We start from the raw sequence: 55109 nt of genomic DNA on the forward strand, positions 1-55109 counted from the left end.
GACCAGCATCCCGACCCAGGCTCCCGATCATCCCGGGAACCACCGTGAACCCCGCCGTCAGAGGGGTCCCGTTTGGACGCCGATCACCCCTCCAACAGGGTCCCTATTCCACGCCGATCCACAACCTGTTTCCAGCCAGGTCTTCAATGCCCTGGTGTTCGACTCCCACTGGTCGACGAACTTTGCCGGATCCAGTCCGCTGAGCCTGATGATGTCCTTAAGGCTCTTGAGTATGTTGTCCGCCACATAGGCGACTGAATGCGTATAAGAATTGACGACGACCGTTGTCATGACCCGAGAAACCCCTTCGGATCGAGTTCGAGGACCGTAGCGCTGGAACCGCCGGAGTTGCCGGACCGCGAGGTCTCCACCTCCTCTCCGGGCGTCCGAGCCGTGATCCTGGTGCCGTGCTTCGCCAGCGCGCGTCGGACCCATTCGAGATCCTCGGCGGGGCAGGGCAGCGATACACGCCAGTCACCCTTCAGGGGATCGAAGCCAAGGGCCGTCTCGTTGGCATCCGAATCATCCAGGGCATCTTCGTCGTAGAGGCAGTGGATGCGGGTCCGTGGACCATCGCAGGTGACGACGATCGGCGCCTGGGCCGGTGCCTGATCGGAGATGACGCTGGCCGCTATCCCTGCGACGGCGAGCAGTTCCCCTCTCGCCCCTTCGGTCCTGCCCTGCACCAGGAGGTCGACGATCGCCATCCAGGTCTGGTGGGCATCTCGGTACGGCGTGCTGCGGAAGGTTCTGCTGGCGACGGTACTCACTTGCCGTCCTCCTTCCTGACCCGAACGCTACGGGCGGCCTTCGCCGCGGCGAGGATGTCGTCGAGGGTGAGCCGTTCGGGATCCATCGCCGTCCCCTTGCTGCTCGCCAGGGCGTTCGCGACCATCTTACGAATGGCGCGTCCATCCAGGCCGACGCAGGCCTCGGCGCAGGCACTGAACCCAGGCTGTGAGGGCAGGCGTCCGATCGGGCCATAGGTTCGGCCAAGTCCGGTCAGACAGTCCTCAAGGATGCGGGCGCAGGCATCCCGGTCCGGCAGGGGGACCTTCACCACGAGATCGCAGCGTGAGGTGAACGCCGCATCGACGGCCTCGGGGAAATTGCTGGTCGCCACGAAGAGGATGTTCGGATTCTGCTCCGCCAGGATGTCCAGCTGCACCAGGACCGCATCCGTCGCGCGATGGGCGTCGATCGGATTCGCCTCCATGCTCATCCGGGAGCGATCGGCGGCTAGCGTTTCCACCTCGTCGAGCAGCACGATCGTCGGACCGCTGGCTGCTGCCTCCACGATGGTCTGGGAGAACAGCTCCGAGACGGCCCTCTGGGTCTTGCCCATGGCATTGCTGGTCAGGCCGTGCGGTTCAACCTCGAGAAGCTGGAACTTCGCGCCCCGGAATGCCTGTGCGGTCCGGTGCGCAAGCCCCTTGGCCAGGGAGGTCTTCCCGGTGCCGGGCGCGCCGACAAGAAGGATCACGCCATGCAGGGGCACGACACTACGGTCGACCTTTCCCCGCAGGGTGAAGTTGAGCATCGCCTGGGACAGCAGTCTGTCCTTGAGGCCGTCCTCTAGGATGATGGAGTCCCACAACGCACCCAGTTGGGCATCTGGGAGCTGGCGTTGGCGATGGATGCCCTTGGAGAGTGACATTTTGGACCGCTCTCGATTTTCTATACCAGTGTAACGGGCACCATATGTAGGAGAACAAATGGAGTCAACACACCACATATAGAAGATCCGGCCTTTCGGCCATGCCGCTAGGCGCAGGAATCCTGGGTTTGCCCCTCAGTCTCGGAGCTGGCGGCAGAACTGGTCGCAGGATCTCTGGTCTGTCGTCGGATACCCGGACAATTTGCGGCCGTAGAAGGTCCGGTCCAGGACGAGGAGGAAGCCTCCCATGGTGTACGGAGGTGAGGGGCCGACTAGGACAAGGAGCGAGGCATACATAGGCGGAAAGCCAATCCTCGATCACTCGCCCCAGCCATGTGCTCCGACTACGTGAAATGGTACGATTTCTGACGAATCGGAGGACCGATGCCCTACGTCAGTTCCTCGGCGATCAGCCGGATCGAGTACGACGCCGCAACTCGTCGCCTGGACGTCTGGTTCACCTCCGGCGGCGACGCCTACTCCCACTATAGGGTCCCCGAGGCGGTCTACCGGGCCTTCCTCGCCGCAGCCCCAAAGGGTTCCTACTACGCCGATCACGTGAAGCCGCACTACGGGGCGCGGTGACCATGTCCGACACGGACCTCGCTCCCTTCACCGGGGGCCTCTGCCCGGCGGTGACCGACAAGACGTTCCGGGATGCCTCCCCAGGGGAGATCGTCTCCGTCCTAGATGATGTGCGGCTGCCTCGTTAGGGGCCGCGTACAGGTAGGGCGGCGATACAAGGCCCAAGATCCCAGAGAGGTAAAGTGCGCCGGGGTTTTCCGGGCGTCACATCCTCGGCGGGATGCAGAGAACAGTACGGATCGGGTCTGTAGGGCCAGGGACCTGTGGACCCTTGCCGGGCTGCCCCTGCGAAAAGTCGAGGACGTCGGGGATTTTGGGCAAACTCATTTTCGTTTGGGCATACTTTTTTAAAATGGGCTGACTTGTTTTGTGGGGAACAACATCTCCTGGCGGGGCGTCAGCCGTCGCTTCGCCAGTTCGGCTACAATGCTTTCCGCAATCTGCCATACTAGATGTTTGGTCCCGGGGTGTGGTGGTACGCTTGACCACCATGCTGCGCGGGACGCGCTATGGGCCAAGTTCTTCACGGATGCGCTCGCACGACGGAGGCGGTTCGTCGCGCGATCCAGCTACAACAAGAGAGCGTAAGGACCCTGGCCCGGCGCTTCGGTGTCAAGCCCACCACGGTCCAGAAATGGCGCAAGCGGGTCACGACGGCCGATGCTCCCATGGGGCCAAAGGAGCCCCGCTCCACCGTACTGACAGCCGAGCAGGAGGCCATCATCGTCGCCTTCCGCCGGCACACCCTGCTGCCGCTGGACGACTGCCTCTACGCCCTCCAGCCCACGATCCCACATCTGACGCGCTCGACCCTGCACCGCTGCCTGGAGCGGCACGGCATCAGCCGCCTGCCCCAGGTCGGCGGGGACAAGCCGGCCCGGCAGCGCTTTGCCACCTATCCCATCGGCTACTTCCACATTGACCTGGCCGAGGTCAGCACCGAGGAGGGCAAGCTGCGCCTCCTTGTGGCCATCGACTGCACCAGCAAGTTCGCCTTCGTCCGCCTCGTCCCGAGCGCGGGTAAAATGGAGGCTGCCCAGTTCCTGCGCGAGCTGATCGCAGCCATCCCCTACCGCATCCACACCGTGCTGACCGACAACGGCGTGCAGTTCACCCCGCGCAAGCAGGACATCTGGGACACAGAGCACATCTTCGACCGTGTCTGCCGCCAACACGGCATCGATCACCGGCTGACCAAGAAGGATCACCCTTGGACCAACGGCCAGGTTAAGCGGCTGAACCGCACCATCAAGGACGCATCGGCAAGCGCTACCACTACGACACCCACGAGCAGCTGCGGTCCCACCTCCAGCTCTTCGTCAATGCCTACAGCCATGCCCGTCGGCTCAAGACCCTGCGCGGCCTCACACTCAGTGAGTTCATCCACCAAACATGGACGAAGGAGCCCAAACGCTTCAGGCTTGATCCGTCAAACCACACCCCGGGACCGTACACTTAGAACTGGGTGTTTCGGAGGTCTGCGTCTTGCCCAAGAGCGAAGCAGCCGACGGCACCGAGGGCGGAGTAACTTCTGCTGCTGTCTCCGAACCCGACCTAGCATCACTGAACCTCAAAGTCATGTATGGGTCGATATCTGTGATCGGATCTGAGGGAGCGCAGCGCGGTCATTCAGCAGCTTCAGATCCAATTCGGGGTACCGAAGCATTTCCATCGCGCTGGCGAGTTCCGCGTTGGATAGGCCGCTGTTGTACGTTCCTCCTGTCATGCTGTTCCCCTGACTATGGCCGAGTAGCGTCCGGATGATCGTTTCAGGAACCTTGGCGGCAAGAAGCCGCGTGTTCACGCCGTGGCGCATGGAGTGGAAGTCCTGGCCCTCCTTGTAGGCGCCCACGGCGCGACGGTACTCCGTCCACCACTGAGTGAAGCCGTGCCCGTAGCGCTTGTCGGGCCCGGCTCGCCTGAAACATGGAAAGAGTAGCCGGGACCCGCCTTGTCGCATCTGCCGGACGTAGTCGAGGAACCCAAGCTGCTTCAGGGCACCGTGAACGGGAATTCTCCGCACGCTGCTCGGGGTCTTCACGCGTGCGCGCCTGCGATCATGGATGGCCCCGATCGACATGATGTCGACGCCATCCTCCCTCACCACGTCGTCAGGCCGGAGCTCGAGGAGTTCCTCCAGGCGCTGCCCTCCATAGAGCGCAACCAGTGGGACCCAGTAGCGAGCATCGCGGACCAAGTTGGTTCCCGCGATGTAGCGCTTCTCGACATCGTCGCCGAAGCCGCTGAAGACCGGCCCGTGGAAGATGGCGGAGAGGCGATCATCCTCAAGCTGCTTGCGGTCAAAGGTGGCGTTGGCCTTGACGTAACCCTTGGTGAACCTGACTGCCACGAAGGGCGTGAGACCTTTCCCGTTAACAACAAGCTGCTCGCCAACCAGGGTCTGGAGGCTGGTAAGGTGCTTGTTGATCGTGGCTGGTGCCATACGCGGGACCCGCGGGGCATCATCTGGTTCAGTTCCGTTGGCAACTGCGGTGCACGACGACATCGCGTCGTCCTCGTCCGCCGCAAGGATGGCCTCCCGGGCAGTCATGTTCCGGTACCGCTCGCCTTTGCCGTGCTGGCTTGGAACACGGCTTAGCTCCGCCACGAAGTTCTGGCAGGTTTTTCTCGTTATGGCGTTGATCTCAAGGTCGCCACAAAGTTCACCGAAGAGGCGCCTGGCCACGTTGTAGTCGCGGATCTGCTTCGCGCCGACTTGGTCGGCTGGGCGGGCTTCAATCGAGGCGATGGCGGCCGCAGACATCTCCATGAAGCGGGGTGCAACTGCAGAATGGTCCGCCTCCATAGGCGCTGACGGTTGCACCACCCCCTGCTCGCCGTCGCTCACCCACGTCGCTGCCATCTCCATGACGCCGGTGTCGAGCGTCACTCCAGGGGCACGACCGGCATTGCCGCTCTGGATGGACATGGCCATGACCGGATCGGCCTCGGGCGCCGGGTACACCCCACGGTCACGGCGGGCGTCCTCGCGCGCGACTTCGGCCAGCACCCGGAGCGCGCACCGAAGCATGATGCGCCGTGTCGCGGGCTCGAAGGTCATGCCCTCCTCGACCTCGAACCGCCCCAGGTGCTCCTCCGCAAGGTCGGTGTCGTTGGCCAGCAGCGCCCTCTCGAAGAAGCGGGCCCGTCCCTCGGCGACAGCCGCACGCCGGGCGCTCTCCCCAAGCAGGCTCGTCCGTATCGGCGCGTGGTCCGAGCCTGCCACCAGGACGGAGGCCAGCTCCCCGGCCACGACGCCGTAGGGCTTGCCCGAGGTGTCGGAGCCGGGCGCGAGCGCCTCCGTGAGGCGTGCCAGCAGCCCGAGGGGGAGAGGTTGGCCGAGAACCCCCGGCTGTTCCGCGAAGGCCCAGAGGTCCCGGCCCAGGTCGCCTCCGACGGTCCACTCCGCCACCGGGGCATCGCTGCCCCTGACACCGGCCGGCCGGGCAGCCCGGTCAGCCTCGCTCCAGGTGACAACGCGGTTGCGGAAGGCCGCAAGGGCCTGCCCAACCGTACCGATCTGCCCTGCCGCCGCGCCCATCTGCACCGCCACTAGCCGTTCGAACTCGGCGTCGAGAAGGGCGGCACGAAGCACCGCCACCCCCCTGTCGCCTGTTCCCAGGGCTATCTGGATGTCCCGAAAACCGCACGTGGAATCGTCGGCCCCGAAGTGCCGCAGCAGGCCCTGGGGCAGCCGCCGCCGCCAGACCCAGCGGCCGCCCCGCAGGGCAAGGTGGACGGTTCGGCGCCGCGGCCGGCGCCGGGCGGCGTGGGCCGTTGTGTGACGCTGTTGTGTGACATCGATGTGTGACACGGGCCGCCGAGCCGCCTCCAAGGGCTGGATCGCCGACGTAAGATGCTGAATCCAAACAGGAATCCGATTCGCTGGTTGGGGCGCCAGGATTCGAACCTGGGAATGGCGGTACCAAAAACCGCTGCCTTACCGCTTGGCTACGCCCCACCGGAGCCGGCCGGAACATGTCCTCCCGCGCGGTCCGCGTAAAGCCCTCCGGCGCCTATCCGTGATGCGCGGCCCCGCCCCAGCGCCACCAGTCCGCCGGCAGCATCCCGGCCGCCTGCGCCGCCGCCTCCGCGTCGGGGAACAGGGCGAAGCAGGTCGCGCCGGACCCGCTCATGCGCGCCATCAGCGCTCCGGGCAGGGCACGCAGCGCCGCCAGCACCTCGGCCACGGGCGGGCAGAGGGTGATGGCCGGCGGCTCCAAGTCGTTCCGCAGGGCCAGGAGGCCTGCCGCCAGCCCTGCCGCGTCCGTCCAACCCTCCGGCAGCGCCGCCGGGGAGGAGAAGCCGCCCTGGCGTGCCCTGAAGACGCCCGGCGTCGCCACAGCCACGCGCGGGTTGGCCAGCACCAGCCCGAAGCCCGGCAGGGCGGGCGCGGGCGCCAGCACCTCCCCGATCCCCTGCATCAGCGCCGGGCGGGAGGCGAGGCAGACCGGCACGTCGGCCCCCAGCCGCAACGCCAGTTCCCGCAGCCGCGCCTCGCCCAGCCCCAGGCCCCAGAACCGGTCCAGCAACCGAAGCGCGGCCGCCGCATCGGCCGAGCCGCCACCGATGCCGGAAGCGACGGGCAGCCGCTTCTCCAGCCGCAGCGCCACCCCCGGCAGGTCCCGCCCCGCCGCCTCCGCCAGCAGCCTCGCGGCCCGCAGCACGAGGTTGTCCGGCTCCGCCGCCAGCCCGCCCGCCTCCGGCCCTTCGAGGGCCAGGGTCAACCCTTCCCCGGGCGCGGCCGTCACCCGGTCCGCGGCGCCGGCGAAGACCACAAGGCTGTCCAGCAGGTGGTAGCCGTCAGGCCGGCGCCCGGTGACGTGCAGGTGCAGGTTGATCTTGGCGGGCGCATCCTCGGCCAGGACCCCGGCCCCGCCCTCTACCAGCATGGAGGACATAGGATCAGCGCAGCGCGGTGGCGGCGGGCAGCCCGTCGCGCATCTTCGCCTCAAGACGCCCCATCTCGCCCGGCTCCGGATCCAGCCCGAGCGCGCGGCGCCACTGGAAGCGCGCCTCGGCCTGCCGCCCGGCGGCCCAGTACACGTCTCCCAGATGATCGTTGATCGTGGCGTTGCGCGATTCCAGTTCGGCCGCCTTCTCCAGCCAGGTGATGGCGCCCTTCAGGTCGCCCAGGCGGAACAGCGCCCAGCCCATGCTATCCGCGATGTTCCCATCGCCCGGCCGGGCCGCCGCGGCCCGCTCCAGCATCCGCCTGGCTTCCTCCAGCCGCTCGCCGCGCTCCACCCAGCCATAGGCCAGGTGGTTGAGCAGCGCGGGCTGGTCCGGCGCCAGCGCCAGCGCCTGGCGAAGGTCGGCCTCCGCCGCAGCCCAGTCCCCGGCCTGCTCCCGCGCCATGGCGCGGGAGAAGAACAGGGGCCAGTCCGCCGGGCCCGGCTGTCCCAGCCGCCCGATGGCCGTGCCATAGGCCGCCACGGCCTCGGCCCCCCGTCCCTGGCGGCGCAGCATGTCGGCCAGGGCCAGCTGCGGCTGCGGCGCCTCCGGATAGGCCTCCGCCAGGCGTCGCAGCAGGACCATGGCCTCCTCGCCCCGGCCGAGCCGGCCGAGCAGCGCAGCCCGGCGCAGCACGACGAAGGGCGCCATCGGGTCGTCGGCGGAAATGCCCTCCAGCACCGTCAGCGCCCCCGTCACGTGCCGCTCGTCGGCCATGCTTTCGGCTGCCAGGATCCCGGCGGGGGCAAAGCCCGGCCGCAGCCGCAGCGCGAGGCGGGCGAGAATGAGGGAGAGCTCCGGCGCCCCCTGCCCGCGCAGCGCGGCCCCCAATGCCACCTGCGCCTCCGCCATCCCCTCCACTGGGGAGGCGACGGCCCGGCCCGACAGCGCCGCCCGGCGCGCGGCAGGCCCCGCGGTCATCGCGATGTCGTCGGAACCCACGGCCATGGCGTCGAACAGCCGGGCCCCATCCGCCTCCCGCCCCGCGCGCGCCAGGATGCCGGCGGCGATGGTGGTCAGCCGCATGTTCGGCTCGTCCGCCTCGGCCACGGCGATGCGGATCAGCCGCTCCGCATCCCGCGGGCGATTGGCGGTATCGGCAATCATCGCCCCGTGCAGCGCCGCCACGCCGCGCAGCGGCCCGCTCTCCGTGAAGGGCCGCAGCGTGGCCAGGGCCGTGTCGGGGTTGCCGCGCCCCGCCTGGGTCCAGGCGAGCAGCAGCGGCTGGAGGATCTGCGCGCTGCCCTGGCGTGGCAGGGCGCGGATGCGCGCCTCCGCCCGGTCCCACCGCCCGGCCTGGGCATCGGTCCCGGCCAGCAGCAGGGCGGCCAGCTGGCTCTCCGGCAGGCGCCGGGCCAGGCGCACCGCCTCTGGCCGCCCGTCCATCACGGCGGCGTTGAAGGCGCGGGTCAGGATCTCCGGCTCGTCCGGCTCGGCGCCCAGCGCGGCCAGAAGCGCATCCGCCGCCACCCCGGCATCGCTCTCATTCGCTGCTAGCCGGCCGGCCAGATAGGCGCCGAACACGCCCTGCGGCTCCGGGGCAGGCGCCGCGGCCGGGGGCGGCCCACCGCGCCGTGCGGGCCCCGGGGCAGAGGAGCCGGCCTGCGCCACCACCGGCCCCCCCTCCTCCGCCATCGCCGGCTGACCCCGGCTTTCGCCGGCCGCGCAGCCCGCCAGCAAGGCGGCTGCAAGAAGCGCGGCCCGCCCGCCCGGCCCGCGTCCCAGCCTGGATCCCGCCCCGAATCTCCTGGGCCCCCTACCCAAGGAGGAGAGAAGGAAGGACCGCTGGGATACCTCGAAGGCCATCATGCGGCGCAGCGTAGGATCACCCGCCCGTGAGACGCCAGCCTTGCCTTGCGTCAGGCCACCCGCGGAAACCCCGTGTTGCATTTCCGCGATGCCGCGCCCGGGCCAGCTTTGCAGTGCCCATCGCGATTCTCACACACTCGTTCTCTCAATGTTCTTGACGGCCCCGGGCACCTGACCCCAAATCACGGAGAACAAGCAGTGAACCCGATCGGAGGCCACCATGCCGGACGGCAGCCTGGGCAGCCCTCTCCTGAACCGTGGAAACACGAGCCGTGACGGCACCCTGGCGGGCCTGCGGCGCGGCCGCGGCGCCGTGTCCAACCCGGCCAACCGCTTCGAGCGCACCCGCGCGGACGCCTTCGACGATGGCTGGGGCACCCTGGCCGAGGCAATGGCCGACCTTCCACCGCTGGCCACCAGCCTGACGCGGGATGCCTCCCGCTCCGCCCTCGCCTGGAACGACAGCCCGGACCTCGGCTTCGACCGGTCCATCAACCCCTATCGGGGCTGCGAGCACGGCTGCATCTACTGCTACGCCCGTCCCAGCCACGCCTGGATCGGCCTTTCCCCCGGCCTGGACTTCGAATCCCGCCTCCAGTTCAAGCCCGAGGTAGCGAGCCTGCTGGAGAAGGAGCTGAGCAAGCCTGGCTACACTCCCCGTCCCATTGCGCTCGGCGCCAACACCGACCCCTACCAGCCGGTGGAGCGCACCCTTGGCCTGACGCGGCAGGTGCTGGAAGTGCTGGACCGCTTCAACCACCCCGTCACGGTCGTCACCAAGTCCGCCGGCGTGCTGCGCGACCTGGACATCCTGACCCGGATGGCTTCCCGCAACCTCGTGCAGGTCTGCCTCTCCGTCACCACGCTGGACCACCGCCTGGCCCGCATCATGGAGCCCCGCGCCGCCACCCCGCTGCGCCGCCTGGCCGCGATGCTGGAGCTGCACCGCGCCGGCATCCCCGTCGGCGTCCTCGCCGCCCCCATGATCCCCGGCGTGAACGACGCGGAGCTGGAGAAGATCCTGGAAGCCGCCCATGCCCACGGCGCCCGCGCCGCCGGCTACGTGCTGCTGCGCCTGCCCCTCGAGATCCGCCAGATGTTCGAGGACTGGCTGAACGCGCACATGCCCGACCGCGCCGCCCGCGTCCTCGCCCTGGTCCGGGAGACCCGCGCCGGAAAGACCTACGACTCCCGCTTCGGCACCCGCCAGACCGGCACCGGCCCCTATGCCGACATGCTCGCCCGCCGCTTCGCCGTGGCGATGAAGCGCCTGGGCCTGGACGGCGCGCGGGAGAACGGCTCGTTGGATTGCAGCGCCTTCGCGGTGCCGCGGGCGGAGGCGCGGCAGTTGGAACTGCTGTAGCGCGGATGACCCAGGGGGCGCTGCCCCCTGGACCCCCGCCAGGAGCCTGAGGCTCCTGGACCTACATCGGGCTGCCGCGGAACTGACTTGATATGTCAGCCTTCCGCAATCTGAGTCCGTCCTGCCCTTGCAGTCGCCTCGGCTCCACGAGCCGAGGCGCACCGTCAGCGAAGCAGGATCAACTCGAAGAGAAAGATGATGGGGAGAGGTCCGGGGAGAGGAAGAATTCCTTCTTCCTCTCCCCGGGACAGACCATCAGCGCCGGATCAGGCCGCCAGCGCCGGGTAGTCCGTGTACCCGTGCTCGTCCCCGCCGTAGAAGGTCGCCTTGTCCGGCGTGGCCAGCGGCGCGCCGGCCTTCATGCGCTCCACCAGGTCGGGGTTGGCGATGAAGGGCCGCCCGAAGGCGATCAGGTCGGCGCGCCCCTCGCGCAGCGCGGTGTCGGCCAGGGCGAAGTCGTAGCCGTTGTTCAGCATGAAGGGGCCGGCGAAGGCCGCCTTCAGGGCCGCGTAGTCGAAGCCCGGCACGATGTCGCGCGGGCCGCCGGTCGCGCCCTCGATCATATGCAGGTAGGCCAGGTGGAAGGGCGCCAGGGCCTCCACCGCGCGCTTGAAGAGCGGGAAGGGGTCGCTGTCACTGGCGTCGTTGGCGGGCGTCACTGGGGAGAGGCGGATGCCCGTGCGGTCGGCGCCGATGGCGTCCGTCACGGCCTGGGTCACCTCCAGCATGAGGCGAGTGCGGTTCTCGATGCTGCCGCCATAGCGGTCCGTGCGCTTGTTGCTGCCGTCGCGCAGGAACTGGTCAATCAGGTAGCCATTGGCCGCGTGGATCTCCACGCCGTCGAAGCCGGCCTCGCGCGCGTTGCGGGCGGCGGCGGCGTAGGTGGCGACGATGCCGGGGATCTCGTCGATCTCCAGCGCGCGCGGCTCCTCATGCGGCTTGAAGCCGGCCTCGGTGAAGGCCTGGCCCTTGGGCGTGATGGCGGAGGGGGCAACAGGCTTCGCGTGGCCGGGCTGCAGGTCGGGGTGGGAGATGCGGCCGACATGCCAGAGCTGGGCGACGATCTTGCCGCCCTTGGCGTGCACGGCGGAGGTCACGGCCTTCCAGCCCTGCACCTGCTCCGGGCTGTGGATGCCGGGTGTCCAGGCATAGCCCTTGCCCTGCTGCGAGATCTGCGTGGCCTCGGAGATGATGAGGCCGGCGGAGGCGCGCTGGGCGTAGTAGGTGGCTGCGGTGGGGCGGGGCACATCCCCGGCCAGGGCGCGGCTGCGGGTCAGGGGGGCCATCGCCACACGGTTGGCGAGCGCGATGGCGCCGATGCGGGTGGGCTGGAAGAGCGGGCTGGCCGCGTTGTCGGTGGGCAAGGCTGCATCCTCGGATAGGGGCCGGGCAGGAAGCCAGGCAATCACGGGGCCATCTGGGGCGCGCCCGCCGGGGATGCACGGGGAAGGGGCGGGCATGGCAGCCATGCCCCCACCCCTCTACCCGCGGGTTATCCCAGGAGTCCCATGGCCCCGCGCCCGGGCGGCAGGTTCGTCACCCCCGCAGCGCGTGGGTTCCACCACCAGCCGCCGCCGGGGCCCACCACCACCCCGGCCTGGAAGCGCGGAGCGGGCACGTAGCGCGCCTGCCCGGCCAGGATGGCGGCGCCGCGCGGCGTGGGGGCATGGGGCGCGTCGCGCCCGATTAGGCGGCGCGTTCCGGTGGACAGGCGTTTCACCACATCGCGCAGGATCAGGTCGGTCAGGGGAAAGACGGAGTCGCCCGCCTCCAGGGCGCGCAGCAGGGTGGCCTCATCCCCCGCACCGGCGGCCAGGGCCTGCATCACCCGCCGCTCCGTCAGCCCCAGTCCGTCCGTGACCCAGGGCAGGTCCTGCAGATGGCGGCGCATGGCGCGGGCCAGATGCGGCAGGGGCAGGGCGCGGCGGGAGAGGCTGTCCAGCGCCGTCGGGTCTTCCGCCGCGAAGGCGCGCCAGGCCTCGGCGCCGGCCTCCACCGCGGACCAGGGCAGCGGCTCCGGCACCAGCGCCTCCAGCTCCGCTTGCGGCAGGTGGGCGAAAGGGCGCACTCCGTCGGCGGGCATCAGGAAAAGGCGGCCGGCAAGGTTCGGCCATTCCGCGAGCAGCGACAGAAGGCGGATCAGCACCGCCTGGTCCCAAAGGTCGTGCTCGAACCACAGCAGGATGCGGCCGTATTCCGGCAATCCCCGCAGCGCCAGGTACTCCGCGCCCAGCCGCGCCCGCACCGCGCCCACGTCGTGCACGTAATGCCCCGCCACGAAGGCGGCGCGGCGGGAGACGTATTCCCCGGGAAACTCCCCGTGCACCGGCCCCTGGCAGACGGGATCGGCGAGGCAGAGGTAATCCCCCGGCACGCGCCCGCGCAGATCGTCGCCGCAGCGGATGGAAGCGGTGGCCTCCACCGTCACAAGGCCCGATGGGCGATGTCGCGCCGGCAGAAGCCGCCGGGCCAGTCCAGCGCGTCCACCGCGGCATAGGCGGCGTCCCGCGCCGCCTGAAGGTTTCCGGCGGTGGCGGCGACACCCAGCACGCGCCCGCCGGCCGAGACCACGGCCCCATCCGCCCCGCGCGCCGTGCCCGCGTGGAACACGCGCGCGCCGGGGACCGCGGCGGCGCGGTCCAGCCCGCTGATCGGCTCGCCCTTCGCCACGGCGCCGGGATAGCCGCGCGCGGCCACCACCACGACGAGGGCGGGGTCGTCGGACCACTCCAGCGAGACGCCGGAGAGGTCCCCCCTCGCGGCGGCCAGCAGGGCGGGAAGCAGGTCGGATTGCAGGCGCATCATCAGCACCTGGCACTCGGGATCACCGAAGCGGACGTTGAACTCGATTACCCGCGGCCCGGTGGCGGTGAGCATGAGGCCGACGAAGAGCACGCCGCGGAAGGGCGCGCCGCGGCGGGCCATCTCGGCGAGCGTCGGCTCCACGACGCGGGCCATCACCTCGTCCCGCATCGCATCGGTGAAGGCGGGTGAGGGGGAGTAGGCGCCCATGCCGCCGGTGTTCGGGCCGGTATCGCCATCCCCCACGCGCTTGTGGTCCTGCGCTGCGGCCATCGGCACGGCGCGGGTCCCGTCGCAGAGGGCGAAGAAGGAAGCCTCCTCCCCGGTCATGCACTCCTCGACCACCACGGAGGCGCCCGCCGCGCCGTGGACGCGGCTCTCCATGATGTCGGCGACCGCGGCCTCGGCCTCCTCCACCGTCTCCGCCACCACCACGCCCTTGCCGGCGGCCAGCCCGTCCGCCTTCACCACGATGGGGGCGCCCTGCGCGCGGACATAGGCGCGGGCGGCGTCCGGGTCGTCGAACCGCTTCCAGGCGGCGGTGGGGGCGCCGGCGGCATCCAGCACGTCCTTGGTGAAGGCCTTGGAACCCTCCAGCATCGCGGCGGCGGCGGAAGGCCCGAAGCAGGGGATCCCCGCCCCGGCGCAGGCGTCGGCCAGGCCCAGCGTCAGCGGCACCTCCGGTCCTGCCACCACCAGCTCCACGCCCTTCTCCCGCGCGAAGCCGACAAGGGCGGGGATGTCCTCCACCCCGATCCCCACGCACTCGGCATGGGCGGCGATGCCGGGATTCCCCGGGGCGGCCCAGAGCTTCGTGAGAAGCGGGCTTCCCGCGATGCGCCAAGCCAGGGCGTGCTCCCGCCCGCCACCACCGACCAGAAGGACCTTCATCGCAGCCCGAGCCCCCGTTGCCTTCGGCGGCGTTATGCCCGCGCGGCCCCCTTCCGTCGCCCCCCTCAGGTCACCAGCGGGAAGAACACGCAGAACCCCGTGCCACGGGCCTGCTCCGCCCGCGCCATCTTGCCGCCGACCTGGTCCACCAGCCGCCGCACCAGCTCCGTGCCGGAGCTGCCCGCGCGGATCGGCCCCATCCCCACCCCGTCGTCGCGCACGCAGAGCCGCGCCTCGCCGCCCGGGGGAATGGCGAACTCCACGCGGATGATGCCCGACGCTCCCTCGGGGAAGGCGTGCTTCAGCGCGTTCGTCACCAGCTCGTTCACGATGAGGCCGAGCGGCACGGCGCGGGCATGGGGCATCATCACGGGCTCCAGCGCCGTCTCCACCGCGATCTCCGCCCGCCGCTGGGAGAGGTTGCCGCAGAGCGCGTGAAGATACTCCGCCAGATCCACCTGCCCGGTGCCGCCGTGCAGGTTCAGGTGGTCGTGCGCCACCCCGATCGCCGCCACCCGGTCCAGCGCCTCACCCAGGATCTTCCGCGCCTCCCCCTCCGGCAGGCGCCGGCGCTGGAGGACGAGGAGGGAGAGGACGAGCTGGAGGTCGTTCTTGCTGCGGTGCTGCAGCTCGCCCCGCAGCAGCCGCTCCTGCGCCAGCTGCCGGGCCGCATCGGCGGCCGCGTCCACGGCGTCCTGCGCGCCCAGCCTGCCGCGCAGCGCGAGGCCGAGCGTATTGGCGAGGGCAAGCAGGAACCGCACGTCGTCCGGCCCGAAGCTCCGCGGCGCGTCGCTGTCAACCTCCAGAACGCCCCAGACATCGCCGTCCACCGCCACGGGCACGTTGAGGGCGGAGACGATGCCATGGTCCCGCAGCACGGCGGGGTAGCGGAACTCCCGGTCGTTCGGCAGGTCGTCCACCACGTTGGGCAGCCGCGTCCGCAGCGCCTGGCCGGGCAGGGAGGCGAGGTCGGTGCCGAGGCTGACATGCCCGACCACGCCGGGGTTCCAGCCCACCCCCGCCACGATCAGCAGGTCCCCGTGATCCGGCCGGTGCTGCAGCGCCTTCGTGTGCTGGATCCCGATCCCGCGGGAGGCCTGCACGCAGGCCAGCTGGACCAGCCGCGCCGCATCGCTCGTCTCCGCCGCCATGCGCGCGAAATCATTGAGGATCTCGCCGTAGCGGCGCAGCCGCGCGAGCTGCTCCTCCACGGGGATATCGGCGGCATCCGCGGGCATGGTGGGCATCGATCCTCATATGTTATCCCCACGCAAGGGACCAGGCGGGCCAAGGTTTCCCCCGTCCGCGTGGCGTGAACAAGCGGAAAAGGCCATAATCCCGCGATGGACGCCCCCGTGAGCAACATCCCCGAGTACAGCGTTTCCGAGATCTCGGGCGCGGTGAAGCGCACGCTCGAGAGCGCCTTCGGCCGCATCCGCGTGCGCGGCGAGATCACGGAGTTCAAGACCTATCCGTCCGGCCACTCCTACCTGTCCATGAAGGACGAGGCGGGGACGATCCGCGCCATCATCTGGCGCGGCGCGCTCTCCAGGCTGGCCGTGAAACCGGAGAACGGGGTGGAGGTGATCGCCACGGGCAAGATCACCGCCTCCGACAAGCGCTCCGACTACGCGCTGCAGATCGAGAAGCTGGAATATGCGGGGGAAGGCGCGCTGCTGGCGCGGATCGAGAAGCTGCGCCTGCGCCTGGGCGCGGAAGGTCTGTTCGAGGAGGCGCGCAAGCGCCCCCTGCCCTTCCTGCCGGAGGTGGTCGGCGTGATCACGAGCGAGAAGGGCGCGGTGCTGCAGGACATCCGCACCACCCTCGCCCGCCGCTTCCCGCGCCGCGTGCTGCTGATCCCCGTCACGGTGCAGGGCCAGGGCGCGGCGGAGCAGGTCGCGGCCGCCATCGCCACCATGGGCGGGCTCTCGCCGCTCGGCCGCATCCCGCGCCCCGATGTCGTCATCGTCGCGCGCGGCGGCGGCAGCCTGGAAGACCTGATGGCCTTCAACGAGGAGGCGGTGGTGCGCGCCGCCGCCGCCTCGCCCATCCCGCTCATCTCCGCCGTCGGGCATGAGACGGACACGACGCTGATCGACTTTGCCTCCGACCGCCGCGCGCCCACGCCCACCGCCGCCGCCGAGCTCGCCGTGCCGGCGCGGGAGGAGCTGATGGCCGTGCTGGCGCAGCGTGGCACGCGGCTGGCGCGCGCCGGGCACTCGGTGATCGATCGCGGCCGCCTGCGCCTGGCGCGCGCCTCCTCCGGCCTGCCGGACCTGCCCGCGCTCGTCGCTGCCGGGCGGAACCGGCTGGAGGATCGCGGCCACCGGCTGCAGCTGGCGCCGCGCGCGCTGATCGCGACCAGGCGCCGCGCGCTGGAAAGCACGGCCGCGCGCCTGCCGCGGCCACAGGAAAGCATCGCGCGCCAGCGAAGCGCGCTGGATCTTCTCGGCGTGCGGATCGGCGGCGCCGCGCGCGCCGTGCTGGCCCGCCAATCCCGCCGGCTGGCGCTGGCCCCCGACCCCGCGCCGCTGTTGCGCGGCCGGATGCGGGAGGGGCGTGCGGCGCTGCTGCGCGCGGAGGAACGGCTGTATGCCGTCGCCCGGCGCCGCGTGGTGGAGCGCGGCGCGGCCCTGGCCCGCATCCCCGATCCCACGCCCTTCGTGCTGGGCCGCCTGCGGGAGCGGCGGGCGGCGCTGGATGGCCTCGCCGCCCGGCTGGAAGGCGCCTCCTACGGTGCGCTGCTGGAGCGCGGCTTCGCCCTGGTGCGCGACGCTTCCGGCCAGCCCGTGACCGCCGCTGCCGCCGTCTCCCCAGGCCAGAAGCTGCTGCTGCAATTCGCCGACGGCAGCGTGAACGTGACCGACGATCGTGCGAAGCGGCGCGGCAAATCCGCAGCGGCACAGGACACGCTGCTGTAGAAGCTGCGGCCATGACCGCCCTGCCCCGCCGCGCCGCCATCGCTTTCCCAGCGCTCCTCCTCGCCCGCGCGGCCTATGCGGCGGTGGTGCTGCCGGATCGGATCGCGCAGGGTGCATTGGTCACCGGCCGCGCCGATCCCGGCACGCGCCTGACCTTCGAGGGCAAGTCGGTTCGCGTCTCGCCGCAGGGCGTCTTCGCCTTCGGCCTGGGCCGCGACGCCGGCGCGCACGCCACGCTGGGCATCGTCTCGCCCGATGGAAGGCGCGAGGAGCGGGGCTTCGCCGTCGCGCCCCGCGAATGGGACATCCAGCGCCTGAACGGCCTGCCCGGTCGCATGGTAACGCCCGATGCCGAGGCCCTGGCCCGCATCCGCGCGGAGCAGGAGCGCCTGAACGCCGCCCGCCGCACCGACACCGCGACGCCCTTCTTCGCGGAGGGCTTCGCCTGGCCGGCGGAAGGCCGCATCAGCGGCGTCTACGGCAGCCAGCGCATCCTGAACGGGGAACCCCGCGCGCCGCATCTCGGCCTCGACATCGCTGTGCCCGTCGGCACCCCGCTCCACGCCGCCGCCGGCGGGCGCGTGACGCTGGCGGAGGACCTCTACTTCACGGGCAACACGATGCTGATCGAGCACGGGCACGGGGTGACCACCCTCTATGCCCACATGTCCCGCCTGGACCTGCGGGAGGGCGATGCCGTCGCGCGCGGACAGGTTATCGGCCTCTCCGGCGCCACGGGGCGCGTCACGGGGCCGCACCTGCATCTCGGGCTGTTCTGGCTCTCCACGTCGCTGGATCCGCGGCCGGTTCTGCCCTGAGGCTAACCCTGCGCCGAGGCTCCAGTGCCTCGGCCTGGGACAGGACCGCAGGCGCTACCAATGGGTCACGGCGCCGGCAGCGATCAGCGGTATCCGCGGCAGCCCGAAAGAGGAAGATGATGAGGGTCTGGGGGAAGAATTCCTTCTTCCCCCGGCTCGGGAGGCGGAGCCTCCCGGGTTCACGCGCTCAGGACGCGGCCGGCTGCAGCCCGACCATCGGGGTGGGAGGGGAAGCGGGCATCAGCATCGACATTACCGGCCCGAGCGACGGCCACTCGCCGCGCGCGTCGCGCTGCGGGGTTGCCGGAACCGGCCGGGCCGGTCCGCGGAGAAGGACGCGCGGCGGGAAGTAGTCCCGGCCGGGAAGCGGTACGCGCATGGAAGTCGGACTCCGATGGTGGCCCGGGTGGGCTCGCCGTTGGGCGGAAGGTGTTGGCAGCCGCGCCACACGGCAAGGCGCCACGCCGTGACAAGACGGTGATGCCCGTTCCCGTCCTTCCACCTTGGCGAACGCGGCCGCCACCGCCGCGTTGCGTGGGCCGTGAGACCCTTCCGCTCACGCCACGAGACGCCGTTTACACTTTCTTCACGCTTCGTCTCGAAAATCGGACTCATGTCACCGCCCATGTCGTCCGACGCACCGCTCATCGCCGTTTTCTCCGACGACGAGACGGCGCTCGCCGCCGTCGCCGAGACGCGCGCGGAGCTGCTGCGAACACCCTCGCCAGGGGTCGTGCTGCTGCGCCCCGTGCAGGGTCTGCGGGAACGGCTCTACGCCGCGGGGGCGGCCGTGGTGGTGCCCTGACGGCGCGCGGTCAGGTTCAGCCGCGCTCGGCCACCAACAGCACGTTGGGCAGGGGCGTGCCCGCCCAGCAGGGCGTGACCGTGCAGCGGAATCCGGCACGCCCGAGCAGCGCCGCCACCTCCGGCACGGGCATCGGCTGCACCGCCGCCCCGTCCCGCCGGATGGCACGGCCGGCGCGCTCCATCGCCATGCCGAAGGCGCTGCGCCAGCCGCGATCGGGATCGAAGAGGCGCATCACCACGCGCCGCCGCGCCGCACGCGCCATGCCCTCCAGCACCCGCACCTGCGTGCCGCCCGGCAGCTGGTAGAGCACGTCCGCCATCAGCACGGTGTCGCCCCCCGGCACCTCGGTCCGCACCAGGTCGGCCGCCGAGAAAGCGGCCGGCAATCCCGCCGCCGCCGCCCCCGCCTCCGCGACCTTGCGCAGGTCCAGGTCCAGCCCCGTGACGCGGGTGGCCCCGCCGCCCAGCAGCAGCAGGATCCCGAGCTGCCCGCGCCCGCAGCCCAGGTCCACCACGTGCCCCAGCCCCCCCGCGCGCCGCGCGAGGCCGAGGACCGCCGCCGTGGCCGGATCGCGCCGGAGCTTGGAGGGCACGAATTCCCGTGTGAAGCGCGAGGCGCCGGCGTAGCGCGCCGCCACGGCCGGAATGAGCGTCTGGAGGTCGGAAGGATCCGGCACGGCATCGCGCTGCATCGCCGCACCATGCCCGGCGCCCCACGGCCGGGCAACGCCGCCCGCCCCTTTGCCCGCGCGCCCCAAGCGGGCACCCTCCCGCTCCTCAGAACGGAGTGAAGCGCCATGGAAGAGAACGAGCTGATCCACGAGGTACGGGAAGGCGGGATCCTCCTCACCACGCTCAACCGCCCGAAGGCGATGAACGCCTTCACCTTCGCCATGTATGAGGGGCTGGCCGCCAAGGCCGCCGAGATCGCGGCGGACCCCGCCATCCGTGCCTGGATCATCACCGGCGGGGGCGAGAAGGCCTTCGCCGCCGGCACCGACATCAGCCAGTTCACCAGCTTCACCACCGCCCAGCACGCGCTGGACTACGAGGAGCGGATCGGCCGCGTCCTCTCCGCCATCGAGGACTGCCCCAAGCCCGTCATCGCCGCCATCCACGGCGCCTGCACCGGCGGCGGCGCCGGCGTGGCGGGGGTCTGCGACATCCGCATCGGCTCCGCCGCGCTCCGCTTCGGCGTGCCCATCGCGCGCACCCTCGGCAATACCCTGTCCCTCGCCAACTACGCGCGCTTCTCCGCCCTGCTCGGCCCCGGCCGGTTGCTGGAGCTGATCTTCACCGCCCGCCTCGTGGAGGCGGAGGAGGCGAAGGCGCTGGGATTGGTCACGGAGGTGCTGCCCGACCAGGCAGCCCTCCTCGCCCGTGCCGAGGAGCTGGCGCGCACGATCGCCGGCCACGCCCCCCTGACCCTGCGCGCCGCGAAGACCACCCTGAAGCGCCTGCGCGAGACCGCGATGCACGGCGCCAACGCGGACGACATGGTGGCGCTGACCTTCACCAGCGCGGACTTCAAGGAAGGTGTCGCAGCCTTCCTGGAACGGCGGAAGCCGGTCTGGCAGGGGCAGTAGGGCCCGGCTGCCGGCGGATCACGCCCCGGGGGGGTCCGCCCCCCCGGTGGCGCGCTCCAGCAGGGCCGAGGCCTCGACCACGGCAGTCTCGGCCCGCACCGTCAGCTCCGCTCGGGGCAGGCCGGGAGGGATGGGCGGCAGCACCGCGACGGTGAGGACACCCGGGCGCTTGGTGAAGGCGCGGCGGCCCCAGAAACGTCCGGAATCGGTGGCGACGGGGACGACGGGCAGGGCGGTGGCGGCGGCCATGGCGGCGAAGCCGGGTTGCCAGGGCTGGCGCTCCCCGGGGGCGGACCGGGTGCCCTCGGGGAAGATGACGATCTGGTAGCCCAGCGCCGCCGTCTCGCGCGCCGCGCGCACCAGGCGCTTGAGGGAGGACGCGCCGCCCTCGCGGTCCACGGGGATGGAATGGACATGGCGGGCCATGGCGCCCCACCCGGGAATCCGCATCAGCTCCTCCTTCATCACATAGGAGGGGCGGGGCAGCAGGGCGTGCCAGACCACGGTGTCGAAGGCGGACTGGTGCTGGGCGGCGATGATGGCGGGGCCGTCCACGGGCAGGTTCTCCGCCCCGGTCACGCGCAGGCGGATGCCGCAGACCACGCGCAGCAACCAGAGCACCCCCTTCGCCCAGCCGCGCAGGAAGCGGTGCATCACACCGGGCGGGAAGGGCAGCAGCGGCACGCCGAAGATCACGGCCAGGGCCGTGAAGGTGAAGAAGAGCAGGTTGAACAGCGCGGATCGCAGGCCAGTGAGAAAATCACTCATCGGGGGATTCCGCTGCGGCCCGGGCGTTCCAGAAGGGCGGAGAGGTTCAGCGCCGCCCCGACCAGCTTCACGTATTCCCGGACCATCGGCACGGGGCGGGCTACGAAAGGGGCGACGGGGCGGGGGTGCAGCACCGCCTCCGGCAGGTCGCGCCGCAGCTCCAGCAGGGCGCGGGGCATGTGGAAGCCGGCGGTGATGACGGTGATCTCCAGGATGCCGGAAGCGTGGGCCCAGGCGGCGATCTCGCGGGCATTGCCGCGGGTGCTCGTCGCCTCCCGCCCCAGCACGATGCGCTCGGCCAGGGGCGCGGGATCCATGGCGGCGCCGCGGTTGCCGGCGCTGCGCGCGAGGTCGGCCAGCCCGGCATCGGGCCCCACGCCGGAGACGATAAGCCGCGCCTCCGGCCGCTCCGCCAGCAGGGCCAGCCCTTCCTCCACCCGGTCCGGCCCGCCGGTCAGCACGGCGATGCCGGGCGAGGGCGGGGACTCCGGCGCGGGCGTGGCGGCACGGTGCAGGAACCACAGGAACCCGCCGGAGACGGCGATGACGAACGCCGCCATCAGCGCGGAGAGAAGGGGCAGGCGGCGCCCCTTCGGCCGGGCGGCCGTCACGCTCATGGCAGGCGCCGCAGCCAACGGCGGACCGTGGCCTGGGCCGTGCCCCAGCCGATGGCCGCGGCGGCGGGCGGCAGGGCGGCGAGCATGAGCCAGGGCAATTCCCCCAGCACATTGGCCGAGACCTCCTGGCCCGAGAGAGGGAGCGCGAGGCCGGAGAGGGCGGCGAGCGCGGGCACGGCCAGGGCCGCGCCGGCCAGCGCGCCCAGCCCCGCCAGCATGGCCACGCGCCGGGCGAAGCGGCCGGCGATGGCACGATCCGTGGCGCCGAGGTCGTGCAGCACCCCGATCGCCTCCCGCCGCGCCGCCAACCCGGCCCGCGTTGCCACCGCCACCACGGCCACGGCCACCCCGGCCACCAGGGCCAGGACCGCGAGCGCGACGCCCTGGACGGAGCGGGCCAGGGCGGAGAGGCGGGCCACCCAGATGCCGTGCGCCTCCAGCTCCGCCCCCGGCACCGCCTCGGACAGGCGCTCGGAGAGGCGGGGCAGGGCTTCCGGCGCCGCGGCCAAGTGCAGCTCGATCACGCCGGGCAGGATGAGGGCGGGGGCCTCGCCGAGCCAGGGGCGGAGCAGCTCCGCCACCCGCTCCGGGCTCACCGCCGTGGCCTGCGCCACCACGGGATCGGCGCGCAGCACCTCCAGCGCGGCCGCCATCCTCTCCCGGCTGGGGTCGGGCACCTGCACCGTCACGGCGGCGGCCGCGCCGGCCTGCCAGCGATCGGCCAGCTGATCCGCCCCGCGCGCGCCGGCCAGGGCCAGGGCCGCCAGCAGCGCCATGGCTGCCACCAGCCCCGGCAGCAGGCGGTCTGAGAGCGCGCGGCGCAGGCCCAGCGGGTCCCGCGCCAGCCGGCGGCGGCGCTCAGCCATTGCTGCCCCCGGTCTCCGGCCGCGCGCTGGGCCAGATGCTGCGCCGCGGGCGCGGCGGGGGGGCGAGCTCCTCCTCCGGCCTCCCGAGGTCCGCGGTGAAGTCGGGGGTGAAATCGGGTGACAGGGGGGCGGGCGCCCCGTCCTGCGGGTCGTCTCCGGGTTCGTCCTCCGGCACCTCCTCGACCCAGCCCGCCTCCGGCTCCGGGGCCTCCAGGTCGATCGCGCCGCTCGGGGCCAGGGGCGCCTCCGCTTCCGCCATCACCTCCTCCACCGGCGCGTAGGGCCAGGGGTCGAGCGCGACCATCCGCCCGCCCTCCAGCCGCATCACCTGGCCGGGGTGCTGGGCGATCAGGTCCTGGGAATGGGTGGCCACCACCACGGTCGCGCCCAGCCGGTTCATCTCGGCCAGCAGCAGCAGCAGGCGGCGGGCCTGCACCGCGTCCAGATTGCCCGTGGGCTCGTCCGCCACCAGCAGGGCCGGGCGGGTGACCACGGCGCGGGCGATGGCCACGCGCTGCTGCTCCCCGCCCGAGAGCTGCTGCGGCAGGGCGTCCGCCCGGTCCTCCAGCCCCACCCAGCGCAGCATCTCCGACACGTCCGGGCGCAGGCTGGCCTCCGCCCGCCCGGCCAGGCGCAGCGGCAGGGCCACGTTGTCGAAGGCCGTCAGGTAGGGCAGCAGCCGGAACTCCTGGAACACCGCCCCGATCCGGCGCCGCAGCTTCGGCAGGTCCGCCCGCCGCGCGCGGGAGAGCGGGGCGCCCAGCACCTCCACCTCCCCCCGCGTCGGCCGCAGGGCAAGCTGCATCAGGCGCAGCAAGGAGCTCTTGCCCGCGCCCGAGGGGCCGGTCAGCCAGGTGAAGGACCCTTGCGGCAGGGTGAAGGAAAGGTCCCGCAGCGTCTCCCGCTCGCCCTCCCCGCCACGGGTGGGGTCCGGGTAGCGCAGCCCGACCCGGCTGAAGCGCACCATGGCGCCCGACATGCCACGACGGGGCGGGAAGGGATAGCGCTGGCGTGGAGGCCCCGAGCGAAGGCGTTGCCTTAACCCATGCCGGGCGACCATCCTGCACCATGCGCGTCGCCTGCCCCGAATGCTCCGCCGAGTACGACCTGCCCCCCGCCCTGGCCGACCGGCTGGCCAGCCGGCCGGACGGGGCGCGAACCGTGCGCTGCGCCCGCTGCGGCACCGCCTGGGCCCCCCGGCCCGAAGCACCGGCCCCAGCCCCGCCCCCAGAGGACGCGCCCGCGCCACCCCCGACGGCGAGCGCCGACACGACCCCTTTCCCGGCCTTCCCCATCATCGAGCGGCCGGACGACCATGCCCCGCCCCCGCCACCAGCCCCACTTCCCCGCCGGGGCCGCGCCCCGGCTCTGGCCTGGGCGGCGTCCCTCCTCCTCCTCGCAGGGGCGGCCGCCGCGGCCTGGCACTGGCGAATCGACGTGGTGGAAGCTTGGCCGCCGGCGGCCCGGGCCTATGTCGCCCTGGGATTGGCGGGCTAGGGCCGCGCGCTCCCACTGCCCTGCGGAGGAATCGGAGCGGCCTGATGGGCCCTGCCCCCAGCAGTCGCCTCGGGTCGATGACCCGAGGCGCACCGTCAGCTCCGTGCCTCCAACTCGAACAAAAAAGTGGATGGCAAGGGGTCCGGGGAGAGGAAGAATTCCTTCTTTCTCTCCCCGGGGCAGACCGCCACCGCAGGATCAGGCTGCCACCCGCCCCCGTCCTTGCAGCGCCAGCAGCCCCACTGCCAGCGCCAGCCCGATCCAGTGCGGTGCCGGCAGCCAGGGGATCACCCCTTCCAGCAGCGCCGGGAAGACCAGCAGCAGCCCGGCCAGCGCGAAGCCCGCGCGCTCCACCCCGTTCAGCGCGCGCAGGAAGTAGCCCTGGCAGGCCGCCGCCAGGGCCGCGAGGCCGGCGGTGGCCAGCGCCACCTGCCAGACGACGTCCAGCCAGGTCATCTGCGGGGTGAGGGAGAGGAGCAGGCCGACGCCTTCCGGGTCCGTGACGAAGACGAAGGGCAGCACGAAGGCCGGCAGCGTGTATTTCCAGGCCTGAAGAGTGGTGGCGTAGGGCCCGGCGCCGGTGATGGCCGCCGCCGCGAAGGGCGAGAGGGCGGTCGGCGGCGAGACCTCGCTGAGCACCGCGTAGTAGAAGACGAACATATGCGCCGCGTAGTCCGGCACGCCGAGCTTCGTCAGCGCGGGCGCGGCGACGACGGCGCAGATGATGTAGCTGGCCGTCACCGGCACCGCGAGGCCGATCACCCAGACAATCAGCGCTGTGAACAGCGCCGTGCCGAGGATGGACCCGTTCGCCGCCTGGATGGCGATGTCGGAAAACTTCAGCCCGAGGCCGGTGAGGGTGATGACGCCGACGATGATGCCCGCGCAGGCGCAGGTGGCGGCGATGCCGACGGACTGGATGGCGCCGATCGCCAGCGCCTCCACCAGCTTGCGCGGATACAAGGCCGTGTCGCGGCGCAGGAAGGAGAGCACCACCGCCACCCCCATCGCGTAGAGCACCGCGAGGGTGGAGGAGTAGCCCAGCACCATGAAGACGATGATCGCGAGGAGGGAGGAGAAGTGGAACCCGTATTTCCGCACCAGCTCCCGCGCGGGCGTCGCCTGCGGCACCTCCACGGCCTTGCTGGCCGCGCCCAGGCGGCGCTGGTCCAGTTCCACCATGAACAGCAGGGAAGCGTAGTAGAGGCAGGTCGGGATCACCGCCATGCGCAGCACGTCGAGATAGCCGATCTTCAGGTATTCGCTGATCAGGAAGGCCGCCGCGCCGAGCACGGGCGGCGAGATGATCGCCCCCAGCCCGCCCGCCGCCAGAAGCCCGCCGGCATCGGCCGCGCGGTAGCCCACCTTCTTCATCATCGGCCAGGCGACCGTGCCGAGGGTGACGGTGGTGGCGACGCCCGAGCCCGAGGGGCCGCCGAGCAGGAAGGAGGAGAGCACGACGGTGCGCCCCGCGCTGCTCGCCTTGCCGCCCATGACGGAGAAGGAGAAGTCCACGAAGAACTTCCCCGCGCCGGAGAGCTGCAGGATGGCGCCGTAGATGGTGAAGAGGATGATGAGCGTGGCGGACACATCCACGGCCGTGCCGAAAATCCCGTCCAGCCCCACCGCGAGATGCGGGATCAGCCGCTCCGAATCATAGCCCCGATGCGTCCAGGGCGCGGGCAGGTGGTTGCCGAGGAAGGCGTAGGCGATGAAGACGATCGCAACGACGGGCATCACCCATCCCGTCGTGCGCCGCGTCACCTCCAGCACCAGCGCCACCAGCATCCAGCCGACGACGAGGTCCATCGGCTCGGGGAAGATCACGCGGTCCTGCAGGTCGTCGCCGCCCGCGATCAGATACCAGGTGACATAGAGCCCCGCCGCGATCAGCACGGCATCCCACGGCATGAACCGGTGCCGGAACCGGCGGGAGACGGGGAACAGGTAGAACCCCAGCACCATCGCGAAGCCGACATGCACGAAGCGCAGCACCGTCGTCGGCACGATGTCCCAGGCGGCCCAGAGGTGGAACAGGCTCATCGCCAGCGCCACCGCCGTGCCGATCCAGGCCAGCATCCCGCGAAAGCGGTGCTGCGCGCCCTCCTCCTCCTCGATCAGCGCCTCCACCTTCGCGGTGGTGGCGGCGTCCAGCGAACCCGGCACCACCTCCGGCGGCAGGGCGGAACCCGCCGCGCCGGCGGGGCCGTCGGCCGGGGAAACCAGTTCCTCGGCGCGCATCAGCCGAGATTCGCCCCGGTCTCGCGCCAGAAGGCTTCCGCCGCCGGGTGCCAGGGGATGCCGGCTGCCGCCGTCTTCTGGCCTTCCAGCTTGAAGTTCCGCGCCTCCGCATGGGTGCGCGCCAGCTCCTCGCGCCCTTCCCAGGTCAGGCGAAGCAGCTTCGTCACCATGTCGGCCGGCATGTCCTCCCGCACGGCGAGCACGTTGGCGACGGACATCTGCTTGTTGTCGGTCTTCTGCCCGGGATAGGTGCCGGCGGGGATCACCTCGTTGAAATAAACCGGGCCGTACTTCTCCACGATCTTCGCCGTGTAGGTATCGTGGTCGATCATCTGGATCTCCACGCCGGGGCTGGCGCCGAGGTCGGTGATCGCGCTGGTGGGGATGCCCGAGACGAAGAAATAGGCGTCCAGCTTGCCGTCCTTCACCGCGTTCGTGCTCTCGGCGGGGGAAAGGCGCTCGCGCGCCCGGAAGTCCTTCGCCGGGTCCAGCCCCGCCGCCTCGATCAGTCGCAGCGCCATCACCTCGGTGGCCGAGCCCGGCGCGCCGGTGGAGATGCGCTTGCCCTTCATGTCCGGGATCGACTTGATCCCCGTCGCCACCGTCGACACCACCTGCATGCGGTTGGTGTAGATCACCGCGATGGCGCGCGCCGGCACAGGCCGGCCCTTGAAGCGGTCATTCCCGCGCACCGCGTCCACCGCCGCATCCACCTGGCTGAAGATCAGCCCCACGCGGTTGGCACCCAGCAGTTGCAGGTTGCCGACCGAGCCGCCCGTCACCTCCACGGTCGCCGACATGCCGGGGATCCCGCGGGAGATCATGTTCGCCAGCGCGCCGCCCACGGGGTAGTACACGCCCCCCGTCGTTCCGGTGCCGATGGCAAGCTGCCCGCCCTGGGCGCGGGCCATCCGGGGCGCGGCCAGCACGATGCCGGCGGCCGCGAGAACGCTTCGGCGCGGGATGCTTCCCATCACCCGAACTCCTTGAACTGTTTTCCTCTGGAACGAGCATAGACCGCGCCCTTCGCGGGGCGAAAGGCCCGACATCCCCGGCCCTTCTCCCGCGTTGCAGCACCGGAAGGCCGTTAGGAACGACGATGGAAACCCGCCCCTTCGAGGTCCGCTGGGACCCCTCCGCCCTGTCCCACCTGAAGGACCGGCTGCGCGCCACGCCCCTGCCCCGCCAGCCCCGCGATGCCGGCTGGAAATACGGCTGCGACCCGGACTTCCTCTCCGCCCTGCGCGACCACTGGCTTGACGGCTACGACGCCGAGGCCGCCGCCGCGGCGCTGAACCGCCACCCCCAGATCATCGCCCGCGTGGAGAACCTCGACCTCCACGCCTACCACGTGGTGGGCGAGGCAGGCGGCAAGCGCCCCCTCCTTCTCACCCATGGCTGGCCCGGCTCCGTCCTGGAATTCCTGGAGGTGATCGAGCCGCTGGCCTTCCCCTCCCGCCACGGCGGCCGGGCGGAGGACGCCTTCGACCTTGTTATCCCCTCGCTCCCCGGCTTCGGCTTCTCCGGCAAGCCGGAGACCCCCATCTCCGCCCGCACCACCGCCCGCCTGTTCGATGCGCTGATGCGCGGCCTCGGCTACCCGCGCTACCGCGCCCAGGGCGGCGACTGGGGCGCCGCCGTCACCGCTTGGCTGGCACTGGACCACGTGGCCTCCCTCAAGGCCATCCACCTCAACATGGTCCTCGTCCGCCCGGACGCGGCGCCGAAGACGCCGGAGGAACTGGCCTGGCAGGCCGAGCAGGCGGGCGTGCAAGGGAAGCTCGGCGCCTATGCCCAGCTCCAGGGCAGCAAGCCCCAGTCCATCGCCTACGCCATGCAGGACAACCCGCTCGCCCAGGCTGCCTGGATCGTGGAGCGGTTCCACGACTGGGCCGACCTGCGCGAGCGCCCCTTCGATCAGGTCTTCACGAAGGACCAGCTCATCACCGACGTGATGATCTACGCGATGAACGACGCCTTCACGACCGCCGCCTGGTACTACTTCGGCGCCCAGCAGGAGGCCGTGCGCAGCATCCCGCCCGGCCGCCGCGTGATGGTGCCCACCGCCGTCGCCGCCTTCCCCGACCCGCGCTCCCCCATGCCGCCGCGCAGCCTGGTGGAGAAGGGCTACGCCGTGAACCGCTGGAGCGACATGCCCCGCGGCGGCCACTTCCCGGCGATGGAAGTGCCGGAGGATTTCGTGGCGGACCTGCGCGCCTGGGGACGGCAGACGGAGGCCTGATCCTCGCCGGTGGCCTGTCCCGGGGAGAGGAAGAACTCCTTCTTCCTCTCCCCGGGCCCGTTCGAAGCAGTGCTTCGAACCCATCATCTTTTTCCAGGCCCTGGTCCTGTTTCACTGGCGGTGCGCCTCGGGTCCATGACCCGAGGCGCCGGCAGGGCAGGCGGGATCCGCGGCTTGCCCCGGCTCCTCGGGGCCGGTCACATGCGCCCATGCAGAACGCGCTCGACGCCACCTTGGCGGAACGGCTGGCCACCATCGCCCTCGGCCATGTGGAGCGGGAATACCCGAACAAGCCCGGCCACGTGCTCGCCGGGCCCGGGGACGCCCGCACCCCCTCGGCACTCCATCCCGTCTTCTTCGGCAGCTACGACTGGCACTCCTGCGTGCACGGCTACTGGACCCTGGCCCGGCTGCTGCGCCGCTTCCCCTCCATCGCGGCCGCACCGGCCATCCGCGCCCTGTTCGACCGCCGCATCACGGCGGAAGCGGTGGCGGGGGAGGTGGCCTACCTCGCCGCCCCCGGCGCGCGCGGCTTCGAACGCCCCTATGGCTGGGGCTGGCTGCTGGCCCTCGCTGCCGAGCTGGCCCGGCACGGCGCGCCCTGGGCCGCCACCCTCGCCCCCCTGGCCGAGGCCTTCGCCGGGCGCTTCCGCGACTTCCTGCCGATCGCCACCTACCCCGTGCGGGTGGGCGCCCACCCCAACACCGCCTTCGGCTTGCTGATGGCGGCCGACTTCATGGCGGCCGACCTTCCCCTGCTACGGGAGACGGCCGGCCGCTGGTACGGCCTGGATCGGGCCTGCCCGGCCTGGGGCGAACCCTCCGGCGACGACTTCCTCTCTCCCACCCTGGTGGAGGCCGCCTGCATGGCCCGCCTCCTGCCGCCGGCAGAGTTCGCGCCCTGGTTCGACGCCTTCCTGCCGGACCTGGCGGGGAGGGAGCCCGCCACCCTTTTCGCCCCTGCGACCGTCTCCGACCGGACGGACGGCAAGATCGCCCATCTGGACGGCCTCAACCTTTCCCGTGCCTGGTGCTGGCGGCGCCTCGCCGCGGCGCTGGGGCCGGAGGATCCTCGCCGCGCGCCCATGCTGGACGCGGCGGAGCGCCATCTTGCGGCCGGGCTGCCGCATGTGGCCGGGCACTACATGGGCGAGCACTGGCTGGCGAGCTTCGCGGTGCTGGCGCTGGAGGGCTGACCCCGCGCCTCACAGCCGCCCCACGGCGCGAATGCTGTCCATCAGCATCCGCGCGGCCAGGGAAGGGCTGCCGCCGGCGCGTTGCAGGAAGCCGATGGTGCGGCGGGTCTCCGGCAGCGCGAAGGGCAGCACGGCCAGCGCCTTCGCCCCGGTCTCGTGCTGGAACAGGTGGGGCGAGACGGCGGTCACCATGTCGCTGTCCAGCAGCAACCCGCGCGTGATGGTCAGGTCGGTGGTCTCCACCGTCACCACCGGCTCCGGCAGGCCGCGGGCCCGCATCGCGCCTTCCAACAGCTCCCGCGTGGGGGTGCCGCGCGGGGGCAGCACCCAGCGGGCCGCCGGCAGGCCCTCGGCCACGGCGGCGCCGCGCCGGGCCAGCGGGTGGCCAGCCCGCACCACCAGGGCCATCTCGTCCTCCGCGATCGGCTCGCGCAGCAGGCCGATCGTGTGCTCCGGTGGGCGCAGGGCGCCGAGGATGAAGTCGATGTCCCCCGCCCGCAGGCGCATGGAGAGGTGCTCGAAGGTGCCCTCCAGCGTCGTGACGGAGAGGTTGGGATGGTCCTTCTGCATCCGCAGGATGGCGCGCGGCAGCAGACGGTCCCGGCCGAGGGAGAGGGTGCCCACCGTGACGCGCCCGGCCATGGCGCCCTGGAGGAGGCCGATCTCCACCTCCGCCGCGCGGATCTCGGCCAGCGCCCGGCGGACATGCAGGGCCAGCAGCGCGCCGAGCGGCGTGGGCTGGAGCCCGGCGGGGGACCGGATGAACACCTCGATCCCCAGCCCGATTTCCACCTCCCGCAGTGCCTGGCTGACGGCGGGCTGCGAGATCATGAGGCTGTCGGCCACCGCCCCCATATGGCGCTGCTCCACCAGCTCCGCGAAGGCCAGCAGGCGCTGGCGGCCGAGGGAGAGGGTGAAGACGGGCGCCGCCTCGTTCCAGCCCGCCGGCGGCCCGGCGGCGGCAATGCCGCGGCGGGCGCTCTCCATCTCCGCGAAGGCCCGCTCCACCCGGTGCAGCAGGGTGTGGCCAGTGCCCGTCAGCAGCATCCCCTGGGGGCGCCGCTCGAACAGGGTGACCTCCAGCTCCCGTTCCAGCTCCTGGATGGCGCGCGTGATCGCGGACTGCACGCGGCGCAGCCGCTGGCCGGAGCGGACGACGCTTCCGGTCTGCGAGACGGCCAGGAAGGCGCGCAGGTGCTTGGGGTTGATGGCATGCGGGGACGGGATGATGGGGCCGCCTCCGGCGGATAAGGCTTTTCGATGGGGCGGGGGAAAGTTTCGGCTGGCCGTCACGACGCCGCAATCGGATTCTGGCGCCCGGGACAACGCCTGAATGACGCCAGGGACGAGACCATGACCGACCCCGCCCCCTTCGAGATGCCGGCCTACGTGCTCGACCGCGTGATGAAGAAGCGCGGCCGCCTGCGCGTCTTCGACGGCTTCGAGCCCACGAAAAGCGCCCTCGTCGTCATCGACATGCAGGCCTTCTACGTGACAGACGTGCCGCCGGCGGTGGCCATCATCCCCAACATCAACCGCCTGGCCCGCGCCTTCCGCGCGGCGGGCGGCCATGTGGCCTGGGTGAAGATGACGGCGGGCGAGGGCGGGCGCAGCCTCTGGCCGCTCTACCACGAGCGCTTCTTCACCCCGGCCAATGCCGTGCGCCACCGGGACAACCTGACGGTCGGCGCGCCGGGGCACGAGCTGCACCCGGAGCTGGAGCCGATGCCGGAGGACATCATGGCGGAGAAGTCCCGCTTCAGCGCCTTCATCCCCGGCAAGTCCGACCTGCCGGAGAAGCTGGCGGCCCGCGACATCACCAACGTGGCGATCACGGGGATGCTGACGAACTTCTGCTGCGAGACCTCGGCACGCGATGCGATGATGCTGGACTACAACGTGGTGATGGTCTCCGACGCCAATGCCGCGCGCTACGACGAGGACCACAACATCGGCTTCAGCACGGTGTTCCAGAGCTTCGGCGACGTGCTGACGGTGGAGGAGACGATCGGGCTGCTGGATGCCGGGAAGAACGGCTGACCCCCGGCTATAACCAACCCTGATACCGGGCGACCGCGAAAACATAACGACATTCCCGCGGTTTGCCCGAAATATACCGGCACGGACGGCTGGGCGGCGGCGCCGCATGAACAGCCAGGGGAGGGGAACGACGGCGCATGGCCAGGATCATCGGTGGGATCGGGACGTCGCACGTGCCGACGATCGGCGTCGCCTACGACAAGGGCAAGCAGGAGGACCCCTCCTGGTCGCCCCTGTTCAAGGGCTATGAGCCGGCGCGGCAATGGCTGGCGGAGAAGAAGCCGGACGTCCTGGTCTTCTTCTACAACGACCACCTGAACGCCTTCTTCTACGATCTCTACCCCACCTTCGCGATCGGCGTGGCCCCGGGCTACGACGTGGCGGATGAGGGCGCGGGCCGCCGGCCCCTGCCGATCCTGCCCGGCCATCCCGGGCTTTCCGCCCATATCGCCGAGTGCCTGGTGAACGAGGAGTTCGACCCGGCGGTCTTCCAGGACCGGCCGCTGGACCACGGCGTCTTCTCGCCCCTGCCCCTGCTCTGGCCGCACCAGGAGAAGTGGCCGGGCGCGGTGGTGCCGATCGAGGTGAACGTGGTGCAGCACCCCCTGCCCACGGCCATGCGTTGCTGGAAGCTCGGCAAGGCGCTGCGCCGCGCCATCGAATCCTACCCCGAGGACATCACCGTCGCCGTGGTCGGCACCGGCGGCCTCTCCCACCAGATCCACGGGGAGCGCACGGGCTACAACGACACCGAATGGGACATGCGCTTCATCGAGCTGATCGAGAAGGACCCCGAACAGCTCGCGAAGATGAAGCACGTGGACTACATCCGCCTCGGCGGCGCCGAGAGCGTCGAGGTGATCATGTGGCTCGCCATGCGCGGGGCGCTGAGCGACGATATCACCAAGGTCCACCAGAACTACTACCTCGCCACTACCACCGCGATGACGGTCATCGTCTTCGAGGAGAACAGCGCGGAGGCGCCGGCCGCGGCGCCGCGCACGGGCAACCCGCAGCTGGAGGGCGTGGAGGCGATCGAGGGCACCTACGCCTTCGACATCGCCACCGGCCGCGACCGGCTGCGCCTGAACCGCTTCTTCTGGGAGATGAAGGACCCGGCCGCCCGCGCCGCCTTCTCCGCCGATGAGCGCGTGGCCTGCGAGCGCGCGGGGCTGACACCGGAGGAGACGCGACTGGTGCTGGAGCGGGACTGGCTGGGGCTGGTGCGCTACGGCGCCAACTTCTTCGTGCTGGAGAAGTTCGCCCGCCTCTCCGGCCGCTCCAACCTGGAGGTCTATGCCGAGATGCGCGGGGAGACCTTCGAGGAGTTCCTCGCCACCCGGCAGGTTCCCGGCGCCCGCTAGGTGACGGCCGGGCCGCGCCCGGCCAAGATGCGTCCCAGGAAATTCCAAGGAGAGGGTCGAATGTCCCCCAGCAAGCTCACCGCCGGCCGGCGCTCTGTCCTCCTCGGCGCGGCGGCCGCCGCCGCGGCCCCACTGGCCCGCCCGGCGATCGCGCAGGAGCGCAAGCTCGTCGTCGGCGTCGTCCTGCCCCTCTCCGGCACCTTCGCCGACCAGGGCCGCAACAACGAGGACGGCATCAAGGTCTTCCAGAAGATCCACGGCAACAAGGTCGGCAACATCACCGTGGAGACGGTGACGCGCGACGACCAGGGGCCCGGCTCGGGCGACCTCTCCCGCCGCATGACGCAGGAACTGATCCAGCGCAGCCGGGCGGAGATCATCCTCGGCTACAGCTTCACGCCCAACGCCCTCTCCGCGGCCTCCCTGCTGACGGAGGCGAAGAAGCCGGGGATCATCATCAACGCCGCGACCTCCGTCATCACGGAGCGCTCGCCCTACTTTGCCCGCGTCTCCATGACGCTGCCGCAGCTCGCCGCCTCCCTCGGCACCTGGGCCGCGAAGAACGGGGTGAAGACCGTCTACACCATCGTCTCCGACTACGGCCCGGGCCTGGACGCGGAGACCTGGTTCACCAAGGCCTTCGAGGCCGGCGGCGGCAAGGTGATCGGCGGCGCCCGCACCCCCGTCGCGGGCATGGAGTATTCCCCCTTCCTCCAGCGCGCGGTGGAGGCGCGGCCGGACGGGCTGTTCAGCTTCAGCCCGGGCGGCGACGTCTCGGTCGCCTTCATGAAGCAGACGAAGGAGCGCAACATCGTCGGCTCCGGCATCAAGCTGATGGTCACCGGCGACGTGGTGGACGACAACCTGGTCCCCGCCATGGGCGACGCGCTGGACGGCGTCGTCTCCGCCCTCCACTACCAGGTCGAGCTGGACAACCCGGAGAACAAGCGCTTCCTCGAGGCCTTCCGCGAGATGTCCGGCCCCAACGCCATGCCGAGCTACCGCACCGTCCAGGCCTATGACGGCATGGCGCTGATCTACCACGCCCTGCAGCAGACCGGCGGCAAGACGGACGCGGATTCGATCATGAACGCCATCAAGGGCGCGCGGCTGAACAGCCCGCGCGGCCCGATCCTGATCGACCCGGCGACGCGCGACATCGTGCAGAACGTCTATATCCGCCGCGGGCAGCGGAAGGACGGCCGCTGGGCCAACATCGCCTTCGAGACGATCGAGGGCGTGAAGGACCCGGCGAAGGCCTAAGCCGAGACCATGTCCGGGCTGATCAGCATCCTCGCGGACGGCATCGCCTATGGGATGCTGCTCTTCCTCTTCTCCATCGGCCTGTCGATCACGCTCGGGCTGATGCGCTTCATCAACCTCGCGCATGGCGCCTTCGCCATGTGCGGGGGCTATGCCGCCGTGGTGCTGCTGAACGGCTTCGGCGTGCCCTTCCTCCTCACCCTGCCGATCGCCGCCGTGCTCACGGGGCTGGTCGGCGTGGTGCTGGAGCAGCTGGTGATCCGGCGCGTCTACCCGATGCCGGAGCTGCAGCAGGTGCTTTTTTCCATCGGCCTCGCCTTCGCGGCGGGGGCGGTGGCGAACATCCTTTTCGGCCCGCAGCAGCAGCCCATGCTGCTGCCGGACTGGCTGACCGCCCGCGTGAACCTCGGCGTGGTGGAGATCACGGGCTACCGCATCTTCCTCATCCTCTTCGGGCTGGTGGCGGCGGGGGCGCTGGTGGCGCTGTTCAACACCACCCTCTTCGGCGCGCGCGTGCGGGCGGCCGTGGACAACCGGCCCGCGGCGGAGGGGATCGGCATCCACGTCACCCGCCTCTTCGCCATCACCTTCGGCCTGGGCGCCGCCTTCGCGGGGCTGGGGGGCGCGCTGGCCGTGGGCTTCCTCGGCCTCGATCCCACCTTTCCCTTCAAGTACCTCGTGCTGCTGCTGATGGTGGTGGCCATCGGCGGCCCCGGCTCCATCGCCGGCTCCTTCGTGGCCGCGGTCTCGCTCGGCGCCATCGACGCGCTGTTCAAGTACTACGTGCCTGAGGTCGGCAGCTTCGTGATCTACGGGATCCTCGTGCTCATGATGGTCTTCTTCCCCAAGGGCCTGGCCTCGCGGAGGGCGGCATGAGGATGGTGCGCGTCGGCGCCGGGCTGCCGCTGCTCCTCCTCGCGGTGGCCGGCTTCTTCCTCTTCCCGGAATACCTCACCCTCTTCACCAGCCTCTTCATCCTCTCGGTCTTCGCCCTCTCCTACGACCTGCTGCAGGGCCATGCCGGGGTGGTCTCGCTCGGCCATGCCGTGTTCTTCGGCACCGGCGCCTACACCACGGCGATCCTGGCGCGGCACGGGCTGGCGGAACCGGTTCTCGGGCTGCTGGCGGCGCTGGTGGTCAGCGCGCTGCTGGCCCTGGTGCTGACGCGCATCGTCGTCGTGGGCAACGACCTCACGCGGCTCCTCGTCACGCTCGGCGTCGGCTTCCTGATGTTCGAGGCGGCGAACCAGGCGCGCGACCTCACCGGCGGGGCGGACGGGCTCTCCGACTTCACCATGGGCCCCGTGCTCGGCCTGTTCCGCTTCGACTTCGCGGGGGAGACGGCCTTCTTCTACAGCCTCGCCGTCCTCGTCCTCGTCTACTTCTTCCTCTGGCGCCTCGCCGCCTCGCCCTTCGGCCTCGCGCTGCGCGGCATCCGGGAGAACGTGCGGCGCATGCCGGCCATCGGCGCGCCGGTGCGGCGGCACCTCGCCACCGCCTACACGATCTCCGGCGGCATCGCCGGGCTGGCGGGCGCGCTGCTGGCCCAGACCAGCAACTTCGCCTCGCTGGACATGCTGGGCTTCGAGCGCTCGGCGGAGGTGATGATGATGGCGACCCTGGGCGGGACGGGCAGCATTCCCGGTGTGGTGCTCGGCGCCACCGGCCTGGGCTACCTGAAGGACGCGCTCTCCGCGATGAGCCCGAAATACTGGCAGCTCGGCATCGGCATCGTTCTTATGCTCTCGGTCTTCGTCCTGCGCGGCGGCATCGCCGGCGCCGCCACCGCCCTGATCCGCCGCCTGCGGGAGCGCGCATGACGCCCGCCATCGAGACAGCGGGACTGACCCTCCGCTACGGCAACTTCACCGCCGTGAACGACGTGTCTCTCCGCGTCGCCACCGGGGCGCGGCACGCGCTGATCGGGCCGAACGGGGCGGGCAAGACATCCCTCGTGCACACGCTGACGGGCAACGTGCCCGCCACCTCCGGCACCATCCGCCTGGGCGGGGAGGAGGTGACGACCCTGCCCCAGGCCGCGCGCGTGCGCCGCGGTCTGACCCGCACCTTCCAGATCAACCAGCTCTTCCGCGGGCTGACGGTGCTGGAGAATGTCTCCCTCGCGATCCTGGAGCGGGAGCGGAAGACGCGGAACTTCTGGCGCTCCGCCGCCGCCGACCGGGCCGTGGCGGAGGAGGCGCGGGAGCACCTGGCCTTCGTCAACCTGGACGCCTACGCCGCCCGCCCCGTCCATGCCCTGCCCTATGGCCTGCAGCGGCTGGTGGAGCTCGCCATCGCGCTTGGCACCAAGCCCCGCGTCCTCGTGCTGGACGAGCCCGCCGCCGGCGTGCCCGCGGCCCAGAGCGAGGCGATCTTTGAGCGCATCCACGCCCTGCCCCGCGACCTGACCCTTCTCTTCGTCGAGCACGACATGGGCCTCGTCTTCCGCTTCGCCGAGCGCATCACCGTGCTGGTGCAGGGCGCCATCATGACCGAGGGCACGCCCGCCGAGATCCAGGCGGATGAGCGCGTGCGCGAGGTCTATCTCGGGCGCCGAGGCCACCATGCCGCTGCTTGAGGTCGAGCGCCTGACCGCCGGCTACGGCGAGGCCGTGGTGCTGGAGGAGATGAGCCTCTCCGTCGACGACGGCGAGGGGCTGGCCGTGCTGGGCCGCAACGGCGTGGGCAAGACGACGCTGATGCTCGCCATCATGGGCCATGCCCGCCGCCTCTCCGGCAGCCTGCGCTGGCAGGGCACGGAGATCGGCGGCACCCCCGCCTACCAGCGCGCCCGCATGGGCCTGGGCTGGGTGCCGCAGGAGCGGGACATCTTCCCCTCCCTCACCGTGGAGGAGAACCTCCTCGTCGCCGGCCGCCCCGGTGCCTTCGGCCTGAAGGATGCCTACGACCTCTTCCCCCGCCTGAAGGAGCGGCGGCGGAACATGGGCGACAAGCTCTCCGGCGGCGAGCAGCAGATGCTGGCTATCTGCCGCACCCTGATGACCAACCCGCGCCTCCTCCTGCTGGACGAGCCATTCGAGGGCCTGGCGCCCGTGATCGTGGAGGAGCTGGAGGCCACGCTGCGCCGCCTGCGCGCGGAGAAGGGCTTCGCCACCGTGATCGTGGAGCAGCACGCGGAGGACGCCCTGGCCCTCAGCGACCGCGCGATCGTGCTGGACCGAGGGAAGATCGTGCTGGAAGGGCGCTCGGCGGATCTCTTGGCGGACTTCGCGCAGGTCCGGCGGTGGATCGCGGTGTGAGCCGGAGGAGAAAGGAGATCCTCCCCCGGGGCTGCCGCGGAACGCCGATCAGGGGTCCCGCCGAGATCCCGTGACCCTTGGCGCCGGCGTCAGGGCGGTGGTTCATCCGGCAAGGCGAATGGCCGCGGCCTGATCCGATGCGTGCCGTCCGGGACACGCTGCGGAACTGCCGCCGCGCATACCTGACTCGTGAGCTTCCACAATGCCCGGACCGGCGTAGCATAGGCCCCTTCGCGCGGCGCCGCCGACGTTTCTCCGGGGGGATCGAAACGGGCAGGGCGCACCGCCGGGCGGATGGGGTTCGGGGGTTAGTCATGTCTTCTCGCGGGGCGGCCAGGCTGGTCATCGCGGCGGTTTGCATCCTGCAGGCCTCCCTGGTGCTCGCTGCGCCGCGGGAACAGGCTCCCAGCGCCATCATCGAGGTGGCGCCGCGTCCGACGCCCGCCCCATCCCGATCCACCGACCGCTCCGGCAAGGCCCGCCAGACCCAGGCCCGCGTGCTGAACACCCCGTCCCTGGCCAATGCGGCGGCCGTGGGCGTCAGCGGCGTGCTGCCGCAGGGCACCACCGCCCGGGTGCAGAACATGCAGAACGGGCGCACCACCATGGTGCTGGTCCAGGCCGGTGGCCCGGACAGCGCGGGGCGCCTGCTGGACATCACCCCGCCCGTCGCCCGCGCCCTGGGCGTGACCGGCACCAGCGCGGACATCCTGGTTGCCCCGCTGGCCGTACCCCAGCCCGATGGCAGCATCCGGCTGGGCGAAGGCACGCGCCTGGCCGGCGCCGTCGCCGCGCCTGCGATCAGCGAGCGACCCCAGGACTGATCCCGTCCTGACCTGTTTTTAGCAGGTGATCCCAGGGGGCTGGTTGGGCCGATAGGTCCAACCCTGGACCTTCATCGGGCTGCCGCGAATACGGTGATTGAAGGGCGGTGCCGCAGACTCCTTTGCATTTCAGTTCAGCGCGGGCGGGCAGGTCCCGCGCCTCGCGTCAGAGACCCGAGGCGAACCGAAGCGGAGCATCTCGCGGCAGCCCCCAGCAGAAGAGTGAGAGGAGGGATCCAAGGGAGGGGAGAGTTCCGTCTCCTCTACCTTGGCCCGTCGGCGATCACCGCGCGAAGTCCCGCGGCCGCAGCCCGGCGTGGAAGTAGGTGATCATCGAGTAGATATCGTAGACCGGCCGCCCGGTGGCGCGCTGCACGGCGGCAGCGTAGGGCGGCATGTTCGTGCATTCCAGCACGATGGCGCCCACCTCCGGGTGGCGGGCGACGAGGCGCTGCGCGGCCTCCACCACGTCCTGCTCGGCCAGGTCCACGTCCATGTCGTCCTTCTCGGCCTTGATGAGGACGCGGAAGAACTCGCGGCCGCTCTCCGTGCCTTCCATGGGGATGTCGAGGGGGACGCCCACGGACTCCAGGTGCTTCGGCGTCAGGCTGCCGCCGGAGACGGTGACGAGGCCGACGCGCTGGCCCGGCGGCAGCATCGCCTGCACCCAGGGCACCTGCATGAGGCTGGAGGTGGCGACGGGGACGCCCACGGCCGCCGCGATTTCCTTCTGGAAGAGGGAGAGGAAGCCGCAATTGGTGGTGATGGCCTCAGCACCCTGGGAAACGAGGTCGCGCGCGGCCTCCACGAAATCTTCCAGCAGGCCGGCGGCGCCGTTCAGCACCACCTTCTCCGGGCTGGCGCCGCGGACGAGGCGGTAGAGGACGGGAAAGGGCCAGGTCGTGCCGTTGCCCATGTCCCCATAGATGCGGGGAAAGCGCGCCTCCAGCATGAGGATGCCCAAGGGAACGCCGTAGAGCGCCTGGCCGCCCTTCGCGACGCCGCGGCGGGGGGAAGGGGCGGGGATCGCGGTCATGGGCGGCCTACCGGAAGCGGGTGGGGGAGAAGGGGGCGATGTCGATCTCCGGCGGGCGGCCGGAAAGGAGCTGGGACACGATACGCCCGGTGCGCGGCCCTGCCACCAGCCCGACATGGCCGTGGCCGAAGGCGTGGATCACCTCCGGGCAGCGGGAGGAGGGGGAGAGGACGGGCATGCCGTCCGGCGTGCTCGGGCGGTTGCCCAGCCACATGCTCACGCGATCGGCGGGGAAAGGATCGGGCAGGCCGGGAAAGGATTTCAGCAGGTGGTCGCGCAGGATCTCCGCGCGCTTCCAGTTCGGGGGGGCGTCCAGCGCCGCGATCTCCACCTGCCCCGCGGCGCGCAGCCCGTCCGCCATGGGGTTCACCACCATCTTCGCGGCGCCGAGGCCGATGGAGTGGCGCGGCCCGGCATTCGCGCCGCGCAGCATCACGTGGTAGCCGCGCTCGGTCTGCATCGGCACGCCGTCCCCGGCCTGGGCCGCCAGCGGGGCGGAGCGGATGCCGCAGGCGATCACCGCCGCGTCGCAGTCCAGAACCGTGCCGTCCGAGAGGGCGACGCCCTTCAGCGCCCGGCCTTCCAGCCGCAGCCCGGTGGCCGCCACCTTCCGCAGCGCGGCCCCCTGCGCCTGTGCATGGGCCACCAGCGCCGCGATGTAGCGGCCCGGGGAAAGGCAGCGCCCCGCCTCCTCCACCAGCACGGCGAAGCCATAGGCGGGATCCAGGTCCGGCTCGATTTCCCGTAGGGCCTCGCCCTCGATCTCCCGCCACGCGATCCCGACCTGCCGGCGGATGCGCCAGCCCATCGCCTCCGCCTCGAAGCCCGCGCGGGAGTGCCAGGCGTTCATCAGGCCCCGGTGCTCAATCAGCTCCGGCACGCCCGCCTCGCCCGCCAGGGCGGTGTGCAGGACGGCGCTGTCCTTCAGCAGCGGCCGCAGCGACCTCGCGATCCGCAGCAGCTTCTCCTCCGTGGAACCGGCGGCGAGGTAGCGCAGCAGCCAGGGCAGGACACGCGGGAAATACCCCCAGCGCACGGCCAGCGGCCCCAGTGGATCGGCCAGGAAGCCCGGCACCTTCCGCCACAGCCCCGGTGCGCTGGGCGGCAGCACGGAGTGCGAGGACAACCACCCCGCATTGCCAAAGCTGGCCGCCTGCTCTCCACCTGGCGTCCCCGGCTCCAGGATCGTCACGCGGTGGCCGGCGCGGAGCAGCTCGATGGCGCTGGCCGCACCCTCGATGCCGGCGCCGATCACCGCGACATGGCGTGTCATGCCTTCGGGTCCTTTTCCTGGGCTGGCGGTCTGTCCCGGGGAGAGGAAGAAGGAATTCTTCCTCTCCCCGGACCCCTCTCCATCATCTTCTTTTTCGAGCTGGTCTGAACTGCGCTGACGGTGCGCCTCGGCTCGTGGAGCCGAGGCGATTGCCAGGGCAGGAGAAGGCCCGTCACCGGAGACCCCGCCGCAAGTCAGTCTCCGCGGCAGCCCGAAGCAGGTCCAGGAGCCTCAGGCTCCTGGCGGGGGTCCAGGGGGCGGAGCCCCTTGGGTCACCCTTCCCGCGCGATCCGCCGGCAATGCACCAGCGATGCCTCGATCAGGTTGTCCGTGGCCTCCGGCGTGCGGAAGGCGGAGTGGGCGGCGAGCGTGGCGTTTTCCAGCTTCGAGACGAAGTGGCCGGCGGGCAGCGGCTCCTCGGCATAGACGTCCAGGCCAACATGGCGGAGCGTGCCGCTCTCCACGGCCGCGGCAAGCGCCGCCTCGTCCGTGATGGCGCCGCGGGCGGTGTTGATGAAGATGGCGCCGGGCCGCATCTTCGCGATGCGCTCGGCGGAGAGGAAGCCGCGCGTCTCGTCGTTCAGCAGCAGGTGCAGGGAGACGACGTGGCTCTCGGCCAGCAGCGTGTCGAGATCCGTGAAGGTCACGCCCTCGGTCTCGCGCGGGGTGCGGTTCCAGGCCAGGACCTTCATGCCGGCGCCGCGGCACAGGCGCGCCATCTCAGCCCCGATGCCGCCGTAGCCGATGAGGCCGACGGTCTTGCCCGTCAGCTCCATGCCTTCCGTGCGGTCCCAGCGGCCGGCGCGGATGCCGCGGTCCATGAAGGCCAGGCCCTTGGCGGCGGCCCACATCAGGGCGAAGGCCATCTCGGCGACCGCGGTGTCGCCGTAGCCCTTGATGATGTGGACCTGGATGCCGCACTCGGCCTCCAGCTCCTCCGGGTTCATGTAGCTGCGCGCGCCGGTGCCGAGGAACACCACGTGCTTCAGGCCCCTGCACTGCTTCGCGATGGCGGTGGGCAGCTGGGTGTGATCGATGATGGCGATCTCGGCGCCATCCAGCACGGCGGGCAGCTGGTCCGGCGTCACGTCGGGGTCGCGGTGCAGGGCCACGGGGATGTCGTCCGGCCGGTGCAGCCGCTCCATCACATCCGCCAGGGCGTCCCCGGCATCGACGAAACAGGCGCGCATGGGGGATCCTTTCGGCGGTTTCCGGGCGTCCGGTCGGGGATGCTCTCATACACTTGCCCCGGCGGGTCAATCCGGGGCCGGGCGGGGCGGGGATAAGGGATTTCGAACCGGGGCGCGGTGTTTTGCGTCTTTGCCGCGACAGGGGGGCGGGACACATTCCGCGCCCCACGGGCAGGAGGGCGGCATGCGAACCCAGGTCGGCATCATCGGCGCGGGCCCGGCGGGGCTGTTCCTCTCCCACCTGCTGAAGGCGCAGGGGATCGAATCCGTGATCCTGGAAGCACGCAGCCGCCCCTATGTGGAGGGCCGCGTGCGCGCCGGCGTGCTGGAGCCGGGCACGATCGAGACGCTGGAGCGCCTGGGCCTGGATGCGCGCATGCGGCGCGAGGGGCTGGTGGACGAGGGGCTGGACATGCGGTTCCGCGGCCGCACCATCCACCTCGACCTGCCCGGGCTGACCGGCCGCTCCGTGATGATCTACGGTCAGCAGGAGGTGGTGAAGGACCTCATCGCCGCCCGCGTGGAGGCCGGCGATCCGCTGGTGTTCGAGGCGGCGGTGACGCGGATCGAGGGGATCGAGACGGACCGCCCGCGTATCCACTACACGGAAGGCGGCCCAGAAGGCGGCACCGACAAGGTGCTGGAATGCGACTTCGTGGCGGGCTGCGACGGCTACCACGGCGCCGGCCGCGCGGCGATGCCGGCGGACGTGCTGCAGGTCTTCGAGCAGGCCTACGACTTCGCCTGGCTCGGCGTGCTTGCCCGCGCGCGGCCGATGGCGGACATGACCTACACCAACAGCGACCGCGGCTTCGCGCTGTGCAGCCGCCGCTCCATGCAGGTCTCCCGCCTCTACCTGCAGGTGCCGGCGGACACGGATCCGAGTTCCTGGTCCGACGACCGCTTCTGGGACGAGCTGCACGCCCGCATGTTCGACGAGGGCCGCACGGAGATCGAGGAGGGCGAGATCTTCCAGCGGGACCTGGCGAAGCTGCGGGCCTTCGTCGCCGCGCCGATGCAGCACGGCCGCCTGTTCCTGGCCGGCGACGCCGTGCACATCGTGCCGCCCGCCGGTGCGAAGGGCCTGAACATGGCCGTGGCCGATGTGCGCGTGCTCAGCCGCGCGCTGACGGGCTTCTATCGCAGCGGCTCCCACGCGGAGCTGGACGCCTACTCCACGGTTTGCGTGGAGCGCGCCTGGCGGGTGGTGCGCTTCTCCAGCACCCTCACCGGCCTGCTGCACCGGTTCGACCACCACACGCCGATGCAGCGGAACCTGCAGCTGGCGGAGCTGGAATACATCGCGGGGTCGCACCACGCGCAGGCGAGCATCGCGGAGCAGTACGTGCTGCTGAACCACCTGCCGGACTATCCCTGACGCCGCCGGGGACATGCGGGGGCGGTCCGGGAGGGCCGCCATGCCCCGGGCCAGGTCCTTTCCGCCGGGGGATGACGGCCCGCACGCGCCCGGAACTTTACAGACCCTAGGGCGCCACCCCCGTTCCCGTGTATCCTGCCGCCAACCGAACGAGAGGCGGGGCCGCAACGGCCCCCACCGTCCGGATTGGGGAACCGCTTGCCATCGCCGCTTCCCGCCGCACCCGCGGCGGACTCCCTGCCGCCCCTGCCCCCGCCGGACCGGTCGCGCTGGCTGCGGGACCTGCTGGCCTTCTGGGGCGTCCTGGCGGTCTTTGGGATCTTCTACCTGGGGTGGGGGCTGACCGCCCTGGGGATCTGGGCGGTGCTGCCGGCCGGGAAGGGGAGCGCCTTCGGCCGCCGCGCCATTGCGCGGGGCTTCCGGATCCTGCTGCGGCTGACGGAGCGGGCGGGCCTCGTCCATCTCGACCTCGCGGCTCTCGACAGCCTGCGGGGCGCGCGGGGCCTGGTCCTCGTGCCCAACCACCTCTCCATGATCGACGTGATGCTCGTCGTCTCCCGCGTGCCGGACACGGTCTGCATCATGAAGGCGGGGCTGGAGCGGAACCCGATGCTCGGCGGCGGTCGCCTGGGAGGCTATATCCCCAATTCTGGCGGCCTCTCCGTGATCCGGCGCGCGACCGAGGCGCTGCGCGGCGGAGCCAACCTGCTGGTCTTTCCCGAGGGCACGCGCAGCCGGGACGGGCGGCTGGGGCCCTTCCACCCGGGCTTCGCCCTGATCGCCCGCCGCGCCGGGGCGGCGGTGCAGCCCGTGCTGATCGAGAGCAACACGCGCTACCTCGGCAAGGGGTGGCCCTTCTGGCGCCGCCCGTCCTTCCCGCTGCGCTACCGCGTGCGGCTGGGGGAGAGGGTGGCGGCGGCCGGCGGCTCGGAGGCCTTCGCGGAGGGCCTGCGGCGGCAGATGGCGGCGCGCCTGGGAACCGCCCTGCGTTGAGCCGCCCTTCTTTGAGCCGCCCTGCTTCGAGCAGCACGCACCTCGTCGTCATCCCCAGCTTCGACACCGGCCCGCGCCTGGCGGAGACCGTTGCGGCCGCGCGCGCGGCCTGGCCCGTGGTGTGGGTGGTGGTGGACGGCAGCACGGACGGTTCTTCCGTCCCGCTGCGGGGCATCCGGGATCCCGGCTTCCGCCTGATCGAGCGGGCCCGCAACGGCGGCAAGGGCGCCGCCATCCGGGACGCGCTGGAAGCGGCCGCGGCCGAGGGCTTCACCCATGCCCTGGCCATGGACGCCGACGGGCAGCACCCCGCCGAGCGCATCCCCGACTTCATGGCCGAGAGCGCGGCCCACCCGGAGGCGATGATCCTCGGCCGCCCTGTTTTCGGGGCGGAGGCGCCGCTGCTGCGCGTGCGGGGCCGCCGCGTCTCCAACTGGTGGGCGGGGCTGGAGACGCTGTGGTGCAGCCGGGGCGGGGAGGCGATCGGGGACAGCCTCTACGGCTTCCGCGTCTATCCCATCGCGCCGCTGCTGGCGGTGATGCGCCGCAACCCCTTCATGCGCCGCTACGACTTCGACGCCGAGGCCGCGGTGCGCCTGGCCTGGCGCGGCGTGCCCGTGCGGAACCTGGCAGCCGCCGTGCGCTACCTCACCCCGGCCGAGGGCGGGGTCTCCCACTTCCGCTACGGGCGGGACAACCTGCTGCTGACGGGGATGCACACCCGGCTGATGCTGGGCTTCCTGGCCCGGCTGCCCGTGCTGGCCGCCCGGCGGCTGCGCCAGGGAAGAGGGCGGGGACCGGGGGGCTGATGGCCGCCGCCCGCGTCGCCACATGGCGGGGAATGCCCGCCCACCCCTCCCGCCGCGCCCTCCTGGCCCTGCCGCTGGCCGCCTGCGCCCCCCAGATCATCCCCGCCGGCCCCCCGCTCGCCGATCCGGCGCTGGGGGAGGAGGCGCTGGTGATGGCCGATGGCGCGCGCCTGCCCATGCGTGCCTGGCTGCCGGAGGACCCGCCCCGCGCCGTTCTTCTCTGCCTGCACGGCTTCAACGACAGCCGGAACTTCATGACGGAGCCGGCGCCGGCGCTGAACAAGGCCGGGCTCGTCGTCTACGCCTATGACCAGCGCGGCTTCGGGGGTGCGCCGCACCGGGGCGTCTGGCCGGGGGCGGAAACCCTGGCCGGCGACGCTGCTGCCGCCGCCCGCCTGCTGAAGGCCCGGCATCCGGACCTCCCCCTTTTCCTGCTGGGCGAGAGCATGGGCGGCGCCGTGCTGCTTCTGGCCGCCACCCGCCCCTCGCCGCCGCCCGCGGACGGATACGTGCTGCTGGCCCCGGCCGTCTGGGGGCGGGTGACGATGCCCGGCATCATGGTCGGGCTGCTCGACCTCCTCGCCCATACCCTGCCGCGCGTCGCCGTCTCCTCCGGCGTGCCGGGCATCATGCCCACCGACAACCTGGCGGCCCTGCGCCGGATGGCGCGCGACCCCCTGACCATCCGCGAAACCCGCGTGGACACCACCAAGGGTCTGGTGGACCTGATGGACGACGCCCTGGCCGCCGCGCCCCGCCTCGGGCCGGGCACGCCGCCGGTGCTCCTCGTCTACGGCGCCCGCGACCAGCTTGTCCCGCCCATCGCCACGCGGGCGCTGCTGGAACGCCTGCCGCCCGCCGCCCCCGTCCGCATCGCCTACTACGGCGACGTGCACCACATGCCCCTGCGGGACCTGCGGGCGCCGACCGTGATCGGGGACATTCTGGCCTGGATGGACCATCCCGCCGCCGCCCTGCCCTCGGGCGCGGATGGGGTGGGGCTGGCCTGGGCACGACAGGTGGCGGGGTAGCGGAGCTTCCGGGCTGTTGGTTCGGGTGGCCCAGGGGGAGAGAAGGAATCCTCTCCCCTGGCCCCCCTCTCATCTTTCTCTAGAGGGCTGCCGCGGGATGCTTCGCTGGCGGCGCGCTTGAGGTCGGTGGCCTCAGGCGACTGACAGGGCGGCCCTGGCCGACACGGTTTTGGAAATCTCTTCAGCGCCGCCCTCGATCATCGAAGCCGCAGCAGCCCTATGCAGGTCCGGGAGCCTCAGGCTCCTGGCGGAGGGTTCCAGGGAGGCAGAACCCTCCTGGTGCCACAGGCCCGACAGAATGGAACGAAGGCACGACCGTAACACCGCTGCCCGTTCCGCCCTGCGTCGTTCCGCCCTAGTTTGGCCTTGCCATGGCCCTCACCCTCACTGACCTGCTCGCTCCGATGGACCCGCAGCGGTTCTTTTCGGAGTTCCACGACAAGCAGCCGCTCCACATCAAGGGCGGCGCGGCGAAGTTCGCGAATGTCCTGTCCTGGTCCGTGATCGACCGGCTGCTGAACCAGACGCACAACTGGTCCAGCCAGTCGCTGAAGCTGCAGATGGACGGGCAGCCCGTGCCGCCCGAGGCCTACTGCACCCGCGCCACCAACCGCGACAACGCGCCTGTCATGCAGCCCGATTCGCGCAGGCTGCGGGAATGGGTGGGGCGCGGGGCATCCGTGGTGATGAACGACGTGGACAGCCTCACCCCCGGGCTGGCGGGGGTGAGCGAGGCGCTGGAGAATGCCGGCCTCGGCCGTGCCCAGGCGAACGTCTACATCTCCTTCCAGGCGCACAAGGCCTTCCCCACGCACTTCGACACCCACGATGTCTGGGCGGTGCAGGTGGAGGGAGAGAAGACCTGGAACATCTGGTCCGGGCGTGCGGAATATCCGATCCCGCACCCGGCCTTCCGCGGTCTCGGCCAGGCCCATCACGAGCGGGCCCGCGGCACCATCCGGGAGAAGGTGCTGCTGAAGGCGGGCGACCTGCTCTACCTGCCGCGCGGCTGGTATCACGACGCGCTGGCGGAGGGACCCAGTTCCGTCCATGTCGCCTACGGCGTGCACGCCCCGATCGGCGTGGACCTGGCCAACATGCTGGCTGAGCGCGCCATCCAGGACCCGATCTTCCGCGCGCCGCTGCCGCGGCAGGACGGGACGGCGGCGGCGCAATTCGCGCTCACCACCCGCGCCGCCCAGCTCGGCCAGCGGATGGCGGAGCTGGCGCGGGACCCGCAGGTTCTGCAGGTGCTGGCCCGCCACGTGGCGGAGGCGCGCTACCATCGCGGCGGCGTCGACCTGCTCGGCTTCCGCGGGCTGGCGCCGGCGGCGGAGGCCCCCTCGGCCGGCCTTGCATCCGACGGTCCCGGCTTCCGCGTGCTGGCCCCCGGCACGAAGCCCGTGCGGCGCGGCGCGGAATGGGTGCTGAAGACACCCAGCGCCACCCTGCCCCTTACCCCGCCGGAGGCCGAGGCCGCCGGCTGGCTTCTCGCCCGGCGGGAGGTGGATGCGGCCGCGCTGCAGGCCGCCCACCCGGCCGTGGACGCCCCCGCCTTTCTCAACCGCCTCACCGATGCCGGAGCGCTCGCCGCCGCATGATCCCCTTCCGCGCCGCAGCCCTCCTGCTGGTTCTCTCGGCGGGCACCGCCCTCGCCCAGCCAGCACGCCCCCAGCCGCCCTTCAACTGCATCGGAGCGGAGGAACTGGAAGACGACGTCTTCGCGGTTCCCTTCGCCGCCGGCCGCGACCGGCTGACCGACGCCGCCCGCGCCTCCCTCGCGGCCGCGATCGATCTGATGAAGCGGGAGCCGGGCCGCAACGCCTGCATCCTCGGCCATGCCCAGCGCGAGGGCGGGCAGCAGACCAGCGTCCAGCTCGCCGCCCGCCGCGCCCGCGCGGTGAAGGACGCGTTGCAGGCCGCCGGCCTGCCCGAAGCCCGGCTGCGCTCCGAGGCCCGGGTGGCCGGGTTCAGCCGCAACACCGGCAATACCGTGGCCCGCAGCGTCTCCATCGTGGTGATGCCCGCCGCGGCGCCCCGCCCGGAGCGCGTGCCCCCCGCCCCGCCCGTCGCGACCGAGCCGCCGCCGCGCGAGACGACCCCGCCCCCGGCCCGGCCGCCTGTCGAGCCTCCGGCACGGGAGACCACGCCGCCCCCGCCGCGCCCGCCCGCGGAGCCGCCGCCCCCCCGCGAGACCACGCCGCCGCCCGCCCCGCCTCCGGTCGTGCCGGCACCGCGCGAGACAACACCACCCCCGGCCGCTCCGCCCGCGGAACCGCCGGCCCGCGAGACGACGCCTCCGCCGGCCGCCCCGCCCGCCGAGGCGCCGCCGCGCGAGACGACCCCGCCCCCGCCCCGGCCGCCTGCCGAGGTGCCGCCACCGGAGGCGACGCGGCCCGGCCCGGACGCGCCCGCCCCCGGAAATGCCAGGCCTGACTAGCCTGCCCCGCGCTCAGTGCATGGCAGCCAAGCCGTCCGTGCCCGCAAACGGGCGCTTGGCCTGCCGCGCCATGGGCCATACCATCCGGCGATGACTTGCTTCCGAACCCTGCGCGGGCGCCGAATGCGCCGAATTACCCGCCCGGTCGCCTGACCGGCGCGCGGGCCAGGGAATGCCCTGGCCCCAGGACGCGCAGGCGGGCGGCCGGGCCAACTGCCCCCGCCCCTTTCGGAAGAGATCCGTTCCCGATGTTCGATGCCGTTCCCGGCGCCCTCCTGGCGTCCGCCCCTGTCCTCGTTGAGGAAGGCGAGCGCGTCCTCTCCATGCGCTACCTGCTGCGCGCCGAGCCCTCCCCGGGCCTGCTGCCGCGCCTTCTCCAACCCCTCGCCAAGCGCGACCTGACGCCGGATCGCCTCCGCGCCTCGCGGGAAGGCACGGCCATGCGGGTAGAAATCTCCGTCACCCTGCCCGAAGGCATGGTCCACCTTGTGGCCGGGAACCTCCGCTCCGTGGTGGGCGTGGTGCGGCTGGAAGTGGAGCAGGGGCGGGTGGCGGCCTGAGAGGCGTTCGGGCGGTTGCCCCAGGGGAGGGGAAAAGGAATCCTCCCCTTCCCTGGCTCCACCCGCGCTACCCCGCCCGGCTCCGCTCGATGATCCGCGTCGTGGACCGCCCCGGCACCAGGTCGATCAACGCCACGCGGCCACCGCGCGCCCGCACCACATCGGCGCCCACCACCTGGTCCTCGGTGTAGTCAGCGCCCTTGAACAGCACGTCCGGCTGCAGGCGGGTGATGAGTTCCAGCGGCGTGTCCTCGCCGAAGGCCAGGACCAGGTCCACGGATTGCAGCGCGGCGATCACGGCCAGCCGGTCTTCCAGTCCGTTCACCGGGCGGGTGGGGCCTTTCAGGCGGCGCACGCTGTCATCCGTGTTCAGGGCCACCACCAGCCGGTCGCATGCGGCGCGGCAGGCCTGGAGCATGGTGACATGGCCGCGGTGGAGAATGTCGAAAACACCGTTGGTGAAGCCGATGGTCAGGCCACGTCGGCGCCAGCCGTCCAGCACGGGAATGGCGCCCTCGGCGGAGGCGGCAATCTTGCCGGCGATGTCGGTGACCTCCGCTTCCTCCGCCTCCAGCGCGGCGGTCAGCTCCGCCATGTCCAGGGTCGCGGTGCCGAGCTTGCCGACGACGACGCCAGCGGCGGCATTGGCGATCCGCATGGCGCGCGCCAGCGGCTGGCCGGCGGCCACCGCCAGGGCGGCGACCGCGATCACCGTGTCCCCGGCGCCGGAGACGTCGAAGACCTCCTTCGCGTGGGCGGGCACGGAGTGGACGCCGCCATCGGCCTCCACCAGCAGCATCCCCTTCTCGGAGCGGGTGACGAGGATGGCGCCGGCGCCTGCGGGGCCGAGCAGGGCGCGGGCGGCCTCCGCGATCTCGGCCTCCGTCTCCGTGCGGCGGCCGGATGCGGCGCGCAGCTCCTTCAGGTTAGGGGTCAGCACCGTGGCGCCGGCGTAGAAGCCAAAATCATGGCGCTTGGGGTCCACCAGCACCGGCAGGCCGAGGCCGCGCGCGGTGGCGATGGCGTGGCGCACCACCTCCTCCCCCAACACGCCCTTGGCGTAGTCGGACAGGACCAGGGCGTGGCAGCCCGGCAGCAGCGCGGCCACCCGGGTGCGGATGGCGACGGCATCGGCCGCCTCGATCGGGGCGGTCACCTCCTCGTCCAGCCGCACCACGTGCTGGTGGCCGGCGATGATCCGGGTCTTGGCGCTGGTGGGGCGGGTGGCGGAGGGGATGAGCGCGTCCTCCAGCCCCGGCGTGCCGGCGATGAGCGCGGCCAGTTCCCGCCCGGCGGCGTCCTGCCCTGCCACGCCGACCAGCACCGCTTCCCCGCCGAGGGAGGCGATGTTGCGCGCCACGTTCCCCGCGCCGCCGAGCATGGCGCGGCTGTCGCCCATCCGCACCACGGGCACGGGTGCCTCGGGCGAGATGCGCTCCACCCGGCCGTACTGGAACCGGTCCAGCATCACGTCGCCGAGGCAGAGGATGCGCCGGCCGCCGAAATCGATCATCCCACCCTTCCTGACAGGCCGGGCTCCATAGCGGGTTTTGCCGCCCGCGCCACGAGGATGCCGGCGGTGAGGTGATAGAGGCTGCTGGCCGGCGCGGGCTCGTCCAGCGGCCGGCCGGAGGGGTCCAGCCGCTCGAACCACAGGCCGGGCGGGGCGCCGGCGATGTGGCGGGCCAGGGCAGCGACGGCCCCGGCCTGGCCCGCCGCCGTCCGGTCCGGCCGCAGCGCCTCGGCCTTCAGCCGCTCCGTTTGCGGCCAGAGGCGGAAGCCCGCCTCCTTCACCGCCCCGTCGCTCCACACCGCATCCACCGCCGCACCCTGCCGCAGGCCCTGCCTGTCCAGCACCGCGAGCAGGCGGGCGGCCGGGTCGCCCTCCAGCGGGCCGGCGAGCCGGCGGTGCCAGTCCAGCAGCCAGGCCCATTCGGCGTGGTGGCCGGGTTCCCAGGCGAAGCGGCCGTCCTGCAGCACCGGGCGGAGGTCGTCGCCGTAGAATTCCGGCAGGGCGCCGGTCGCGGGGTCCAGCAGGCGGTCCAGGAACAGGCGGGCCAGGGCCGTGGCGCGGTCGAGGAACACCGCCTCCCCGAAGGACTCGAAAGCGGCGAGGCAGGCTTCCAGCAGGTGCATGTGCGGGTTCTGCCGGCGCGGCAGGGTGGCGGGCAGCCCTTCCGCGTAGCCGCCGGCAGGATGGGCCATGTGCCCGTCCAGGAAATCCAGCAGCGCCAGCGCCTCCCGCCGCAGCGGCTCCGCCGGCAGCACCCGGGCGGCGGCGGAGAGGGCCAGCAGGACGAAGGCGTGGTCATAAAGGTCCCGGCGCCCGTCCAGCACCGTCCCGTCCAATCCGTAGCGCCAGGGATAGCCCCCATCCGTCCCCCGCGCCCGGCGCAGGAAGGTAATGCCGGTCTCCACCGCCTCCCCCGCGCGGGCCAGCCCGGCGCCATGGGCGGCGGCGAAGGCGAAGACCTGCCGCGTCGCCACCCGCAGCCGCCGGAAATCCGCCGGGCAGCGGGCCGAGCCCAGTTCCAGGCACTCGTGGAAGCCGCCCCGGTCCCAGTCCACGCCGCGGTCCAGCCAGAACGGCAGGGCCGTGTCCCGCAGCCAGATCCAGGCGTCGTCCAGGGTTTGCATCGCGCGAGGGGCTTAGACCCGGGGCGAAGGGGGTGGCAATCGGCCCCCTCCTGGCTAAGAGACGGCCCGGACAGAACAGGGGGCCGCCAGATGCTGCTGCTGACCGGGGCCGCGGGCTTCATCGGATCGAACCTGCTGGCCCGGCTCAACGCCGAGGGCCGGACGGACGTGGTGATCTGCGACGCCCTCGGCACCGAGGGCAAGTGGCGCAACCTGCGCGCCCACGAGTTCGCGGACTTCGTCCCCATCGACGCCCTGGAGGCCTGGCTGGCCCACGCCCCCGCGCTGGATGGCGTGATCCACCTGGGCGCCAATTCCGACACCACCGCCGCCGATGGCGACGAGGTAATGCGGCACAACTTCGCCGCCTCCCTCACCCTCTGGCGGCACTGCGCGGCCACCGGCACGCCCTTCCTCTACGCCTCCTCCGCCGCCACCTACGGCAACGGGGATCAGGGCTTCGAGGACAGGGACGACCCGGCCTTCCTCGCCACCCTCCAGCCGCTCAACCTCTACGGCTGGAGCAAGCACGTCTTCGACCGGCGCGTGGCGCGCATCGTGGAGGCTGGCGAGGCGGCGCCGCCCCGCTGGTACGGGCTGAAGTTCTTCAACGTCTACGGCCCGAACGAGTACCACAAGGGCCATATGCGCAGCGCCGTCCACAACATCACGGAGGCGGTGCGCCGCGGCGAGCCCGCCCGCCTCTTCGCCTCCGACCGTCCGGATATCAGGGATGGCGGCCAGTCCCGCGACTTCGTCTGGGTGGACGACATCTGCGACGTCATCCTCTGGCTGCTGAACGGCAACCCGCCCTCGGGCCTCTACAACATCGGCGCCGGCCAGGCCCGCAGCTTCGCCGACCTCGCCCGCGCGGTCTTCTCCGCCCTCGGGAAGCCGCCGGAGATTGAGTTCTTCCCGATGCCGGAAGCCCTGCGCGGCCGCTACCAGTACTGGACCGAGGCCAACCTCGGTAAGCTCCGCCGCGCCGGGTACAACGCGCCGATGACGGGGCTGGAGGACGGGGTCGCCCGCTACGTGCAGGGGTTCCTGACGCGGGAGGACCGGTACCGCTAACGGGCCAGGGGGAGGGAGAAGGAATTCTCCCTCCCCCTGGAACCCCCACCCTCATCTTTTTCTTCAGGGCTGCCGCAGAATGCGGAACTGGTAGCTCGCCGAGCGGCCACGCCGCTCGGCGTGGGGCATGGCAGCCCGTGCTGCCGCTGGATCAGTCTGCTTGCTCCACGGAACAGCCCAGCCTTCCGCGGCAGCCACCTAGAAGAAGATGATGGGGCCCAGGGGAAGAATTCCTTCTTCCCCTAATCCGGGCAAACGCGAAGCGTTTGTCCCGAGGGTCCGGGAGGCAAGGCCTCCCGAAGGTCACCCCACCTTCGCGCCGCCCGGCCGCGGCACGCTGATGACGAAGAGGCGGTGGTTGGCGATGTCGATGTTGCGGCGCGCCTTCTCGTTCCACACGCGGTCGGCGGTCTTCTCGTCGTGGTAGGGGCCGTAGCTCTCCTCCGCGCCCGGCTCCAGGGTGCTGAAGGAAGCGTCGGTGAAGATGCCGCCCCAGATGAAGTGCAGCTTGGGGTAGGAGGTGTCGGGCATGGCCTCGGCTCGGCGCTGTTGCGCCGCAGCACATACTCCCGCCCAGCGGATTTCCCAAGCACGAAGCCCTGCCCGGTTCCCAGTATGTTCTTGCCTGATCGGGACGGATGCCCATATGCCCCCTTCAGTGACGAGGGGCGCCGATGGAGCTGCGCGAGAAGCTCGAGATCCTGGCCGACGCCGCGAAATACGATGCCTCCTGCGCCTCCTCGGGCACGGAGAAGCGGGACAGCCGGGATGGTGGCCTGGGCAGCACGGAAGGCATGGGCATCTGCCATGCCTATGCCCCGGACGGGCGCTGCATCTCCCTGCTGAAGGTGCTGCTGACGAATGCCTGCGTGTTCGACTGCGCCTACTGCATCAACCGCGCCTCCTCCAACGTGCGGCGGGCGCGCTTCTCCGTGCGGGAAATCGTGGGGCTGACGCTGGACTTCTACCGGCGCAACTACATCGAGGGGCTGTTCCTCTCCTCCGGCATCATCCGTTCCCCGGACTACACGATGGAGCAGATCGTGCGCGTGGCCCGCGAACTGCGGGAGACGCACGGCTTCAAGGGCTATATCCACCTCAAGACCATCCCCGACGCCGACCCGGCGCTGCTGGCGGAGGCGGGGCGGCACGCGGACCGGCTCTCCATCAACGTGGAACTGCCGCAGCCGGCCAGCCTGAAGACCCTGGCGCCGGAGAAGGATGCCGGGCGCATCCGCGTGGCCATGGCGGGGCTGCGGACGCGGATCGAGGAGGCGAAGGAGGCCAGGGCGGACTCCGCGAAGGCGCGCATCGTCATGAATGGCGGCCCGCGCGCCGCCGCGCCGCGCTTCGCGCCGGCGGGCCAGTCCACCCAGATGATCGTGGGCGCCGATGCTTCGACGGATGCGACGGTCCTCGACACCAGCACGCACCTCTACGGCTCCTACCGGCTGAAGCGCGTCTACTTCTCCGCCTATTCCCCCATCCCCGACGCCTCCGCCCTGCTGCCGCCCGTGGCGCCGCCGCTGGTGCGGGAGCACCGGCTGTACCAGGCCGACTGGCTGCTGCGCTTCTACGGCTTTACGGCGCCGGAGATCATGGCGGGCGGCGAGAACGGCATGCTGGACCTGGAGGTGGACCCCAAGCTCGCCTGGGCATTGAAGCACCGCTGGATGTTCCCCGTGGACATCAACCGCGCGGACAAGGAAATGCTGCTGCGCGTGCCCGGGCTGGGCGCGAAGACGGTGGAGCGCGTCATCTCCTCCCGCCGGGTCCGGTCCTTCCGCATGGCGGACTTGGCGCGGCTGCGCGTCAGCATCCGCAAGGTGGCGCCCTTCGTCACCGCGCTGGACCACCACCCGCGCGCCGGACTGCTGGACCGCGCGGACCTGCGCGCCATGCTGATCCCGAAAGGCGGGATGGCGGACCGCGCCGCCATCCTTCCCGCCGGGCTGGCGCCGCGCCCGGTGCAGCTGCCCCTTTTCGCGCATGCATAACGTCACCCTCGCCACCCCCGACGATTTCGAGGGCTGGCGCGCCGCCGCCCGCGCCCTGGTGATGGCGGGCATCCCGCCGGAGGAGGTGGAGTGGCGCGCGGAGGGCGATCCCGTTCCCCTCTTCGGCGGTAGCCCCCCGCCGGCGCCGCCAGCGGAAGCCCCGCCGCCCCGCGTTCCCCGCGGTTTTCCGGACCTGGCTGGGCTTGTCATCCGCCATCGCGATCCCGCCCGCTTCGCCCTGCTGCACGGGCTTCTGCACCGGCTTCAGCAGGAGCGGGGGCTGCTGGACGATGCCGCCGACCCCGCCATCTCGCGCGCCAA

Annotated in this window: 52 protein-coding genes, 1 tRNA gene and 1 pseudogene (1 of these 54 running past the window's edge); 28 read left to right on the top strand and 26 right to left on the bottom strand. The window is 71.6% G+C overall.

The window, feature by feature from the left end; all coding sequences use genetic code 11:
* Positions 1–57: 57 nt before the first annotated feature.
* From J5Y10_RS22595 to J5Y10_RS22605, 3 genes are read right to left on the bottom strand one after another with little or no spacing between them, the layout of a single operon-like run.
* Positions 58–291 carry a hypothetical protein gene (locus tag J5Y10_RS22595; protein ID WP_209376391.1) on the bottom strand — a complete coding sequence of 78 codons (234 nt, stop codon included), beginning with the start codon at positions 289–291 and terminating at the stop codon, positions 58–60.
* A complete protein-coding gene (locus tag J5Y10_RS22600; protein WP_245214988.1) occupies positions 288–770 on the bottom strand; it encodes a hypothetical protein in 483 nt (160 codons plus the stop codon). The genes J5Y10_RS22595 and J5Y10_RS22600 overlap by 4 nt, the downstream gene beginning before the upstream one ends.
* Positions 767–1657, bottom strand: a complete 891-nt coding sequence (locus J5Y10_RS22605) for an AAA family ATPase (protein WP_209376392.1) — start codon at positions 1655–1657, stop codon at positions 767–769. The genes J5Y10_RS22600 and J5Y10_RS22605 overlap by 4 nt, the downstream gene beginning before the upstream one ends.
* A 384-nt stretch (positions 1658–2041) precedes the next feature.
* Between J5Y10_RS22605 and J5Y10_RS22610 the strand changes: the two genes are divergently transcribed.
* Complete coding sequence (locus tag J5Y10_RS22610; protein WP_209376393.1) at positions 2042–2242, top strand: KTSC domain-containing protein; 201 nt, start codon at positions 2042–2044, stop codon at positions 2240–2242.
* 509 nt (positions 2243–2751) lie between these two features.
* Positions 2752–3701: pseudogene (locus J5Y10_RS22615) on the top strand (IS481 family transposase).
* Between the two features lie 117 nt (positions 3702–3818).
* On the opposite strand, the gene J5Y10_RS28810 reads toward J5Y10_RS22615, so the two are convergent.
* The 4 genes from J5Y10_RS28810 to J5Y10_RS28585 form a co-directional block, all read right to left on the bottom strand.
* The gene (locus J5Y10_RS28810) at positions 3819–6056 is read right to left on the bottom strand and encodes a site-specific integrase (protein ID WP_342452997.1); all 2238 of its coding nucleotides are present in this window, start codon (positions 6054–6056) and stop codon (positions 3819–3821) included.
* A 72-nt stretch (positions 6057–6128) separates the two neighbouring features.
* Positions 6129–6203, bottom strand: a tRNA-Gln gene (locus J5Y10_RS22625).
* A gap of 55 nt (positions 6204–6258) precedes the next feature.
* On the bottom strand, positions 6259–7134 hold the full coding sequence (locus J5Y10_RS22630) for a 4-(cytidine 5'-diphospho)-2-C-methyl-D-erythritol kinase (protein WP_432761263.1): 876 nt from the start codon (positions 7132–7134) through the stop codon (positions 6259–6261).
* Between the two features lie 13 nt (positions 7135–7147).
* Positions 7148–8830: a tetratricopeptide repeat protein gene (locus J5Y10_RS28585; RefSeq protein WP_209376396.1), complete on the bottom strand. Its 1683-nt coding sequence runs from the start codon at positions 8828–8830 to the stop codon at positions 7148–7150.
* A gap of 394 nt (positions 8831–9224) precedes the next feature.
* On the opposite strand from J5Y10_RS28585, the gene J5Y10_RS22640 reads away from it, so the two are divergent.
* Positions 9225–10367, top strand: a complete 1143-nt coding sequence (locus J5Y10_RS22640; RefSeq protein ID WP_209376397.1) for a PA0069 family radical SAM protein — start codon at positions 9225–9227, stop codon at positions 10365–10367.
* Positions 10368–10633: 266 nt separating this feature from the next.
* Here J5Y10_RS22640 and J5Y10_RS22645 read toward each other — a convergent pair whose 3' ends face one another.
* From J5Y10_RS22645 to J5Y10_RS22660, 4 genes are all read right to left on the bottom strand, one after another.
* Positions 10634–11731 carry an alkene reductase gene (locus tag J5Y10_RS22645; protein WP_245214989.1) on the bottom strand — a complete coding sequence of 366 codons (1098 nt, stop codon included), beginning with the start codon at positions 11729–11731 and terminating at the stop codon, positions 10634–10636.
* A gap of 128 nt (positions 11732–11859) precedes the next feature.
* Complete coding sequence (locus J5Y10_RS22650; RefSeq protein ID WP_209376398.1) at positions 11860–12789, bottom strand: hypothetical protein; 930 nt, start codon at positions 12787–12789, stop codon at positions 11860–11862.
* Between the two features lie 2 nt (positions 12790–12791).
* Positions 12792–14060 carry a phosphoribosylamine--glycine ligase gene (gene purD / locus J5Y10_RS22655; protein WP_209376399.1) on the bottom strand — a complete coding sequence of 423 codons (1269 nt, stop codon included), beginning with the start codon at positions 14058–14060 and terminating at the stop codon, positions 12792–12794.
* Between the two features lie 65 nt (positions 14061–14125).
* On the bottom strand, positions 14126–15307 hold the full coding sequence (locus J5Y10_RS22660; protein WP_209376400.1) for a sensor histidine kinase: 1182 nt from the start codon (positions 15305–15307) through the stop codon (positions 14126–14128).
* Between the two features lie 96 nt (positions 15308–15403).
* Here J5Y10_RS22660 and xseA point away from each other — a divergent pair, with 96 nt between their 5' ends.
* Together xseA and J5Y10_RS22670 are read left to right on the top strand one after the other, a co-directional pair.
* Positions 15404–16981 (top strand): exodeoxyribonuclease VII large subunit, encoded by a 1578-nt coding sequence (gene xseA, locus J5Y10_RS22665; protein ID WP_209376401.1) that lies wholly within the window; start codon positions 15404–15406, stop codon positions 16979–16981.
* 11 nt (positions 16982–16992) lie between these two features.
* On the top strand, positions 16993–17799 hold the full coding sequence (locus tag J5Y10_RS22670) for a M23 family metallopeptidase (protein WP_209376402.1): 807 nt from the start codon (positions 16993–16995) through the stop codon (positions 17797–17799).
* Positions 17800–17986: 187 nt separating this feature from the next.
* On the opposite strand, the gene J5Y10_RS22675 is transcribed toward J5Y10_RS22670, so the two are convergent.
* Complete coding sequence (locus tag J5Y10_RS22675; RefSeq protein ID WP_209376403.1) at positions 17987–18178, bottom strand: hypothetical protein; 192 nt, start codon at positions 18176–18178, stop codon at positions 17987–17989.
* Between the two features lie 234 nt (positions 18179–18412).
* On the opposite strand from J5Y10_RS22675, the gene J5Y10_RS22680 reads away from it, so the two are divergent.
* A complete protein-coding gene (locus J5Y10_RS22680; protein WP_209376404.1) occupies positions 18413–18604 on the top strand; it encodes a hypothetical protein in 192 nt (63 codons plus the stop codon).
* 16 nt (positions 18605–18620) lie between these two features.
* Here the strand turns inward: J5Y10_RS22680 and J5Y10_RS22685 are convergent, their stop codons facing one another.
* On the bottom strand, positions 18621–19298 hold the full coding sequence (locus J5Y10_RS22685) for a methyltransferase domain-containing protein (RefSeq protein WP_209376405.1): 678 nt from the start codon (positions 19296–19298) through the stop codon (positions 18621–18623).
* 105 nt (positions 19299–19403) lie between these two features.
* On the opposite strand from J5Y10_RS22685, the gene J5Y10_RS22690 reads away from it, so the two are divergent.
* On the top strand, positions 19404–20192 hold the full coding sequence (locus tag J5Y10_RS22690; RefSeq protein ID WP_209376406.1) for an enoyl-CoA hydratase: 789 nt from the start codon (positions 19404–19406) through the stop codon (positions 20190–20192).
* An 18-nt stretch (positions 20193–20210) separates the two neighbouring features.
* On the opposite strand, the gene J5Y10_RS22695 is transcribed toward J5Y10_RS22690, so the two are convergent.
* From J5Y10_RS22695 to J5Y10_RS22710, 4 genes are read right to left on the bottom strand one after another with little or no spacing between them, the layout of a single operon-like run.
* Positions 20211–20960 (bottom strand): lysophospholipid acyltransferase family protein, encoded by a 750-nt coding sequence (locus tag J5Y10_RS22695; protein ID WP_209376407.1) that lies wholly within the window; start codon positions 20958–20960, stop codon positions 20211–20213.
* Positions 20957–21577, bottom strand: a complete 621-nt coding sequence (locus J5Y10_RS22700; protein ID WP_209376408.1) for a YdcF family protein — start codon at positions 21575–21577, stop codon at positions 20957–20959. The genes J5Y10_RS22695 and J5Y10_RS22700 overlap by 4 nt, the downstream gene beginning before the upstream one ends.
* On the bottom strand, positions 21574–22443 hold the full coding sequence (locus J5Y10_RS22705) for a cell division protein FtsX (RefSeq protein WP_209376409.1): 870 nt from the start codon (positions 22441–22443) through the stop codon (positions 21574–21576). Before J5Y10_RS22705 ends, J5Y10_RS22700 begins: the two co-directional genes overlap by 4 nt.
* A complete protein-coding gene (locus J5Y10_RS22710) occupies positions 22436–23410 on the bottom strand; it encodes a cell division ATP-binding protein FtsE (RefSeq protein WP_209376410.1) in 975 nt (324 codons plus the stop codon). The genes J5Y10_RS22705 and J5Y10_RS22710 overlap by 8 nt, the downstream gene beginning before the upstream one ends.
* 101 nt (positions 23411–23511) lie before the next feature.
* Between J5Y10_RS22710 and J5Y10_RS22715 the strand changes: the two genes are divergently transcribed.
* A complete protein-coding gene (locus J5Y10_RS22715) occupies positions 23512–23940 on the top strand; it encodes a zinc-ribbon domain-containing protein (protein ID WP_209376411.1) in 429 nt (142 codons plus the stop codon).
* A gap of 198 nt (positions 23941–24138) precedes the next feature.
* Here J5Y10_RS22715 and J5Y10_RS22720 read toward each other — a convergent pair whose 3' ends face one another.
* Both J5Y10_RS22720 and J5Y10_RS22725 read right to left on the bottom strand, forming a co-directional pair.
* Positions 24139–26181 carry a TRAP transporter permease gene (locus tag J5Y10_RS22720; protein ID WP_209376412.1) on the bottom strand — a complete coding sequence of 681 codons (2043 nt, stop codon included), beginning with the start codon at positions 26179–26181 and terminating at the stop codon, positions 24139–24141.
* On the bottom strand, positions 26181–27155 hold the full coding sequence (locus tag J5Y10_RS22725; RefSeq protein ID WP_209376413.1) for a TAXI family TRAP transporter solute-binding subunit: 975 nt from the start codon (positions 27153–27155) through the stop codon (positions 26181–26183). The genes J5Y10_RS22720 and J5Y10_RS22725 overlap by 1 nt, the downstream gene beginning before the upstream one ends.
* A gap of 125 nt (positions 27156–27280) precedes the next feature.
* Between J5Y10_RS22725 and J5Y10_RS22730 the strand changes: the two genes are divergently transcribed.
* Both J5Y10_RS22730 and J5Y10_RS22735 read left to right on the top strand, forming a co-directional pair.
* Complete coding sequence (locus J5Y10_RS22730; protein ID WP_209376414.1) at positions 27281–28423, top strand: epoxide hydrolase family protein; 1143 nt, start codon at positions 27281–27283, stop codon at positions 28421–28423.
* Positions 28424–28632: 209 nt separating this feature from the next.
* Positions 28633–29619 (top strand): DUF2891 domain-containing protein, encoded by a 987-nt coding sequence (locus J5Y10_RS22735; protein ID WP_209376415.1) that lies wholly within the window; start codon positions 28633–28635, stop codon positions 29617–29619.
* Between the two features lie 9 nt (positions 29620–29628).
* Here J5Y10_RS22735 and J5Y10_RS22740 read toward each other — a convergent pair whose 3' ends face one another.
* On the bottom strand, positions 29629–30912 hold the full coding sequence (locus tag J5Y10_RS22740) for a LysR family transcriptional regulator (RefSeq protein WP_209376416.1): 1284 nt from the start codon (positions 30910–30912) through the stop codon (positions 29629–29631).
* Between the two features lie 60 nt (positions 30913–30972).
* Between J5Y10_RS22740 and J5Y10_RS22745 the strand changes: the two genes are divergently transcribed.
* The 8 genes from J5Y10_RS22745 to J5Y10_RS22780 all read left to right on the top strand — a co-directional run bounded on the left by J5Y10_RS22745 (position 30973) and on the right by J5Y10_RS22780 (position 38370).
* Positions 30973–31659, top strand: coding sequence for a cysteine hydrolase family protein (locus tag J5Y10_RS22745; protein WP_209376417.1), 687 nt, complete (start codon positions 30973–30975; stop codon positions 31657–31659).
* Positions 31660–31796: 137 nt separating this feature from the next.
* Complete coding sequence (locus J5Y10_RS22750; protein ID WP_209376418.1) at positions 31797–33023, top strand: gallate dioxygenase; 1227 nt, start codon at positions 31797–31799, stop codon at positions 33021–33023.
* Between the two features lie 60 nt (positions 33024–33083).
* Complete coding sequence (locus tag J5Y10_RS22755) at positions 33084–34286, top strand: ABC transporter substrate-binding protein (protein ID WP_209376419.1); 1203 nt, start codon at positions 33084–33086, stop codon at positions 34284–34286.
* A gap of 9 nt (positions 34287–34295) precedes the next feature.
* Positions 34296–35162, top strand: coding sequence for a branched-chain amino acid ABC transporter permease (locus J5Y10_RS22760; protein WP_209376420.1), 867 nt, complete (start codon positions 34296–34298; stop codon positions 35160–35162).
* Positions 35159–36106: a branched-chain amino acid ABC transporter permease gene (locus J5Y10_RS22765; protein WP_209376421.1), complete on the top strand. Its 948-nt coding sequence runs from the start codon at positions 35159–35161 to the stop codon at positions 36104–36106. Before J5Y10_RS22760 ends, J5Y10_RS22765 begins: the two co-directional genes overlap by 4 nt.
* Positions 36103–36864, top strand: a complete 762-nt coding sequence (locus tag J5Y10_RS22770; RefSeq protein WP_209376422.1) for an ABC transporter ATP-binding protein — start codon at positions 36103–36105, stop codon at positions 36862–36864. Before J5Y10_RS22765 ends, J5Y10_RS22770 begins: the two co-directional genes overlap by 4 nt.
* The gene (locus J5Y10_RS22775) at positions 36851–37546 is read left to right on the top strand and encodes an ABC transporter ATP-binding protein (protein ID WP_209376423.1); all 696 of its coding nucleotides are present in this window, start codon (positions 36851–36853) and stop codon (positions 37544–37546) included. The genes J5Y10_RS22770 and J5Y10_RS22775 overlap by 14 nt, the downstream gene beginning before the upstream one ends.
* Positions 37547–37860: 314 nt before the next feature.
* Positions 37861–38370 carry an RlpA-like double-psi beta-barrel domain-containing protein gene (locus J5Y10_RS22780; RefSeq protein WP_209376424.1) on the top strand — a complete coding sequence of 170 codons (510 nt, stop codon included), beginning with the start codon at positions 37861–37863 and terminating at the stop codon, positions 38368–38370.
* Between the two features lie 283 nt (positions 38371–38653).
* On the opposite strand, the gene J5Y10_RS22785 is transcribed toward J5Y10_RS22780, so the two are convergent.
* From J5Y10_RS22785 to J5Y10_RS22795, 3 genes are all read right to left on the bottom strand, one after another.
* Positions 38654–39406 carry an aspartate/glutamate racemase family protein gene (locus tag J5Y10_RS22785; RefSeq protein WP_209376425.1) on the bottom strand — a complete coding sequence of 251 codons (753 nt, stop codon included), beginning with the start codon at positions 39404–39406 and terminating at the stop codon, positions 38654–38656.
* A 7-nt stretch (positions 39407–39413) separates the two neighbouring features.
* Entirely contained in the window at positions 39414–40679 is a 1266-nt protein-coding gene (locus J5Y10_RS22790) for an NAD(P)/FAD-dependent oxidoreductase (RefSeq protein WP_209376426.1), read from the bottom strand.
* Between the two features lie 272 nt (positions 40680–40951).
* Positions 40952–41869, bottom strand: a complete 918-nt coding sequence (locus J5Y10_RS22795; RefSeq protein WP_209376427.1) for an NAD(P)-dependent oxidoreductase — start codon at positions 41867–41869, stop codon at positions 40952–40954.
* Positions 41870–42053: 184 nt separating this feature from the next.
* Between J5Y10_RS22795 and J5Y10_RS22800 the strand changes: the two genes are divergently transcribed.
* From J5Y10_RS22800 to J5Y10_RS22830, 7 genes are all read left to right on the top strand, one after another.
* Positions 42054–43247: a 4-hydroxybenzoate 3-monooxygenase gene (locus J5Y10_RS22800; RefSeq protein WP_209376428.1), complete on the top strand. Its 1194-nt coding sequence runs from the start codon at positions 42054–42056 to the stop codon at positions 43245–43247.
* Between the two features lie 198 nt (positions 43248–43445).
* A complete protein-coding gene (locus J5Y10_RS22805; protein WP_209376429.1) occupies positions 43446–44240 on the top strand; it encodes a lysophospholipid acyltransferase family protein in 795 nt (264 codons plus the stop codon).
* Positions 44241–44251: 11 nt separating this feature from the next.
* Positions 44252–45049: a glycosyltransferase family 2 protein gene (locus J5Y10_RS22810; RefSeq protein ID WP_209376430.1), complete on the top strand. Its 798-nt coding sequence runs from the start codon at positions 44252–44254 to the stop codon at positions 45047–45049.
* Positions 45049–46080 (top strand): alpha/beta fold hydrolase, encoded by a 1032-nt coding sequence (locus tag J5Y10_RS22815; RefSeq protein WP_245214991.1) that lies wholly within the window; start codon positions 45049–45051, stop codon positions 46078–46080. Before J5Y10_RS22810 ends, J5Y10_RS22815 begins: the two co-directional genes overlap by 1 nt.
* A 371-nt stretch (positions 46081–46451) precedes the next feature.
* Positions 46452–47681, top strand: a complete 1230-nt coding sequence (locus J5Y10_RS22820; RefSeq protein WP_209376431.1) for a cupin domain-containing protein — start codon at positions 46452–46454, stop codon at positions 47679–47681.
* The gene (locus tag J5Y10_RS22825) at positions 47678–48520 is read left to right on the top strand and encodes an OmpA family protein (RefSeq protein WP_209376432.1); all 843 of its coding nucleotides are present in this window, start codon (positions 47678–47680) and stop codon (positions 48518–48520) included. The genes J5Y10_RS22820 and J5Y10_RS22825 overlap by 4 nt, the downstream gene beginning before the upstream one ends.
* 248 nt (positions 48521–48768) lie before the next feature.
* Positions 48769–49080, top strand: a complete 312-nt coding sequence (locus J5Y10_RS22830; RefSeq protein WP_245214992.1) for an ACT-like domain-containing protein — start codon at positions 48769–48771, stop codon at positions 49078–49080.
* Between the two features lie 67 nt (positions 49081–49147).
* Here J5Y10_RS22830 and rfaE1 read toward each other — a convergent pair whose 3' ends face one another.
* Positions 49148–50590: a D-glycero-beta-D-manno-heptose-7-phosphate kinase gene (rfaE1, locus tag J5Y10_RS22835; RefSeq protein WP_432761264.1), complete on the bottom strand. Its 1443-nt coding sequence runs from the start codon at positions 50588–50590 to the stop codon at positions 49148–49150.
* The gene (locus J5Y10_RS22840; protein WP_209376434.1) at positions 50590–51717 is read right to left on the bottom strand and encodes an AGE family epimerase/isomerase; all 1128 of its coding nucleotides are present in this window, start codon (positions 51715–51717) and stop codon (positions 50590–50592) included. Before J5Y10_RS22840 ends, rfaE1 begins: the two co-directional genes overlap by 1 nt.
* 90 nt (positions 51718–51807) lie before the next feature.
* On the opposite strand from J5Y10_RS22840, the gene rfaD reads away from it, so the two are divergent.
* Positions 51808–52791, top strand: a complete 984-nt coding sequence (gene rfaD, locus J5Y10_RS22845) for an ADP-glyceromanno-heptose 6-epimerase (RefSeq protein WP_209376435.1) — start codon at positions 51808–51810, stop codon at positions 52789–52791.
* A 303-nt stretch (positions 52792–53094) separates the two neighbouring features.
* Here the strand turns inward: rfaD and J5Y10_RS22850 are convergent, their stop codons facing one another.
* Positions 53095–53322 carry a DUF4170 domain-containing protein gene (locus J5Y10_RS22850; RefSeq protein WP_209376436.1) on the bottom strand — a complete coding sequence of 76 codons (228 nt, stop codon included), beginning with the start codon at positions 53320–53322 and terminating at the stop codon, positions 53095–53097.
* A gap of 143 nt (positions 53323–53465) precedes the next feature.
* Here J5Y10_RS22850 and J5Y10_RS22855 point away from each other — a divergent pair, with 143 nt between their 5' ends.
* The gene (locus J5Y10_RS22855) at positions 53466–54788 is read left to right on the top strand and encodes a putative DNA modification/repair radical SAM protein (protein WP_209376437.1); all 1323 of its coding nucleotides are present in this window, start codon (positions 53466–53468) and stop codon (positions 54786–54788) included.
* Positions 54781–55109 carry the 5' end (the start) of a UdgX family uracil-DNA binding protein gene (locus J5Y10_RS22860; RefSeq protein ID WP_245214993.1) on the top strand. Its footprint extends 1342 nt past the window's final position, so only the first 329 of its 1671 coding nucleotides appear in the window; the start codon lies at positions 54781–54783; its stop codon lies off the right edge, out of view. The genes J5Y10_RS22855 and J5Y10_RS22860 overlap by 8 nt, the downstream gene beginning before the upstream one ends.

Source organism: Roseomonas indoligenes, from assembly GCF_017813365.1.
GTDB lineage: Bacteria > Pseudomonadota > Alphaproteobacteria > Acetobacterales > Acetobacteraceae > Roseomonas > Roseomonas indoligenes.

Coding starts and splice junctions, on each gene's coding strand:
- J5Y10_RS22760 (WP_209376420.1), top strand. CDS start 34,296: ATGTCCGGGCTGATCAGCATCCTCGCGGACGGCATCGCCTATGGGATG.
- J5Y10_RS22770 (WP_209376422.1), top strand. CDS start 36,103: ATGACGCCCGCCATCGAGACAGCGGGACTGACCCTCCGCTACGGCAAC.
- J5Y10_RS22820 (WP_209376431.1), top strand. CDS start 46,452: ATGGCCCTCACCCTCACTGACCTGCTCGCTCCGATGGACCCGCAGCGG.
- J5Y10_RS22815 (WP_245214991.1), top strand. CDS start 45,049: ATGGCCGCCGCCCGCGTCGCCACATGGCGGGGAATGCCCGCCCACCCC.
- J5Y10_RS22775 (WP_209376423.1), top strand. CDS start 36,851: ATGCCGCTGCTTGAGGTCGAGCGCCTGACCGCCGGCTACGGCGAGGCC.
- J5Y10_RS22840 (WP_209376434.1), bottom strand. CDS start 51,717: ATGCAAACCCTGGACGACGCCTGGATCTGGCTGCGGGACACGGCCCTG.
- J5Y10_RS22675 (WP_209376403.1), bottom strand. CDS start 18,178: ATGCGCGTACCGCTTCCCGGCCGGGACTACTTCCCGCCGCGCGTCCTT.
- J5Y10_RS22750 (WP_209376418.1), top strand. CDS start 31,797: ATGGCCAGGATCATCGGTGGGATCGGGACGTCGCACGTGCCGACGATC.
- J5Y10_RS22695 (WP_209376407.1), bottom strand. CDS start 20,960: ATGAGTGATTTTCTCACTGGCCTGCGATCCGCGCTGTTCAACCTGCTC.
- J5Y10_RS22725 (WP_209376413.1), bottom strand. CDS start 27,155: ATGGGAAGCATCCCGCGCCGAAGCGTTCTCGCGGCCGCCGGCATCGTG.
- J5Y10_RS22595 (WP_209376391.1), bottom strand. CDS start 291: ATGACAACGGTCGTCGTCAATTCTTATACGCATTCAGTCGCCTATGTG.
- J5Y10_RS22640 (WP_209376397.1), top strand. CDS start 9,225: ATGCCGGACGGCAGCCTGGGCAGCCCTCTCCTGAACCGTGGAAACACG.
- J5Y10_RS22730 (WP_209376414.1), top strand. CDS start 27,281: ATGGAAACCCGCCCCTTCGAGGTCCGCTGGGACCCCTCCGCCCTGTCC.
- J5Y10_RS22735 (WP_209376415.1), top strand. CDS start 28,633: ATGCAGAACGCGCTCGACGCCACCTTGGCGGAACGGCTGGCCACCATC.
- J5Y10_RS22800 (WP_209376428.1), top strand. CDS start 42,054: ATGCGAACCCAGGTCGGCATCATCGGCGCGGGCCCGGCGGGGCTGTTC.
- rfaD (WP_209376435.1), top strand. CDS start 51,808: ATGCTGCTGCTGACCGGGGCCGCGGGCTTCATCGGATCGAACCTGCTG.
- J5Y10_RS28585 (WP_209376396.1), bottom strand. CDS start 8,830: ATGGCGGAGGAGGGGGGGCCGGTGGTGGCGCAGGCCGGCTCCTCTGCC.
- J5Y10_RS22680 (WP_209376404.1), top strand. CDS start 18,413: ATGTCACCGCCCATGTCGTCCGACGCACCGCTCATCGCCGTTTTCTCC.
- J5Y10_RS22605 (WP_209376392.1), bottom strand. CDS start 1,657: ATGTCACTCTCCAAGGGCATCCATCGCCAACGCCAGCTCCCAGATGCC.
- J5Y10_RS22755 (WP_209376419.1), top strand. CDS start 33,084: ATGTCCCCCAGCAAGCTCACCGCCGGCCGGCGCTCTGTCCTCCTCGGC.
- J5Y10_RS22705 (WP_209376409.1), bottom strand. CDS start 22,443: ATGGCTGAGCGCCGCCGCCGGCTGGCGCGGGACCCGCTGGGCCTGCGC.
- J5Y10_RS22795 (WP_209376427.1), bottom strand. CDS start 41,869: ATGCGCGCCTGTTTCGTCGATGCCGGGGACGCCCTGGCGGATGTGATG.
- J5Y10_RS22780 (WP_209376424.1), top strand. CDS start 37,861: ATGTCTTCTCGCGGGGCGGCCAGGCTGGTCATCGCGGCGGTTTGCATC.
- J5Y10_RS22685 (WP_209376405.1), bottom strand. CDS start 19,298: ATGCAGCGCGATGCCGTGCCGGATCCTTCCGACCTCCAGACGCTCATT.
- purD (WP_209376399.1), bottom strand. CDS start 14,060: ATGAAGGTCCTTCTGGTCGGTGGTGGCGGGCGGGAGCACGCCCTGGCT.
- J5Y10_RS22630 (WP_432761263.1), bottom strand. CDS start 7,134: ATGCTGGTAGAGGGCGGGGCCGGGGTCCTGGCCGAGGATGCGCCCGCC.
- J5Y10_RS22715 (WP_209376411.1), top strand. CDS start 23,512: ATGCGCGTCGCCTGCCCCGAATGCTCCGCCGAGTACGACCTGCCCCCC.
- J5Y10_RS22610 (WP_209376393.1), top strand. CDS start 2,042: ATGCCCTACGTCAGTTCCTCGGCGATCAGCCGGATCGAGTACGACGCC.
- J5Y10_RS22720 (WP_209376412.1), bottom strand. CDS start 26,181: ATGCGCGCCGAGGAACTGGTTTCCCCGGCCGACGGCCCCGCCGGCGCG.
- J5Y10_RS22855 (WP_209376437.1), top strand. CDS start 53,466: ATGGAGCTGCGCGAGAAGCTCGAGATCCTGGCCGACGCCGCGAAATAC.
- J5Y10_RS22670 (WP_209376402.1), top strand. CDS start 16,993: ATGACCGCCCTGCCCCGCCGCGCCGCCATCGCTTTCCCAGCGCTCCTC.
- J5Y10_RS22765 (WP_209376421.1), top strand. CDS start 35,159: ATGAGGATGGTGCGCGTCGGCGCCGGGCTGCCGCTGCTCCTCCTCGCG.
- J5Y10_RS22785 (WP_209376425.1), bottom strand. CDS start 39,406: ATGACCGCGATCCCCGCCCCTTCCCCCCGCCGCGGCGTCGCGAAGGGC.
- J5Y10_RS22830 (WP_245214992.1), top strand. CDS start 48,769: ATGTTCGATGCCGTTCCCGGCGCCCTCCTGGCGTCCGCCCCTGTCCTC.
- J5Y10_RS22850 (WP_209376436.1), bottom strand. CDS start 53,322: ATGCCCGACACCTCCTACCCCAAGCTGCACTTCATCTGGGGCGGCATC.
- J5Y10_RS22660 (WP_209376400.1), bottom strand. CDS start 15,307: ATGCCCACCATGCCCGCGGATGCCGCCGATATCCCCGTGGAGGAGCAG.
- J5Y10_RS22690 (WP_209376406.1), top strand. CDS start 19,404: ATGGAAGAGAACGAGCTGATCCACGAGGTACGGGAAGGCGGGATCCTC.
- J5Y10_RS22700 (WP_209376408.1), bottom strand. CDS start 21,577: ATGAGCGTGACGGCCGCCCGGCCGAAGGGGCGCCGCCTGCCCCTTCTC.
- xseA (WP_209376401.1), top strand. CDS start 15,404: ATGGACGCCCCCGTGAGCAACATCCCCGAGTACAGCGTTTCCGAGATC.
- J5Y10_RS22825 (WP_209376432.1), top strand. CDS start 47,678: ATGATCCCCTTCCGCGCCGCAGCCCTCCTGCTGGTTCTCTCGGCGGGC.
- J5Y10_RS22745 (WP_209376417.1), top strand. CDS start 30,973: ATGACCGACCCCGCCCCCTTCGAGATGCCGGCCTACGTGCTCGACCGC.
- J5Y10_RS22710 (WP_209376410.1), bottom strand. CDS start 23,410: ATGGTGCGCTTCAGCCGGGTCGGGCTGCGCTACCCGGACCCCACCCGT.
- J5Y10_RS22790 (WP_209376426.1), bottom strand. CDS start 40,679: ATGACACGCCATGTCGCGGTGATCGGCGCCGGCATCGAGGGTGCGGCC.